The 57,671-nt window shown below is 69.0% G+C and carries 46 protein-coding genes and 6 pseudogenes (2 of these 52 running past the window's edge); 17 read left to right on the top strand and 35 right to left on the bottom strand.

Annotated features, from left to right (window positions below):
• On the bottom strand, window positions 1–2,503 hold the 5' portion of the coding sequence (locus tag CES90_RS43755; RefSeq protein WP_229913951.1) for a DNRLRE domain-containing protein. 3,704 nt of this gene lie to the left of the window's left edge; the window shows 2,503 of its 6,207 coding nt (coding positions 1–2,503); its start codon is at window positions 2,501–2,503; its stop codon lies off the left edge, out of view.
• Window positions 2,504–2,793: 290 nt separating this feature from the next.
• Between CES90_RS43755 and CES90_RS43750 the strand changes: the two genes are divergently transcribed.
• Entirely contained in the window at window positions 2,794–2,985 is a 192-nt protein-coding gene (locus CES90_RS43750) for an FmdB family zinc ribbon protein (RefSeq protein WP_189784185.1), read from the top strand.
• 187 nt (window positions 2,986–3,172) lie between these two features.
• Here the strand turns inward: CES90_RS43750 and CES90_RS43745 are convergent, their stop codons facing one another.
• The 3 genes from CES90_RS43745 to CES90_RS43735 all read right to left on the bottom strand — a co-directional run bounded on the left by CES90_RS43745 (window position 3,173) and on the right by CES90_RS43735 (window position 6,388).
• On the bottom strand, window positions 3,173–3,670 hold the full coding sequence (locus CES90_RS43745) for a UTRA domain-containing protein (protein ID WP_189784184.1): 498 nt from the start codon (window positions 3,668–3,670) through the stop codon (window positions 3,173–3,175).
• Between the two features lie 235 nt (window positions 3,671–3,905).
• Window positions 3,906–4,733 (bottom strand): HAD family hydrolase, encoded by an 828-nt coding sequence (locus CES90_RS43740; protein ID WP_373313408.1) that lies wholly within the window; start codon window positions 4,731–4,733, stop codon window positions 3,906–3,908.
• Entirely contained in the window at window positions 4,733–6,388 is a 1,656-nt protein-coding gene (locus CES90_RS43735) for a cysteine protease StiP domain-containing protein (protein ID WP_232791376.1), read from the bottom strand. The genes CES90_RS43740 and CES90_RS43735 overlap by 1 nt, the downstream gene beginning before the upstream one ends.
• 190 nt (window positions 6,389–6,578) lie before the next feature.
• Between CES90_RS43735 and CES90_RS43730 the strand changes: the two are divergent.
• Window positions 6,579–6,689 (top strand): annotated as a pseudogene (locus CES90_RS43730) (L-serine ammonia-lyase, iron-sulfur-dependent, subunit alpha); the annotation flags it as partial.
• Between the two features lie 114 nt (window positions 6,690–6,803).
• Here CES90_RS43730 and CES90_RS43725 read toward each other — a convergent pair.
• From CES90_RS43725 to CES90_RS43715, 3 genes and pseudogenes are all read right to left on the bottom strand, one after another.
• Window positions 6,804–7,664, bottom strand: a complete 861-nt coding sequence (locus tag CES90_RS43725; protein ID WP_189788553.1) for a bifunctional methylenetetrahydrofolate dehydrogenase/methenyltetrahydrofolate cyclohydrolase — start codon at window positions 7,662–7,664, stop codon at window positions 6,804–6,806.
• Between the two features lie 37 nt (window positions 7,665–7,701).
• Complete coding sequence (locus tag CES90_RS43720) at window positions 7,702–10,140, bottom strand: GcvT family protein (protein WP_189788554.1); 2,439 nt, start codon at window positions 10,138–10,140, stop codon at window positions 7,702–7,704.
• Window positions 10,141–10,308: 168 nt separating this feature from the next.
• Window positions 10,309–10,542, bottom strand: a pseudogene (locus CES90_RS43715) (ABC transporter permease subunit); the annotation flags it as partial.
• A gap of 244 nt (window positions 10,543–10,786) precedes the next feature.
• Here CES90_RS43715 and CES90_RS43710 point away from each other — a divergent pair.
• Window positions 10,787–11,269 (top strand): hypothetical protein, encoded by a 483-nt coding sequence (locus CES90_RS43710; RefSeq protein ID WP_189788555.1) that lies wholly within the window; start codon window positions 10,787–10,789, stop codon window positions 11,267–11,269.
• 257 nt (window positions 11,270–11,526) lie between these two features.
• Here the strand turns inward: CES90_RS43710 and CES90_RS43705 are convergent, their stop codons facing one another.
• The 6 genes from CES90_RS43705 to betA all read right to left on the bottom strand — a co-directional run bounded on the left by CES90_RS43705 (window position 11,527) and on the right by betA (window position 19,780).
• Complete coding sequence (locus tag CES90_RS43705) at window positions 11,527–12,504, bottom strand: ABC transporter substrate-binding protein (protein ID WP_189788556.1); 978 nt, start codon at window positions 12,502–12,504, stop codon at window positions 11,527–11,529.
• 13 nt (window positions 12,505–12,517) lie between these two features.
• Window positions 12,518–14,536 carry an ABC transporter permease gene (locus CES90_RS43700; protein ID WP_189788557.1) on the bottom strand — a complete coding sequence of 673 codons (2,019 nt, stop codon included), beginning with the start codon at window positions 14,534–14,536 and terminating at the stop codon, window positions 12,518–12,520.
• Entirely contained in the window at window positions 14,536–15,624 is a 1,089-nt protein-coding gene (locus tag CES90_RS43695) for a quaternary amine ABC transporter ATP-binding protein (RefSeq protein ID WP_189788558.1), read from the bottom strand. Before CES90_RS43695 ends, CES90_RS43700 begins: the two co-directional genes overlap by 1 nt.
• A 19-nt stretch (window positions 15,625–15,643) precedes the next feature.
• Window positions 15,644–17,113: an aldehyde dehydrogenase family protein gene (locus CES90_RS43690; protein WP_189788559.1), complete on the bottom strand. Its 1,470-nt coding sequence runs from the start codon at window positions 17,111–17,113 to the stop codon at window positions 15,644–15,646.
• A gap of 156 nt (window positions 17,114–17,269) precedes the next feature.
• On the bottom strand, window positions 17,270–18,106 hold the full coding sequence (locus CES90_RS43685; RefSeq protein WP_189788560.1) for a methylenetetrahydrofolate reductase: 837 nt from the start codon (window positions 18,104–18,106) through the stop codon (window positions 17,270–17,272).
• A 3-nt stretch (window positions 18,107–18,109) separates the two neighbouring features.
• On the bottom strand, window positions 18,110–19,780 hold the full coding sequence (gene betA / locus CES90_RS43680; protein WP_189788561.1) for a choline dehydrogenase: 1,671 nt from the start codon (window positions 19,778–19,780) through the stop codon (window positions 18,110–18,112).
• Window positions 19,781–19,982: 202 nt separating this feature from the next.
• Here betA and CES90_RS43675 point away from each other — a divergent pair, with 202 nt between their 5' ends.
• Window positions 19,983–20,729, top strand: coding sequence for an IclR family transcriptional regulator (locus CES90_RS43675; protein ID WP_189788575.1), 747 nt, complete (start codon window positions 19,983–19,985; stop codon window positions 20,727–20,729).
• A 10-nt stretch (window positions 20,730–20,739) separates the two neighbouring features.
• On the opposite strand, the gene CES90_RS43670 is transcribed toward CES90_RS43675, so the two are convergent.
• The 10 genes from CES90_RS43670 to CES90_RS43625 form a co-directional block, all read right to left on the bottom strand.
• Window positions 20,740–21,873, bottom strand: coding sequence for an aromatic ring-hydroxylating oxygenase subunit alpha (locus CES90_RS43670; protein WP_189788562.1), 1,134 nt, complete (start codon window positions 21,871–21,873; stop codon window positions 20,740–20,742).
• Window positions 21,874–22,003: 130 nt separating this feature from the next.
• Entirely contained in the window at window positions 22,004–23,167 is a 1,164-nt protein-coding gene (locus CES90_RS43665) for an NAD(P)/FAD-dependent oxidoreductase (RefSeq protein ID WP_189788563.1), read from the bottom strand.
• Window positions 23,164–23,526, bottom strand: coding sequence for a bifunctional 3-phenylpropionate/cinnamic acid dioxygenase ferredoxin subunit (locus CES90_RS43660; protein ID WP_189788564.1), 363 nt, complete (start codon window positions 23,524–23,526; stop codon window positions 23,164–23,166). Before CES90_RS43660 ends, CES90_RS43665 begins: the two co-directional genes overlap by 4 nt.
• Before the next feature lie 241 nt (window positions 23,527–23,767).
• Window positions 23,768–24,403, bottom strand: coding sequence for an MBL fold metallo-hydrolase (locus tag CES90_RS43655; protein ID WP_189788565.1), 636 nt, complete (start codon window positions 24,401–24,403; stop codon window positions 23,768–23,770).
• Entirely contained in the window at window positions 24,400–25,485 is a 1,086-nt protein-coding gene (locus tag CES90_RS43650; RefSeq protein ID WP_189788566.1) for an S-(hydroxymethyl)mycothiol dehydrogenase, read from the bottom strand. Before CES90_RS43650 ends, CES90_RS43655 begins: the two co-directional genes overlap by 4 nt.
• A gap of 123 nt (window positions 25,486–25,608) precedes the next feature.
• Window positions 25,609–27,198, bottom strand: a complete 1,590-nt coding sequence (locus CES90_RS43645; RefSeq protein ID WP_189788567.1) for a BCCT family transporter — start codon at window positions 27,196–27,198, stop codon at window positions 25,609–25,611.
• Window positions 27,199–27,353: 155 nt separating this feature from the next.
• Entirely contained in the window at window positions 27,354–27,827 is a 474-nt protein-coding gene (locus tag CES90_RS43640) for an NUDIX hydrolase (protein WP_189788568.1), read from the bottom strand.
• Between the two features lie 67 nt (window positions 27,828–27,894).
• Window positions 27,895–29,511, bottom strand: coding sequence for an apolipoprotein N-acyltransferase (gene lnt / locus CES90_RS43635; RefSeq protein ID WP_189788569.1), 1,617 nt, complete (start codon window positions 29,509–29,511; stop codon window positions 27,895–27,897).
• 65 nt (window positions 29,512–29,576) lie between these two features.
• On the bottom strand, window positions 29,577–30,134 hold the full coding sequence (locus tag CES90_RS43630; protein WP_189788570.1) for a hypothetical protein: 558 nt from the start codon (window positions 30,132–30,134) through the stop codon (window positions 29,577–29,579).
• A gap of 50 nt (window positions 30,135–30,184) precedes the next feature.
• Window positions 30,185–30,991: a glutamate racemase gene (locus CES90_RS43625; RefSeq protein ID WP_189788576.1), complete on the bottom strand. Its 807-nt coding sequence runs from the start codon at window positions 30,989–30,991 to the stop codon at window positions 30,185–30,187.
• A gap of 57 nt (window positions 30,992–31,048) precedes the next feature.
• Between CES90_RS43625 and CES90_RS43620 the strand changes: the two genes are divergently transcribed.
• Complete coding sequence (locus CES90_RS43620) at window positions 31,049–32,224, top strand: glycosyltransferase (RefSeq protein ID WP_189788571.1); 1,176 nt, start codon at window positions 31,049–31,051, stop codon at window positions 32,222–32,224.
• Window positions 32,225–32,433: 209 nt separating this feature from the next.
• Here the strand turns inward: CES90_RS43620 and CES90_RS43615 are convergent, their stop codons facing one another.
• Window positions 32,434–33,702, bottom strand: a complete 1,269-nt coding sequence (locus tag CES90_RS43615; RefSeq protein ID WP_229914534.1) for a TerD family protein — start codon at window positions 33,700–33,702, stop codon at window positions 32,434–32,436.
• A 316-nt stretch (window positions 33,703–34,018) separates the two neighbouring features.
• Between CES90_RS43615 and CES90_RS43610 the strand changes: the two genes are divergently transcribed.
• The 3 genes from CES90_RS43610 to CES90_RS43600 all read left to right on the top strand — a co-directional run bounded on the left by CES90_RS43610 (window position 34,019) and on the right by CES90_RS43600 (window position 36,192).
• On the top strand, window positions 34,019–34,465 hold the full coding sequence (locus CES90_RS43610; protein ID WP_189788573.1) for a DUF6643 family protein: 447 nt from the start codon (window positions 34,019–34,021) through the stop codon (window positions 34,463–34,465).
• 55 nt (window positions 34,466–34,520) lie between these two features.
• Window positions 34,521–35,345, top strand: a complete 825-nt coding sequence (locus CES90_RS43605; protein ID WP_189788574.1) for an MOSC domain-containing protein — start codon at window positions 34,521–34,523, stop codon at window positions 35,343–35,345.
• 223 nt (window positions 35,346–35,568) lie between these two features.
• Window positions 35,569–36,192, top strand: a complete 624-nt coding sequence (locus tag CES90_RS43600) for an Rv1733c family protein (RefSeq protein WP_189788577.1) — start codon at window positions 35,569–35,571, stop codon at window positions 36,190–36,192.
• Between the two features lie 675 nt (window positions 36,193–36,867).
• Here the strand turns inward: CES90_RS43600 and CES90_RS43595 are convergent.
• From CES90_RS43595 to CES90_RS43585, 3 genes and pseudogenes are all read right to left on the bottom strand, one after another.
• Window positions 36,868–37,125: a hypothetical protein gene (locus tag CES90_RS43595; protein ID WP_189780526.1), complete on the bottom strand. Its 258-nt coding sequence runs from the start codon at window positions 37,123–37,125 to the stop codon at window positions 36,868–36,870.
• A 236-nt stretch (window positions 37,126–37,361) separates the two neighbouring features.
• Window positions 37,362–38,657, bottom strand: a complete 1,296-nt coding sequence (locus CES90_RS43590) for an RNA polymerase sigma factor (protein ID WP_189780525.1) — start codon at window positions 38,655–38,657, stop codon at window positions 37,362–37,364.
• An 855-nt stretch (window positions 38,658–39,512) separates the two neighbouring features.
• Window positions 39,513–39,953 (bottom strand): annotated as a pseudogene (locus CES90_RS43585) (ATP-binding protein); the annotation flags it as partial.
• On the opposite strand from CES90_RS43585, the pseudogene CES90_RS43580 reads away from it, so the two are divergent.
• Window positions 39,950–40,270 (top strand): annotated as a pseudogene (locus CES90_RS43580) (macro domain-containing protein); the annotation flags it as partial. The pseudogenes CES90_RS43585 and CES90_RS43580 overlap by 4 nt on opposite strands.
• Window positions 40,271–40,297: 27 nt before the next feature.
• Here the strand turns inward: CES90_RS43580 and CES90_RS43575 are convergent.
• The gene (locus CES90_RS43575) at window positions 40,298–40,834 is read right to left on the bottom strand and encodes a hypothetical protein (protein ID WP_189780524.1); all 537 of its coding nucleotides are present in this window, start codon (window positions 40,832–40,834) and stop codon (window positions 40,298–40,300) included.
• Window positions 40,835–40,941: 107 nt separating this feature from the next.
• Between CES90_RS43575 and CES90_RS43570 the strand changes: the two genes are divergently transcribed.
• Window positions 40,942–44,673 carry a hypothetical protein gene (locus tag CES90_RS43570; RefSeq protein ID WP_189780523.1) on the top strand — a complete coding sequence of 1,244 codons (3,732 nt, stop codon included), beginning with the start codon at window positions 40,942–40,944 and terminating at the stop codon, window positions 44,671–44,673.
• Here CES90_RS43570 and CES90_RS43565 read toward each other — a convergent pair.
• A complete protein-coding gene (locus tag CES90_RS43565) occupies window positions 44,619–45,686 on the bottom strand; it encodes a GNAT family N-acetyltransferase (RefSeq protein ID WP_189780522.1) in 1,068 nt (355 codons plus the stop codon). The two genes, CES90_RS43570 and CES90_RS43565, sit on opposite strands and share 55 nt — an antisense overlap.
• A gap of 673 nt (window positions 45,687–46,359) precedes the next feature.
• Here CES90_RS43565 and CES90_RS50735 point away from each other — a divergent pair.
• Window positions 46,360–46,585: pseudogene (locus CES90_RS50735) on the top strand (hypothetical protein); the annotation flags it as partial.
• A gap of 192 nt (window positions 46,586–46,777) precedes the next feature.
• Here CES90_RS50735 and CES90_RS43560 read toward each other — a convergent pair.
• Window positions 46,778–47,278, bottom strand: coding sequence for a hypothetical protein (locus CES90_RS43560; RefSeq protein WP_189780521.1), 501 nt, complete (start codon window positions 47,276–47,278; stop codon window positions 46,778–46,780).
• Between the two features lie 106 nt (window positions 47,279–47,384).
• Window positions 47,385–47,873 carry a transposase family protein gene (locus CES90_RS43555; protein WP_268257004.1) on the bottom strand — a complete coding sequence of 163 codons (489 nt, stop codon included), beginning with the start codon at window positions 47,871–47,873 and terminating at the stop codon, window positions 47,385–47,387.
• A gap of 1,166 nt (window positions 47,874–49,039) precedes the next feature.
• On the opposite strand from CES90_RS43555, the gene CES90_RS43550 reads away from it, so the two are divergent.
• On the top strand, window positions 49,040–49,561 hold the full coding sequence (locus CES90_RS43550; RefSeq protein ID WP_189780520.1) for a hypothetical protein: 522 nt from the start codon (window positions 49,040–49,042) through the stop codon (window positions 49,559–49,561).
• Window positions 49,539–49,850 (top strand): hypothetical protein, encoded by a 312-nt coding sequence (locus CES90_RS43545; RefSeq protein WP_189780519.1) that lies wholly within the window; start codon window positions 49,539–49,541, stop codon window positions 49,848–49,850. The genes CES90_RS43550 and CES90_RS43545 overlap by 23 nt, the downstream gene beginning before the upstream one ends.
• Window positions 49,851–49,936: 86 nt before the next feature.
• Here the strand turns inward: CES90_RS43545 and CES90_RS43540 are convergent, their stop codons facing one another.
• The 3 genes from CES90_RS43540 to CES90_RS43530 form a co-directional block, all read right to left on the bottom strand.
• Complete coding sequence (locus tag CES90_RS43540) at window positions 49,937–51,466, bottom strand: helix-turn-helix domain-containing protein (RefSeq protein ID WP_189780518.1); 1,530 nt, start codon at window positions 51,464–51,466, stop codon at window positions 49,937–49,939.
• 173 nt (window positions 51,467–51,639) lie between these two features.
• Window positions 51,640–51,843 carry a DUF4236 domain-containing protein gene (locus CES90_RS43535; protein WP_189780517.1) on the bottom strand — a complete coding sequence of 68 codons (204 nt, stop codon included), beginning with the start codon at window positions 51,841–51,843 and terminating at the stop codon, window positions 51,640–51,642.
• Between the two features lie 61 nt (window positions 51,844–51,904).
• Window positions 51,905–52,234, bottom strand: coding sequence for a hypothetical protein (locus CES90_RS43530; protein ID WP_189780516.1), 330 nt, complete (start codon window positions 52,232–52,234; stop codon window positions 51,905–51,907).
• Window positions 52,235–52,268: 34 nt separating this feature from the next.
• Here CES90_RS43530 and CES90_RS43525 point away from each other — a divergent pair, with 34 nt between their 5' ends.
• The gene (locus tag CES90_RS43525) at window positions 52,269–52,865 is read left to right on the top strand and encodes a nucleotidyltransferase family protein (RefSeq protein WP_189780515.1); all 597 of its coding nucleotides are present in this window, start codon (window positions 52,269–52,271) and stop codon (window positions 52,863–52,865) included.
• 84 nt (window positions 52,866–52,949) lie between these two features.
• Here CES90_RS43525 and CES90_RS43520 read toward each other — a convergent pair whose 3' ends face one another.
• A complete protein-coding gene (locus CES90_RS43520) occupies window positions 52,950–53,720 on the bottom strand; it encodes an aminoglycoside phosphotransferase family protein (RefSeq protein ID WP_189780514.1) in 771 nt (256 codons plus the stop codon).
• Window positions 53,721–53,964: 244 nt separating this feature from the next.
• On the opposite strand from CES90_RS43520, the gene acnA reads away from it, so the two are divergent.
• From acnA to CES90_RS43505, 3 genes and pseudogenes are all read left to right on the top strand, one after another.
• Entirely contained in the window at window positions 53,965–56,697 is a 2,733-nt protein-coding gene (gene acnA, locus CES90_RS43515; RefSeq protein WP_189780513.1) for an aconitate hydratase AcnA, read from the top strand.
• Between the two features lie 271 nt (window positions 56,698–56,968).
• Window positions 56,969–57,199, top strand: a complete 231-nt coding sequence (locus CES90_RS51775; protein WP_308437822.1) for a response regulator — start codon at window positions 56,969–56,971, stop codon at window positions 57,197–57,199.
• A gap of 27 nt (window positions 57,200–57,226) precedes the next feature.
• Window positions 57,227–57,671: pseudogene (locus CES90_RS43505) on the top strand (sensor histidine kinase) (its annotated part continues 295 nt past the right edge of the window); the annotation flags it as partial.

The following is a 57,671-nucleotide window of genomic DNA, read 5'->3' as shown; positions in this document are numbered from 1 at the left end:
CCGAGGCGTCGGTGGCGGAGAGTGTGTAGTCGCCGGTCAGCAGGTTGAGCTCACCGGGGCCGACCTGGTCGGTGGAGGCTCCCTCCGCGTTCCGGTCGACGACGACGGTCAGCGGCTCGCTGCTGCCGGAGGCGGAGCTCGGGCCGGTGAAGTCGGCCTTGATCTGGATGGTGCCGTCCGGGTCGACGGTGTCGGTGGCGGTCCACACCAGCGCGGAGTTCTTGCCGTCGGTCAGCGGCACCGGCCATGCGGCGAGCGGATCACCGCCGGAGGTGACGGCAGCCTTGGGGATCTCCGCCCAGTCGTCGGCCGCGGAGCGGCGCCAGAGGAAGGTGACGCTGTCGTACTTCTGACCGTCCGTCTCGACCGCGAGCCGCAGTCGGCGCGCGGTGTACTCGCCCTCGGTAGGGGTGATGAACCCGCCGGAACCGGCGTGGAAGGTGTACGCGAGCGGCTCGGACTTGTTGTCCGCCTTGTCCACGGACCGCACCTGGAGGGTGTGGGTTCCGTTCTGCGGCGGGGTCACGCTGATGTTCTTGTCGGCGGAGGCGCCGTCCGTGGTGACCTTGGTCCAGGTGGCTCCATCGTCCAGGGACCACTCCAGCCACTGGTGGTCGGAGCCCGAGGGCGGGGTGACCGTGAAGGTACCGGCCTCGCCCTCGCCCTTGACCCACTTGTCGCTCGGATAGTCGCTGGAGACGATCTTCGCGGGGGCCGAGGGTGCGCTGGTGTCGACGGTGAACGTCTGCCACGCCGACCAGTCCAAGTTGAAGTGCGTCCCGTCATACGGAGAGGTACGGAACTTGTACGTCTTGCCGTTGGTCAGCAGACCCGAGGGAACCTTCACCGACGCCGGCGAGCCGGAAGCCGTGAACTCGGAGGTGAGGATGTCGCCGACCTGCGAACCGGTGGCGGAGTCCGCGACCTGGAAGCTCCCAATGACCGTGTCACCGTTGACGTCGACGAAGGTGTCCCGCAGCGTGGGCGTCGTGGTGTTGACCACGTAGTCGCCACCGTAGGAGAAGTACGGCGGACCGGCCTCACGGTTGGTGCCCGTCTTCGGGCGGAAGTTGTACGTAACCGTCAACTTCGGCGGATTCGTTGCGGCGTTCGCAGAGTTGACCTGCTTCCACTGCGCTTGCGCCGCCGAGACGGAGCGCAGCCCCATGTGCGAACGGGTGTTCTTCGCCGATGCCCAATCCTGGAGCAGGGTGGTCACATTCGCATTGATCCAGCCGTCACCTCCGCAGGCGTCCCGGCCCTTGGTCTCGGTGGACTCCGCGTACTGCTGGATCCACTCCGGCTGGGCGGTCCACCGAGAGGAGGTGGACGCCGCGCCGGTCGACCACACCGTCCACGGTGCCGCGGTGCAGTCGGTGTTGCCGGAGTGGAAGTTGTACAGGCTCAGCTTCGCGTCCGACACGAGCGCGTCACGGACGGGGCTGGTGTCCCAGGTGATGAAGGAACGCGCGTAGCGGGGTGAGCCGTCGGCATTGACCGTTCCGGGGTTGCCCAGGTCAAGTTCGGTGTCGCCGGACCAGTCGACCGTCTCGCCCTGCTGGACGTAGGTGTCGAAGACGTTGGTCAGTGAGGAGGTGGAGGGGTCGACGGTGACCGGGTACTGGGTCTTCGGGTCCGCGAGGAACTTCGCATCCGGCGTGACCACCAGATCGACCGAGCCGCCCTTCTTCTTCACCACCTTCATCTTCACCGGCACCCGGCGGGTGTGCTCGCCGGAGCGCTCGTCGACAGTGGAGTCCCACATCACCGGCGCGGGCATGACAGCCCGCTTCTTGTCCTTCTTGCTGGTGAACAGCACACTGCCGTCCCGCAGCTGCTTCACCTTCAGGCCCTCGGCCCGCAACGGCAGTGTGTAGGAGAAGCCGTCCGTCGGCTTCTCCTTGATCTCGACGTACTGCTCGAAGCCGGTACGGGTGGCCTCGACCACCACATCCGCGCCGGGTACGGCGTTGACGTACTCCGCGCGCGTCCCCTTCACCTTCGGCGCGGGCAGTCCACCCTTCCACTGAAGGGTGATCTGCTCGTCGCCCTCGCCCAGCGTCACCAGGTCGACGGCCTTGGCATCCTGCGCCGCCTTCAGCGACTTCGCCGGAGTCCCGGTCTTCCCCGCCAGGGAAAGCCCGTTGGGGTGCGCCACCGGCTCGATGCCGTCACCGGACTCACGCAGCTTCACATCGACGTCGACCCACTTGCCGTCCCGCTCGAAGCGGATCGGACCGGCCGACAGCTCCGTGGTGAGACTGCCGTCCTTGTTGACCCAGGTGGTCGACGTCTCGGTGCGCTCCGAGAGCGCCTCGACGCGCTTGCCCGACAGCCGGGCCGCCACTTTCGCCGACGCGATGTCGGCTGCCTGGGTCGCCGCCGCCTTCTTCTTGGGCGCCTCAGGCGCCTCGGGCGGTGCCGCTACAGCGGCGCTCGTCGCGTTGACCAGGCTGATCGCCGTCGCGAGCGCGAGACCACCGGCGAGGGAACGAACCCCCACACCCTGCCTGGGTCTTCCGCGCCGCCGCGCCGGAGATATCCGAGGTATCACAATCCTCAGCCCCCTACAGATCCAAAAGGATCACTTATGTGACCTCAAGTGAAGGTAGTGGGTAAGTAAAGATGCGAAATCCCCCCTTGCCAGACCAAGATCGACATCGCGAAAAGTAAACGTCACATGATCTATGTCACTAGCTCACGGGCACCTTCGAAGAAGGGCCTGAAGCGCAACTGACCAGCGGAAACTTCCTGTGATTCCGCTGTGATCCCGGCGGGCGCCAGCCTGTCGTCATGCCTCGTTACGAGTACCGCTGCCGGACTTGCGGCAACACCTTCGAACTGAGCCGCCCGATGGCCGAGTCGTCCTCCCCTGCAGACTGCCCGTCGGGCCACTCGGACACGGTCAAACTCCTGTCGACTGTCGCCATGGGCGGCTCCGCTGCGGGCCGAGCACGCCCTCATGGTTCACGCCTGGCTCTGTAGTCGCCTCCAACGTGATGACTACCGTCCAGAGTTGAGGCGTGCCACTCACTTCTGAACCCTTCGGTTCAGTCCGCAGCCACGGGCAATCAGCGCAGCCGCAGGCGGTGCAGCATCAGCAGCGCCGCCACACAGAGGAATGCGCAGGGTGTCGTCGATCCGCTCGACTACGTCGGCGGCGCCTGGCTGCTCAGTCGTCGAGGTCGATGACGAAGTCGACGATGGTGGTGTCGCCACGTCGCACGATCGAGTGGGCCACCTCGACGATCCGGCCCGTGTCGGCGATGTGCCGACGCGTGTAGCGCAGCACAGGAACGCCTGAGCCGATCCGCAGCGTGGCCGCCTCGAGTTGGGTGGGCATGCCTGCGGTGAACGACTCGGTGACCCGTGTGACGCGGATACCCAGGCTAGCCATCTGAGCCTGAGTACCGCCCGGCCAGGGTTCGTTGATCGGGTCGGCGACCGGCGTCCCGGCGACATCCGACCAACGCACGTAGGAGGTACTCATCTGGGTGGGCTGGTCGTTGTCGTGGAACACGAAGTGCCGTGCCAGCAGCCACTCACCCGTCTCGCACTCGAACAGCCCGGCCAGTTCGGCGTCCGCCCGCACCTTCTCGAACCGCTTGTCGAGCCGGTACTCGGACCAGCCGATCCCCTGATCCCTTGTGTACGGAGTCGAGTTGCGCATACCGCTCCCGGGCCCCCAAGCGCCGCTGAGAGCCCCCGCTGTCGGCACCCGGAGCTTGCGCTGGCAGCGGAACGGGCCGCCCCCACGTCCCCATCCGGGGGTGGCCTGTGCCCGCCGCTGTTACCCCTGTGTCGACACCAACGGCGGGCCTGACAGCGGTCAGCCGTGTGCCACAGGTGCTGGGGAGCGCCTACAAGAGCGTCACGTGCACAGAGGTGACCCCGGAAAGCCCCGCTCAACCCTCCCGCGCCGCCCTCACGAACTCCCGCAGAATCCTCTCCCCCGCTATAACCCCCCGCTCCGGCAGCGCGGTAACCGCAGGGCCACCCCACCCCACGTCGGCCAACTCCCCATGCCCCGGCCGCCACGCCCGATCCGCCGCGAGCAACAAGTCCGCGTCCAGCAACGAATCCCCGGCGGCCACCGTCAACTCGGCCCCGGTCCGCCGCGCGACCTCCCGCATGGCCGCCGACTTGGTGAGCGGCTTCGGCACGGCGTACAGCTTCCGCCCCTGAAGGGACACCGTCCACCCCCGGTTCTCCGCCCACACCGCGAGATCCTTCACCCACTCCTCGGGCAGCAACTCCCGCTCGACGACGAGGTAGGCGAACAGGTCCTCGGCGACCCGATGCTTGCGCACCCAGGACGGATCGGCGGTGGCGGCCAGATGATCCCGCACCTCACTCAAGGGCGCACACTCAGAGGCGAGCCGGGCGAGCACCCCGTCGTGCCAGGCGGCATCCGTGACCCCGTCCACCAGCAGATGCCCACCGTTCGCGCAGATCGCGTACTTCGGCGCGGGCCCCGGCAGATTGATCCGCTGGTACTGCTTACGCGTCCGGGTGGTCGTCGGTACGAACACCGCCGTGTCCCCGAGTTCGGTCAGCAGTCCCGCCGCCGTCTCGGTCATGTACGACAACGGCCGGCTCTCGTGCACCTCGACCGTGAGCAGCCTGGGCGCCCGCGCGTCCGGCATGGTCAGCGCGAGCGCGGCGGACGAATAGATGAGCGTACGATCGAGATCGCTGGCGACCAGCACCTGCGGCATCCGGGGCCGGGACATCAGACAGCCACCGCCTTGCCGTCGGCACCGGTCGCGCCCCGCGTGTACTGGGGGTGGATCAGCCCCACGCAGGTGTACGGCAGTTCGGCCACCTCTTCCACCGGTACCCCTCTCTGTTCGGCGAGCAGACGTACGTGGTCGAGGTCCGCGCCCGCCCCGGCCCGCGCGAGGATCTTCCACGGTACGCGGCGCAGCAGCACCCGGGTGGTCTCGCCGACACCGGGCTTGACCAGGTTCACGTCGTGGATCCCGTACTCCTCACTGATCCGCTCGACGGCCGCCCAGCCCTCCCAGGTGGGCGTACGGTCGGCGGAGAGCAGTTCCTTGGTACGGGAGTCCACCGCGTCCACGATCCCGGCGAACCGGGCGGATATCGCGTCCAGGAAGTCCACGGACACATCGGCCCCGGCCAGCTCCCGGTAGAACTTCGCCCCGTGGAAGTCGTTCGGCCCCACCAGGTCCGACCGCAGCACGGTCCGCGAAATCAGCCCCGACACGGTCGAGTTGAGGCAGGCGGAGGGAATGAGGAAGTCCTCCCTGGTCCCGTACGTCCGCACGCACGACCCCGGATCGGCGAGCACGGCGATCTCCGGATCGAATCCGGTGATCCCCTCCGCCGCCTCGAACTCCTCGATGGCCGCGGCGAGTTCACGGGTGATCGCTCCCTTCCCCGTCCAGCCGTCCACGAAGACGACATCGGCCGGGTCATGGTGAGCCGCCAGCCAGCGCAGCGCGTTGGCGTCGATCCCGCGCCCACGCACGATCGACACGGCGTAGTGCGGCAGCTCCACCCCGTGCCGCTGCTGCGCCCACCGCCGCATGAGCACACCGACGGGCGTACCGGCACGGGCGAGCGACACGATGACGGGCCGAGGCGACCGCTCGGCCAACACGGTCTCGGTCACGACCCCCACAGCCAGGGCGATCCGATCGGCGGAGGCGTCGAGCGCGCTGTGGAACAGTTCCTGATACCGCTCGCTCGGCTGGTACTCGACCGGCAACGACTCCGCGTAGTGCGCCCCACCGCTCTGGATCGCCTCCTCCCGCTCCTCGGTCGGCGCCTCCAGGGTCACCTCCGAGAGGTCCTGAAGCAGCCAGCCGACGTCCTCCGGCGCATAGGACGAGAAGTCGGGGCCGCGCAGGGGCTCGGGCAGCATGGGGGACCTTTCGTGGGTGTGCGGGGACCGGGACGGCGTGTCCGGGCCGCGGCGAACCGGCGGAGCATACGGCGGTACATACGACGGCACGACGGCCAGCAGGACGCTCGGCGTATGCGCGGCGAGCGTCGCCAACAGACCGTCACGGGCGTGCAGCGCGGGCGTGTCCGCGACCGAGTCGACGACGGCCACCACCGCGTCGAACCCGCCCCCCGCCACGTTGTACGCGTACCGCTCCCCAGGCCCTTCCGCGGGCTCGTCGTGCGCGGGGAAGACGATCCGGCTGCGTATCGCGTAGCCGGGGTCGTCCACCGCCAGCACGGGCGACCGCGTAGTCGTGGAGAACCGTATCTCCACCCCCGCCTCGCCCCCGACCACCCGCTCCAGCTCCCTCGCCAGGCACAACGGCGCGTACATCAGCTCCTCGAAGCCGAGCACCAGCACCCGTCGGGCACCCGGCGGCAGGGCCCGCACGAGACGGTCGGCCAGGTCGGGCAACGCGGCCTCCAAACGCCTCCGATGCGCCGGCGTGAAGCCATGGCGCCCCCCGTCGGGCACCCCGGCCGGCCAGTCCAGCTCGACCCTGGTGACCCGCGGCGCCGCGCCTGCCGGGACCGGCACCTCCGCCGCGCCTCCCGGGACCGGCACCTCCGCCGCGCCTCCCGGGACCGGCACCTCCGCCGCGCCTCCCTCCCTCGACAAGGTCATCAAGACCATGAAGGACACCGGCGCCGACATGAGCGTGAAGTACAAGGAAACCGCCCGCGGCGGGCTCGCGGTGAACATCATCGAGTGCTGAGCGGGCGGCAAACCGGCGACCGGCCATCCCTGTCACCAGGACGGCGACGCCGGTGATGCCGTGGTCTTCGCCAAGCAGTGAGCGGTGGCGAGGCCATGGCCTCGCCACCGAGGGTCATACCGTGTTCGCGTTCCTCTCCGCGGCCTCGACGACGTTGGCCAGCAACATCGCGCGGGTCATGGGGCCCACGCCGCCGGGCATGGGCGCGAGCCATCCGGCTGTCCGGGCGGCGTCCGGGTGTATGTCGCCGACCAGGCCCCGGTCGGTGCGGGTGATGCCGACGTCCAGGAGCGCCGCGCCGGGGCGCACCATGTCCTTGGTGATCAGCCCGGGCGAGCCGGCGGCCGCGACGACGACATCCGCTTCGCGTACGTGCCAGGCCAGGCCCTTGGTGCCGGTGTGGCACAGGGTCACGGTGGCGTTCTCCGACCTGCGGGTGAGGAGGAGTCCGATGGGGCGTCCCACGGTGATGCCCCGGCCGATCACGCACACCCGTGCTCCGGCCAGCGGCACCTCGTACCGGCGAAGCAGTTCGACGATGCCGCGTGGCGTGCAGGGCAGCGGGGCCTCGACGCCCAGGACCAGCCGGCCGAGGTTGACGGGGTGCAGGCCGTCGGCGTCCTTGGCCGGGTCCATGCGCTCCAGTACGGCGTTGGCGTCGAGGTGGCGCGGCAGCGGAAGCTGGACGATGTAGCCGGTGCAGGCCGGGTCGGCGTTGAGTTCGTCGATGACGTCCTCGACCTGCCGTTGGGTGGCGTCGGCGGGCAGTTCGCGACGGAGGGAGGCGATGCCCACCTGTGCGCAGTCGCGGTGCTTTCCGGCGACGTAGGCGTGGCTGCCGGGGTCGTCGCCGACGAGGACCGTGCCGAGCCCGGGCAGGCGGCCGCCGGTCGCGGTCAACTTGGCCACGCGCTCCGTGAGTTCGCGGCGGATTTCGGCGGCGGTCGCCTTGCCGTCGAGCAGCTGTGCGTTCACCGGCGGTGTTCCTTTCCCTCAGAGTCGACGCGGGGTGTCAGCCACGGAGGCGGGACATGGTCGGGTCGAACAGGGGTTCCTCGGCGACGGTCGCCTCGACGCGCTGGTCGAAGTAGCCGATGTGCACGGTGGTACCGGGGGTGGTGAGCTCCACGGGGAGCCAGGCGTAGGCGATGCCCTTGCCGATGGTGTAGCCGTGGGCGGCGCTGGTGACGTAGCCGACCGCGCGGTCGCCGTCGTACACCGGTTCCTTGCCCATGACGACGGACAGTGGGTCGTCGATGGTGAGGCAGGTCAGCTTCCGTCGTACGTCGGCCTTGCGGCGCTCCAGCGCGGCCCTGCCGATGAAGTCGTCCTTGTCGAGCTTGACGGCGAAGCCGACGCCGGCCTCGTAGGGGTCGTGCTCGTACGTCATGTCGGTACCGAAGGAGCGGTAACCCTTCTCCAGGCGCAGGCTGTTGAAGGCGCCGCGGCCGGCGACGATGCCGCCCAGCGGCTCGGCCGCCCGCCACAGCGTGTCCCACAGCTTCCCGCCGAGGTCGGCGGTGGTGTACAGCTCCCAGCCGAGTTCACCGACGTACGACAGGCGCATCGCCGTGACCGGGACGCTGCCGATGTGGGCCTGCTTGGCGCGGAAGTACTTCAGGCCGTCGTTGGTGAAGTCCTCGTCCGTGAGGGGTTGCAGGACCTCGCGGGCGAGCGGGCCCCACAGACCGATGCAGCAGGTGCCGGCGGTGATGTCACGTACCTGGACCGTGCCGTCGGCGGGGAGGTGCCGGGAGAACCAGTCGAGGTCCAGGTTGCCGTTGGCGCCGACCTGGAAGCGGTCGCGGGCGAGCCGGGCCACCGTGACGTCGCTGCGGATGCCGCCGTCGTGGTCGAGGAGCAGGGTGTACGTCACCGAGCCGACGGACTTGGCGACCTTGCCGGTGCACAGGCGCTCCAGGAAGGCGGCGGCACCGGGGCCGGTCACTTCGAGGCGCTTGAGAGCTGTCATGTCGTACATGGCGACGGTCTCGCGGGTGACCTGGGCCTCCGCGCCGACGATGGGCGACCAGTACCGCGCGGCCCAGTCGTTCGGGGTGGGGATGGAACGGCCTTCGACCAGGCCCGCGTTGGCCTCGTACCATTGCGGGCGCTCCCAGCCGCCCGCCTCGAGGAAGAAGGCGCCCTGTTCCTGCTGGCGGGTGTGGAACGGACTCAACCGGATCGGGCGCGGGTCCCCCGACGGCTGCAGCGGGTGCAGGATGTCGTAGACCTCGACGAAGTTCTGGCAGTCGCGGGCCAGGACGTACTCGGGGGAGAGCTGGTGCGGCTCGAAGCGGTTGACGTCGCACTCGTGCAGGTCGAAGGAGGAGCAGTAGCCGTCGACGAGCCATTCGGCCACCGCTCGTCCGACGCCCGCGGAGTGCGTGACCCACACCGCCTCGGCGACCCAGAAACCCTTGACGTCGGGTGACTCGCCGAGAAGCGGGTAGCCGTCGGTGGTGAAGGAGAACAGGCCGTTGATGCCCTCCTCGACCTTGGCCTCCTTCGTCGCGGGGAGCAGGGACTGGGTCTCGGTCCAGGCGTCGGCGAAGTCGTCCTCAGTGAACTTCAGGACCGACGGCATCTCGTCGGCCTCGTCGACGGAGAGGATGTCGTCGGCGGAGATGGGCATCGGACGGTGGCCGTAGTAGCCGATGCCCAGGCCGTCGAAGCGGTCGCGGTAGTAGAGGTCGGCGTCCTGGTGGCGCAGGATCGGACGGACCGCCTCCTGCGTCTGCCCCGCCAACGCCGGCACCGGACCCGTCCAGGCCAGCTGATGGGCCAGTGGCGTGAGCGGAAGGTTCATCCCGACCATGCGCGCGATCTTCGGACCCCAGATGCCGGCGCAGCACACCACGATGTCGGCTTCCAGATCGCCCTGGTCGGTGCGGACGCCCGTCACCTCGCCGTCGGTCTTCAGGATGTCGAGGACTTCGTGGCGGGCGAGGAAGCGTACGCCGCGCTCGGTGGCCCGGCGGATCTGCGCCTCGACGGCGAGGACCGCCTTGGCCAGGCCGTCCGTCGGGACGAGGAGGCCGCCGAGGACCTTGTCCCGGTTGACCAGGGGGTGCTGCTCGACACACTCGTCGGCGGTCAGGAGCCGGGACTCGATGCCCCAGGCGGTGATCCAGCCGTGGCGGCGGTGCAGCTCAGCAAGGCGCTCGGGGGTGGTCGCCACCTCGAGGCCGCCGACCTGGAGGAAGCAGGGCTTGCCGTCGACGTCGAGGGAGCAGAACTTCTCGACGGTGTAGCGGGCCATCTCGGTCATCGTCTTGGAGGGGTTCGTCTGGAACACCAAGCCCGGGGCGTGTGAGCTGGAGCCGCCGGTGGCCGGGAGCGGACCCTGATCCACCACGGTCACTTCGCTCCAACCCCGCGCCGAGATCTCGTCCGCGAGAGCCGCGCCAACGACTCCCGCTCCGATGATGACCACTCGGGGTCCCGCCATCGCCGCACCTCCGGTTTGTAAACCAGTCGAGCCGATCGAGTTGCTGTCTACGCAACATGATTCAGGTTGCGCAACTCAATGTGCCTTCCGCGCACGTGGGTGTCAAGGGGTCCATGACGTCGAGGAACGGCCGGGAGAACGAGCCGCCGAGCAGCCCGGGAAACGGTCCGTGACCATGGCGAGGGCAGCCATGATCGACTGATTGACGCGCATGACCCTGGTCCGCTTGGACATCGGCAGCAGGGACTGCCGCCGGGTCGCGCCGAGCAAGTCGGCCGCCTCGACCGTGGTCTCGGGCACGGACCGGATGGCGTGCACGGTGATCCGGATCGCCGGCGGGGCCGCGCAGATCACCATGGCGATCGTGGCGGAGGCGCCGCCGATGAGGAAGAACAGGATCAGCGCCCGGTGCCCACCCGACGCGACAGCCGGACCGCCTGGATCCCCCCTCAGCCCGGACAGCCAAAGCGGCCCATTAGAGAGATGGGCGGACCGTCACGAAAAGTCTCGACAAGTGAATTGTGAAGATACTACAAAAAGAACTCGGGGGGCACCCAGTGAACGCGTCCCTGGGATAAGATCCTGCCTGGAATGGGAACGGAGCAAAATTGACTGAGTTCCCTTCATTAACGGGGAGGAATGCGCCATGGCGCGTATTTTCAAAATCAGCTACCGGCCTGTGCGTCACGCGGCCGTCTTCGCGGTCGCGGCCGCGGTCGCCCTGGGCGTGGCCAGCCCTGCAAGCGCGGCGCCGAAAAATCGCCTGGCCAATGGCAAAAAGCTCAAGGCGGGGCAGTGTATCACCGATGGTCCCGCGTCGCGAAAGGCCAGGTTCTGTGTCGGGAAGAACTACAACATCTACATGACCTACAAGGCCTTGACCTGCACGGTATACAAGGCCAAGGGGCACCTCAGCGGCCCGTCCGCGTACGTCCAGGTCGCCAAGAACGGCGATGTGCGATTCTACCAGTATTCCGGTGGCCGGGTCCTGTGGCACTCCAAAACCAAGCAGTTCAAGGGCGCGGACCTCGTCGTCGGCAGCTCAAGGCCCGGCAACCAGGGAGTTCTTGGTGTGGACCAGCCCGGAAAAGCATTCTTCATCATCAAGAAGTGCCCCTTCAATGGCTGATGTGGATTGTTGCGCACTGACCCATTCGGTCTGACCGACGCGCAATGCCCAATGGGGGGCCGACAGCTCGCTGTCGGCCCCCCATCAGCGTCTCGTGACCCGGTTCGCGTTACTTCGAGCGTTCAGTAGTCCGACCACGTCCGGGAAAGGGACCGGAAAGAGGGCCTGAACACAGCGATGCCCGGTGGGCGGTGCGCGCGGGATGCGCACCGCCCACCGGGCGTGGTCGACCGGTTCTTGGCGTCCGGCCTCCGCTACTACTTGATCCAGGCCTTCACCTTGTCCCGATTCGCCTCGACCCACTTCTCGGCCGCCGCCTCGGGCGTCATCTTGTCCACCGCGATGTACTTCGCCACGACGTTCTGGTCGTCGTTGGTCCAGGTGAAGTTCTTGACCAGGTCATAGGCCGGGCTGCCCGACTTGGCGAACTTCGCGCTGACGATCTTGTCCAGCTTGTACACGGGGTAGTCGCAGGCGACCTTCTCCGCGTCGGCGTCGCAGCCCTCCTTGTAGTCGGGCAGCTTGACCTTGACGAGCGGCACCTCGGCCAGGAACCACTGCGGCTCGTAGAAGTAGCCGATCAGCCACTTCTTGTTCTTCTCCGCGTCGCGGAAGGCCTGGATGAGCGCGGTCTCACTGCCCCCGTACACCACCTTGTAGTCCAGCTTCAGGTTCTTCACCAGGGCCTCGTCGTTGGTTTCGAACGACGGGTCGCCGTCGAGCAGCTGCCCCTTGCCGCCGGACTCCGAGGTCTTGAACTTGTCCGCGTACTTGTTGAGGTTGTTCCAGTCCGTGATGTCCGGGTGCTCCTTGGCCAGCCACGGCGGCACGTACCAGCCGATGAGGCCTTCGTTGCCGGTGGAGCCGGCCTCGACGGCGGTCTTCTGGTCGGTGATGTACTTCTTCTTCAGGTCGTTGTGGCCCCAGTTCTCGACGACGGCGTCGACCTCGCCCGTCCCGAAGCCCTGCCAGGCGATCTCCTCCTTGAGGTCCTTCTTGACGACCTTGCAGCCGAGGTCCTTCTCCGCGACGTACGCGATGACCGCCGCGTTGGCCTCGTAGCCCACCCACGGGTTGACCGCGAGGTTGAAGGTGCCGCACTCGGCGGAGCCTCCCGAGCTGTCGGACCCCGAGGAGTCGTCACCGACCTTGGCCCCTCCGCAGGCCGTGAGGGCGAGTGCGAGGACGGCTATGCCGGCCGCGCCGACTCTCCAGTGTTTTACGTGTCCTGCCATGGTCCGTAGCTCCTTATGCGCCGGCACGCCGCGCCGCTGCCTGAGTGATCCTGTCGAACATGACTCCGAGAAGGACGATGGCCAGTCCCGCGGCCAGCCCCTTCCCGTACAGCTGCCCCTGCGAGAAGCCGGCGACGACGTCGTAGCCGAGGGCCCCGGCGCCCACAAGACCGCCCACGACGACCATCGACAGCACGTAGATGAGACCCTGGTTCGTGGCGAGAGTCAGGGCACCGCGTGCCATCGGCAGCTGGACCTTGGTGATGATCTGCCAGGTGTTGCACCCGGCGGAGGTGGCCGCTTCCACGGTGGTCGCGGGCACCTTCCGTATCCCGTCCGCGATGATCTTCACGGCGACGGGGGCCGCGTAGACGACAGCGGCGACGATCGCGGTGAAGCGGGTCGGGCCGAACAGCGCGAGAAACGGGACGAGATAGACGAACGGCGGCATGACCTGGGCCGCGTCCAGAGTGGGGCGCAGCAGCCGGTCGACCAGCGCGCTGCGTCCCATCCACACACCGAAGAAGACGCCGATCAGCATCACCAGCACCGTGGCGACGAGGCTCAACGCCATCGTCGTCATGCCGTCCGACCACACACCGGTGCCGACCAGCAGGCCCACGCACACGGCCGTGGTGAGCCCGGCACGCCAGCCGCCGAACACGACGCCGAGAGCGATCAGCACCGCGCCGACGAGCCACCACGGGGAGTCGGTGAGCAGCGACTGGAAGGGGTTCAGGAGGCCGTTGGTGAGGGTGTCACGGACGGCGTTGGTGAGGCCCGAGAGCTCGTCCTGCACCCAGGTCGTCGTGGTGTCGGCCGCGCTCGCGATGGAGCTGCCCGCGCCGCCCTCGCCGGGGAACTCGGCCGCCCAGACGTAGGTGTGCGACATGTAGACGAGGACCGCCGTGACCACCGCGCCGGCACCCAGGAGGCGCCGCCGCCAGGCAAGGAAGCGAGTCTTCGAACTTCTGGCCGCCTTCGCGCGGGTGCTGGCGGCGGTCGTGACCCGGTCCAGGACGATCGCCATCACGACGATGGAGAGGCCCGCGTTGAAGGCCGTACCGACGTCGAGGGACTGCAGGGCCTGGACGACGGTCCTGCCGAGGCCGGGCGCACCGATCAGGGCGGCGATGGTGACCATGGCGAGGGCGGCCATGATGGACTGGTTGACGCCCATCACCACGGTCCGCTTGGACATCGGCAGCAAGACCTTCAGCAGTGCCTGCTGCCGCGTCGCGCCCAGTGAGTCGGCCGCCTCGACGGTGGTCTCGGGCACGGAGCGGATGGCGTGCGCGGTGATGCGGATCGCCGGTGGAGCCGCGTAGATCACGGTGGCGATCGTGGCGGAGGCGCCGCCGATGAGGAAGAACAGGGTCAGCGGGGCCAGATAGACAAAGGTCGGCATGGTCTGCATGAAGTCCAGGAAGGGCGTCACGATCCGGTTGAACCGGTCGGACAGCCCCGCCCACACGCCCAGCGGGATCGCGAACAGCAGCGCCACGAGGACCGCGGAGAGGGTGAGCGCCAGGGTGTCCATGCTCTCCTGCCACAGGCCCTGCACCCCGAGGAAGGTGAAGCCGGCCACCGCCAGCAGCGCGACCCTCCAGTTGCCCACGGCCCAGGAGACGTAGCCGGCGATGCCGACGACACCGAGCCAGCCGATCTGCGGGACGGGGCGGTCCCCGGACGGCTGCGAGATCAGCTCCTGGACGAAGGTCACCAGGGTGTCGATGACCAGGCGGATCTCGTTGAAGAAGTAGAGGAAGAGCGGGTTGGAGTTGCGGTTCGCGCCGATCGAGTCATTGACGTCGTTGAACCACCGGTGCAGGTCGGTCAGGTCCGCCGCCGACAGGGTCAGGGTGTGTTTCCCGCGCAGCACGGCGAACAACACCAGCCAGACGAGAAGGACCGCGCCCACGACCATGCCGCGGCTGACCTTGCGTACCCCGGCGAGGGGCGCGGGTTCCGGCACCTTCGCCAACTCGACTACTTTGTCCGGCTTATCCGTTTTCTCTACGACGGCAGCCATCACACGTCGCCTTCCTGCCCGGCGACCACCGCGAGGATCTCCTCGTCGCCGACGATGCCGAGCAGCTTGCCGTTCTCTACGACCTTCACCGGCTTCTCGGCCGCGAGCACCGCCCGGGTGGCCTCCCGCACCACGACGTCCGGGCCCAGCTCGGGGCCGTCCAAGGCGTCGTCGGGCGCAGCCGGGCGCATGATCCACCGCAGGGTGAGTACGTCGCCGCGCGGTACGTCCTTGACGAACTCGCGCACGTAGTCGTCGGCCGGGGCGCCCACCAACTCGTCACCGGTGCCGCACTGGACCATCTTGCCGTCGCGCATGATCAGGATGCGGTCGCCCAGTTTGAGGGCCTCGGAGAGGTCGTGGGTGATGAACACCATGGTCTTGCCGACCTCGTGGTGGAGGCGGATGACCTCGTTCTGCATGTCCCGGCGGATCAGCGGGTCGAGCGCGGAGAACGGCTCGTCGAAGAAGAGGACGTCGGGGTCGCCGGCCAGCGCCCGGGCGAGGCCGACGCGCTGCTGCATACCGCCGGAGAGCTGGTCGGGGTAGGAGTTCTCGTAGCCGGCGAGGCCGACCAGCTCCACGACCTCCTGGGCCCGTTGGACGCGTTGGGCCTTGCTCATGCCGCGGATCTCCAGGCCGAAGGCCACGTTGTCGATGACCCGGCGGTGGGGCAGCAGCCCGAAGTGCTGGAAGACCATGGAGAACTTGCGGCGGCGCAGTTCGCGCAGGCGCCCCGCGTCCGCGTCGCGGATGTTCTCGCCCTCGAAGACGATCTCACCGGCGGTGGGTTCGATCAGCCGGGTCAGACATCGCACGAGTGTGGACTTGCCGGAGCCGGACAGGCCCATGACGACGAAGACCTCGCCGGGCGCGACCTCGAAGTTCACGTCGCGTACGGCGGCGGTGCAGCCGGTGCGGTCCATGAGCTCGCGGCGGGTGAGCCCGCACAACTCCTCGGAATCCGGGACCTGCTCGGCCTTCGGCCCGAACACCTTCCACAGCCCGCGCACGGATATGACCGGCGTGCCGTCCGAGTCCTGGGGTGTGCCGCGCCGCTGCGGCACCTCGGTCTTTACTGGGGTCACGTCGACCTCTTTTCGGCGTTCAGCCGCTAAACCAGCGTTGCGGCCGGGGTTGGATGTTCTGCCAGATGTGTTTGGGCTCCCGGTACTCGTCCAGGCCGGTCGGTCCCAGCTCCCGGCCCACACCGGAGTGCCCGAAGCCACCCCATTCCGCTTGCGGCACATAGGGGTGGTAGTCGTTGATCCACACCGTGCCGTGGCGCAGCCGCCGGGCGACCCGCTGGGCCTTGCCCGCGTCCTGCGTCCAGACGGCTCCGGCGAGTCCGTACTCGGTGTCGTTGGCGATGCGTACGGCGTCGTCCTCGTCGGTGAAGCGCTCCACGGTGAGCACGGGCCCGAAGGACTCCTCGTGCACCACGCGCATGTCCTGGCGGCACTCGTCGAGCACGGTCGGCGGGTAGTAGTGGCCGCATCCGAGCGCCGGGTCGTCGGGCCGTACGCCGCCGCATCGCAGTACGGCGCCCTCGGCGAGGCCCGCGGCGACATATGCCTCGACCTTGTCCAGGTGTTGTGCGGAGATCAGCGCCCCGGTCTCGGCCTCGGGGTCGAAGGGGCCACCGAGGCGGATCAGCCGAGCGCGGCGGACGACTTCGTCGACGAAGCGGTCGTGCAGCGAGTCCTCGACGATCAGGCGGGCGCCGGCCGAGCAGACCTGCCCGGAATGCAGGAAGACGGCCGTGAGGGCGAAGTCCACGGCCGTCTCGAAGTCGGCGTCCGCGAAGACGACGTTGGGGTTCTTGCCGCCGAGTTCCAGTGCCACCTTTTTCACGCTCGCCGCGGCGGTGGCCATGATCCGTCTGCCGGTCTCCAGCCCGCCGGTGAAGGAGACCATGTCGACGGCCGGGTCCTCGGAGAGCGGGGCGCCCACCTCGGGGCCTGCGCCCAGGACGAGGTTGGCGGCGCCGGCGGGGAGTCCGGCCTCCGCGAGTGCCCTCATCAGCAGGATCGAGGTGGAGGGGGTCAGTTCGCTGGGCTTGAGGACGATCGTGTTGCCCGCGAGAAGGGCGGGGGCGACCTTCCAACTGGCCTGGAGAAGCGGGTAGTTCCAGGGGGTGATCAGTCCGCACACGCCGATCGGCTCGTACACGACACGGCTGACGGCGTCGTCACGGCCGGTGTCGACCACGCGTCCGGCGTCGGTGCCCGCGATCCCGCCGTAGTAGCGGAAGCAGGAGACGACGTCGGCGATGTCGTACTCGCTCTCCACGAGCCGCTTGCCGGTGTCCAGCGATTCGGCGCGGGCGAACTCCTTGGCGTCGCGCTCGACGATGTCGGCGGTGCGCAGCAGCAGCGCGCCACGCTCCCGCTCGGGTGTGCGGGGCCAGGGGCCCTCGTCGAAGGCCCGTCGGGCCGCGGTGATCGCCGCCTCGGTGTCGGGGCGGGTCCCTTCCGACACGGTCGCCGTGAGGGTGCCGTCGGCGGGGCAGCGGATCTCCCGGCGGCCTCCGGCCACCGGTTCCCGCCATTCACCGGCCACATACAGGTCTGCCACGCGCCCAGCCCTTCAACCGAAATGCGTTGCGCATTGTGCATTCAATTGCTTGTGGTGGAACACCTTGGCGAATGGTCGGACCTGCGTCAAGAGGTTCACTGATGACGTTTTGGCAAGGTGACCCAGGGTCCTCGCCCGACGACGGCACCACGCCCTTCAACCGTCCAGCCGCTCCAGCAGAGCGCGTCGCCACTGTTCCGTCTCGGCGACCTGATTGAAAGTGAACAGGTGCAAACCAGCCACCCGGGCCGCGGGGGTGCCGAACGCGTCCGCACAGCGCGCGAGCAGCCGTTCGGGCGCGTAACCGCCGGGGGTCGCGAACCGCAGGAACCAGGACGGGTGCCGGGTCAGGAAACGCGTCGACTCCCCCACTCCGATCTTCGTCGCCATGGCCAGCAGCTTCGCCCGCTGCACGGGCCCGGCGACGCCCACATGCAGGGGGAGCTCGACCGCACGTCCGCGTATCCGGGCGACCCAGTCCGTCAGCGCCCTCCCGTCGAAGCACAGGTTGCTCACGATGTACGTCGCGTGCGCGCGCTTGTCCCACATCGACTGGATGGTGATGTCGTCATGGAGGAGGGGATGGCTCTCGGGGTAGCCGGTGATACCCACGCGGGCGAAGGGGCCGCCCAGTTCGCTCAGGGCGCGCAGCACGGGCAGTGCCCCGTCGTAGATCCCGGCGGGCGGATCGGCGTCACCCGCCGGGACGAACACGTCGTCGATGCCCGACTCGCCGAGCCGGGCCGCGACGTCCTTCAGGTGGGCGTCGTCCCGCAGCAGCCGCGCGGGCAGGTGCGGGACGACGCGGTAACCGTGTGCGGAGAGCCGGGTGGCCAGGTCGAGGGTGGGTTCCAGACCCTTGACCGGCGACGCCGTCACGGTGACGACGACGTCGCGCGGGACATGGGAGAGGACCTTGTCCTCGGTCGCCTTCGCCGGCAGCACCTCGTAGCGGACGTAGCCCAGCAACGCCCGGAGTCCTGCGTTCGCCAACGTCTATCCCGGCTGACTCTGGGCGTCGCGGTGGCGGTAGTACGCGGCCTTCGACGGCGGTAGCGGCTGATTGCCGAGGATCAGGTCGGCGGCCTTCTCGGCGATCATCATCACCGGCGCGTAGATGTTGCCGTTGGTGACGTACGGCATCACGGAGGCGTCGACGACGCGCAGGCCCTCCAGACCGTGGACCCGCATGCTCGTGGGGTCGACGACGGCCATCTCATCGGTGCCCATCTTGCAGGTGCAGGACGGATGCAGCGCGGTCTCGCCCTCCTTTGCGACCCAGGCGAGGATCTCCTCGTCCGACTCCACCTTCGGCCCGGGCGAAAGCTCCCCACCGTTGTAAGGCGCCAGCGCGGGCTGGTTCAGGAGCTTGCGGGCCACGCGGATCGCCTCGACCCATTCGCGGCGGTCCTGCTCGGTGGAGAGGTAGTTGAAGCGCAGCGCGGGGTGCTCGCGCGGGTCCTTGCTCCTGATCTTCACCGAGCCGATGGCGTCGGAGTACATGGGGCCCACGTGCACCTGGTAGCCATGGCCGCCGGAGGGTGAGGAGCCGTCGTAGCGGACCGCGACGGGCAGGAAGTGGAACATCAGGTTGGGGTAGTCCACGTCCTCGTTGCTGCGGGCGAAGCCGCCGGCCTCGAAGTGGTTGGTGGCCGCCGGCCCCTTGCGGAAGAGCCACTGCAGCCCGATGAAGGGGGCGCGCCACTTGGCCATGTACGGCTGCATGGAGACGGGCTGCTTGCAGGCGTACTGGACGTAGACCTCCAGGTGGTCCTGCATGTTCTCGCCGACACCCGGCAGATCGTGCACGACGTCGATGCCGAGGGCGCTCAACTCCTCGGCGTTGCCGACACCGGAGAGTTGCAGCAGCTGCGGGGAGTTGATCGCGCCGCCGCAGAGGATGACCTCCTTGGCGCGGACCTGCTGGAGCGCGCCTCGCCCACGCCGGAACTCGACTCCGACGGCCCGCTTGCCCTCGAAGAGGACGCGGGTGACGAGGGCGCGGGTCCTGACCGTGAGGTTCGGCCGTTTCATCACGGGTTTGAGGTACGCCTTCGAGGCCGACAGCCGGCGTCCGCGGTGGACATTGCGGTCGAACTTGGCGAAACCTTCCTGCCGATAGCCGTTGACATCGTCCGTCGGGGCGTACCCGGCCTCCTCGGTGGCCTTCTGGAAGGCGGTGAAGAGCGGATTGGTCGCGGGGCCGCGTTCGAGGACGAGGGGCCCGTCGTGGCCGCGGAACTCGTCGTCCGGGTCGGCGGCGAGGCAGTTCTCCATCCGCCGGAAGTAGGGCAGACAGTGCGCGTAGTCCCAGGTCTCCATGCCAGGGTCGGCGGCCCAGCGTTCGTAGTCCAGGGGGTTGCCGCGCTGGAAGATCATGCCGTTGATGCTGCTGGAGCCGCCCAGCACCTTGCCGCGCGCGTGATAGATACGCCGGCCGCCCATATGGGGTTCGGGCTCGGACTCGTACTTCCAGTCGTAGAAGCGGCTGCCGATCGGATAGGTCAGCGCCGCGGGCATGTGAATGAAGACGTCCCACGGATAGTCGGACCGGCCCGCCTCCAGCACCAGCACCCGGTTCGCCGGGTCAGCGGAGAGTCTGTTCGCAAGTGCACTGCCGGCGGATCCACCACCGACAATGACGAAGTCGTACTGCAGGGGAACCATGGTGCCTCGTCTCGCTCGCGCCATAGATACGCGAGGCATGCTAGTCCCGGTGTCGCTATATGCACCAGGTTGCGGGAGGCGCAACTTGTGAAGTCTTCACTACGCGCCTGTTACTTGCAGAAGTGTTGTTTACTACGGATATAGTTTCGCTGTGAGCAACCACAGCGAAGACACCGAAAACTCGAACGCCCCCACCGGGGGCGTGCAGTCGGTCGACCGCGCCATCAGCGTCCTGGAGATCCTGGCCCGACGCGGCGAGGCTGGCGTCAGCGAGGTGGCGGCCGAGATAGATGTGCACAAGTCCACCGCCTTCCGGCTGCTCGGCGCTCTGGAGGCACGCGGTCTGGTGGAGCAGGCGGGCGAGCGCGGCAAGTACCGTCTGGGCTTCGGCATCGTGCGCCTGGCCGGCGCGGTCACCGGCCGCATCGACATCACCCAGCAGAGCCGCCCGGTCTGTGAGGCGCTGGCCGAGGAGATCGGCGAGACCGTCAACATCGCTGTCCTGCAGGAGCATTACGCCGTCAACCTGTACCAGGTGCGCGGCCCGGGGGCCGTGACCGCGCAGAACTGGGTCGGCCAGCTGACCCCGCTGCACGCCACGTCCAGCGGGAAGGTCCTGCTGGCCCACCTCCGCACGCAGGAGCGAGCCGCGCTGCTGACCGCGAGCGGCCTGAAGAAGGTCACCCCGCACACCATCACCGCGAGGACGAAGCTCGAGAAGAACCTCGCCGAGGCCCGCGAGCGCGGCTACGCCTGGGCGCTGGAGGAGTTGGAGCTGGGCCTGCACGCCATGGCCGCCCCGATTCGCAACCGGGAGGGCGAGGTCGTGGCAGCGGTGAGCGCCTCCGGTCCGTCGTACCGGCTCACCGAGGAACGTCTGCACGAACTCGCCCCCGTACTGCTCAAGGGTGCGGAGGAGATCAGCCACCGCATGGGGTACCTGGGCTGAGCGGCCTGCGCTACTGGGCCTGTTGGGCGCCCAGGCGCTCGTTGACCCAGTCGTGGAACGCGCCGATGTGATGCTCGCTGGGCACCAGCACACCGCCCTTGGCGTACATCCGGGAGTACATTCCGGGCTGTGTGCGCTCGCAGGCGTCGAAGTCCTGCTGATTGACGCGGTGGAAGAGCTCCACGGACCGGCTGACGTCCTTGCCGCTCTCGACGACGTGCGGGAGATAGAGCCAGTCGCACTCGACGATCGTCCGGTCGACGGCCACCGGGTACATACGGTGGAAGATCACATGGTCGGGGACGAGGTTGATGAAGACCTGCGGCTTGACGGTGATCGCGTAGTAGCGACGGTCCTGGTCCTCGGCGACCCCGGGAATGCGGTCCAGGCCCTCGGAGCCGTCGACGGTGAAGCCCTGGACGTCCTCGCCGAACTCGGCGCCGTGGCCGACGTAGTACTGGGCGGCGTAACCGTCCGCGAACTCAGGGAGCACTTCGGTGAGTTCCGGGTGGATGGTGGCGCAGTGGTAGCACTCCATGAAGTTCTCGATGATGAGCTTCCAGTTCGCCTTGACGTCGTAGACGATCCGCTTGCCGACGGAGAGGTTGTCGATGTCGTAGCGGTCGATCGACTCGACGTCGCCGAGCCGGGCGACGACCTCGCCGATGACGTCCTCCTCGAACGGGGGCGGATTCTCGGCCAGGCAGACCCAGACATAGCCGAGCCACTCACGCACCGCCACACTCACCAGGCCATATTCGGTGCGGCCGACGTCGGGCATCTTGGTGAGGTTGGGCGCCGCGACGAGCTTGCCGTTCAGGTCATAGGTCCAGGCGTGGTACGGGCACTGGAAGGCCCTTTTGACCTCGCCGGTCTCCTCCGTGCAGAGCTTGGCTCCGCGATGCCGGCACACATTGAAGTACGCGCGGATCGAGTTGTCCCGCGCCCGGGTGACGAGGATGCTCTCGCGGCCCACGTCGACGGTACGGAAGGCGCCGGGCTTCGCCAGGTCGGACGACCGGGCGACGCAGAACCACATGGTCTCGAATATGCGCTCCTGCTCCTGGGCGAAAATCTCGGGATCCGTGTAGGAGGAGCCGGGGAGGGTGGCGATCAGGCTGTCCGGCAGGCCGGTCGAGGTCACAGGGCACTCCTCGGAGAACGTCGTGGATCGGTCATTCACGCGCCGGGAAGAGCGACTCCGGACGGCGTTGTGTCATGCGAAATGCTGCGCGTGATATGCAACCGCAGCATGAGATGCCTCGGGGGCGGTGTCAAGAAGTCACGAGGGCGAGCTGCTTGCGCCAGCGGGTGAACAGCCGCGGCTGGTTCATCCCGAGCACGGCGACCGGATGACCGGCACGCCGGTAGACGGCCAGGACGTTACGGTCGTCCGGGGTGCCTTCCTCGATGGTCAGGCTGTCGGCACCGGCCGCGTGACCGACGAACTGGATCTTCACGCCGTACTGGTCCGACCAGAAGTACGGCGGCCGGGGCACACCCGGCTCGGCCGCGCCCCCGGACAGCAGGGTCGCGACGGCGGCGTCGGGGCGCTCGCGTGCGCCGGTCCAGTGCTCGACGCGGCGATGGGTGGCCGCACGAGGGTCGTACCAGTTGGCGCAGTCGCCGACAGCGACCACGCCGGCCAGGCTGGTGCGGCCGTCCACACCGCACTTGACGCCGTTTTCGAGCGCGACTCCCGAGCCCTCCAGCCACTCGACGCACGGCCGTGCGCCGACTCCGACGACGACCGTGTCGGCGGGGACGGTACGGCCGTCCTCCAGCAGGACGGCATTCACCTGACGCTCGCCGCTCAGCCCCTTGACCCCCACGCCGCACAACAGACGTACGCCGTGGTCCGCGTGAAGAGCGGAGACAACACCGCCCATGGTCTCGCCGAGCGGTCCGGCGAGCGGCGTCGGGGCCGCCTCGATCACCGTCACATCGAGCCCGAGGGCGTACGCGGTGGAGGCGACCTCCGCACCCACGAACCCGCCGCCGATCACCACCAGCCGTCCGCCACGAGCCAGTTCGTCCCGCAGGGCGCGGGCGTCGTCCAGGGTGCGCAGGAGGTGCACCCCGGCCAACCCCTCGGAGCCGGGCAGAGTGCGCGCGGCGGCGCCGGTCGCGATGACGATGCCGTCCGCGCGCACCTCCCGGCCGTCGGCGAGCCGGACGGCGCGGTCCATACGGTCGAGTCCGGTGGCGCGGGTGCCGAGCAGCCACTCCGCCCCCAGGTCCTCGCCCTCCGACTCCAGCGCGAGGTCCGCCTCGCCGATGGTGCCGGCGAGGAACTCCTTGGACAGCGGGGGCCTGTCGTACGGGCGGTGGAGCTCGCCCCCGATGACGACGAGCCGCCCGTCGTAGCCCTGCTTCCGCAGCGAGCGGGCCGCCGACAGTCCGGCCAGCGAGGCCCCGACCACGGCGACCGTCCTCACGCGACTCCCCCGGCGAGCCGGGCCGAGATGCAAGGCGGCAGGTTGGGGGCGGCCGTGGACAGCCGGACGTGGATCATGCCGTCCTCGACGACGACCTCATGGGTCCGGACGGGGAGTTTGGCCGGCGGGGCGTCGCAGGCACCGGTCCTCAGGTCGAACTTCGAGGCATGCAGCGGGCATTCCACCTCGCAGCCCTCCAGCCAGCCGTCGGCGAGCGAGGCGTCCTGGTGGGTGCAGGTGTCGTCGATGGCGAAGAGTTCGCCGTCGTCGGTGTGGAACACCGAGACCGGCGGATCGATGTCGAGCCGGAAGGCCTCACCTCGCGGGAGATCCGCGAGACGGCACGCGGGAATCATCATGACACCTCGGTGCGTATAGCGAAACGGATTGCGGTAAGCGCAACATCAGTCTGAGGTCGCCCTGAACCCTTGTCAAGGCATCCATAGGCCACGAAAGCCGGACCGTGCGAGTTGCTCTTTACGCAACCTGCTGCGCGATAAACAACAATGGTGGGTCTCTCGGGGGGCACATACAGGCAGCCCGCCTCCTCGTCCCGAAAGGGCCGAGGAGGCGGGCGTGCGCGGTTCGACGGGCGGTGGGTCAGAAGCCGCGGTCGATCCACTCCTGCAAGTGCGGTGCCTCTGTGCCGATACTGGTCGTCTCCCCATGACCGGTGTGCACGACGGTGTCGCCCGGCAGCGTCAACAGCCGGTCCCGGATGGAGTCGACGATGGTCGGGAAGTCGCTGTACGACCTTCCCGTCGCCCCCGGTCCGCCCGCGAAGAGGGTGTCGCCGCTGAAGAGGGCCGTCAGGGCCGGCGCATACAGGCACACCGCGCCTGGGGCGTGACCCGGCGTGTGCAGCACGGTCAGCTCGACACCGGCCACCGTGAGCACCTGACCGTCGGCCAGGTCGCCGTCGGGCATCCGGTCCGGGTGAGTCTGCTTCCACAGCGGCAGGTCGTCGCCGTGGAGCAGGATCGGGGCGCCGGTGCGCGCCGCGAGTGCGGGCGCGGCGTCGATGTGGTCGTTGTGGGCGTGGGTGCACACGATGGCCCGCAGGGTGCGGTCGCCGAGGGCATCGGCGATCGCGGCGGCGTCGTGCGCGGCGTCGATGACGACCGCCTCGCTGTCGTCGCCGACGATCCACACGTTGTTGTCGACGTCCCAGGTACCGCCGTCCAGCGAGAACGTTCCTGACGTGACGAGGTGTTCGATACGAGCGCCGGCCGTCACAGGACCACCACCGAGCGCAGGACGTCACCGTGGTGCATCCGCTCGAAGGCCTTCTCCACCTCGTCCAGCGCGATGGTCTCGGTGACGAAGGCGTCCAGGTCCAGACGGCCCTGGAGATAGAGGTCGACGAGCATCGGGAAGTCCCGGCTCGGCAGGCAGTCGCCGTACCAGGACGACTTGAGCGCGCCGCCCCGGCCGAACACGTCCAGCAGCGGCAGTTCGAGCTTCATCTCCGGCGTGGGCACACCGACGAGGACGACCGTGCCCGCCAGGTCGCGCGCGTAGAAGGCCTGCTTGTACGTCTCCGGGCGGCCGACCGCCTCGATCACCACATCGGCACCGAAGCCGCCGGTCAGCTCGCGAATGGCTTCAACCGGATCGCTCTGCCGGGAGTTGACTGTGTGCGTCGCGCCGATCGCCATCGCGGTCTCGAGTTTGCGCTCGTCGATGTCGACAGCGATGATCTTCGCCGCCCCGGCGAGCCGGGATCCGGCGATCGCCGCGTCCCCCACCCCGCCGCAGCCGATGACCGCCACGCTGTCACCGCGCCCGACGTTGCCCGTGTTGATGGCCGCGCCGATGCCCGCCATGACGCCGCAGCCGAGCAGGCCGACGGCCACCGCCGAGGCCGCCGGGTCGACCTTGGTGCACTGCCCGGCCGCGACCAGCGTCTTCTCCGCGAACGCGCCGATGCCCAGCGCCGGCGACAACTCGGTGCCATCGGTCAAGGTCATCTTCTGTTTCGCGTTGTGGGTGGCGAAGCAGTACTGCGGTCGTCCGCGCCGACAGGCCCGGCACTGCCCACAGACGGCACGCCAGTTGAGGATGACGAAGTCACCGGGAGCGATGTCGGTGACACCGTCACCGACCGACTCCACGACACCCGCGGCCTCGTGCCCCAGCAGGAACGGGAAGTCGTCGTTGATACCGCCCTCGCGATAGTGCAGATCGGTGTGGCAGACCCCGCACGCCTCGATCCTCACCAGCGCCTCGCCCGGGCCCGGGTCCGGCACGATGATCGTCTCAAGGCTGACGGGTGCGCCCTTCGCTCGCGCGACGACCGCACGGACCTGATGAGTCATGGCTGCTCCTCGGCTAGTACAAGATCCAGTGGGATGTTTCTCATTACGGCACGCATCCCACCTGGCGCAACAAAGCATCGTGGACGGGACGAGCGGCGGTCAAGGATTCGTGCACGCGGCGGCTCAGGCCACGGTCTCCTTATCGGCCAGGAACTCGGGCGTCTTCGCGCCGCCGTCGTCCCGCACCGCGGGCTGTTTCACGCGGGGCTCGGCGCTCAGCGCCTTCACCAGGGACACGCACATCCCGATCATCACGAAGAGGAACGGGAAGGCGGCGATGATGGCCACTTGCTTGACCGCCTCCAGGCCACCGGCGAGCAGCAGCACGGCCGCGACCAGACCGGTCAGCACACCCCACAGAATCACGACGGGGCGGCTGGGGCTCATACTGCCCCGGCTGGAGAGCATGCCCAGCACCACGGAGGCCGCGTCGGCACCGCTGACGAAGAACAGGCCGACCAGAACGATCACCACCACCGAGGTGATGGGGAACCAGGGCAGGTTCTCCAGGGTGGCGAAGAGGCCGGCTTCCTCGCCCTTGGCGACCGCCTCGGACAGCTTGCCGCCGTGGAGTTCCTGGTTCAGGGCGGTACCGCCGAGGATCGCGAACCACACGACGCTCACCACGCTCGGCGCGATGATCACGCCGACGATGAACTCCCGGATCGTACGACCGCGAGAGATCCGCGCGATGAACGTGCCCACGAACGGCGTCCAGGAGATCCACCATGCCCAGTAGAAGATCGTCCAGCCGGAGAGCCATTCACCGCCGCCGAAGGCTCCGGTCATGAAGCTCATCTTCGGGAGCGAGGCCAGGTAGCCGCCCATCGCCTCCGTCTGGCTGTTCAGGATGAACACCGTGGGGCCGACGACGAAGACGAACAGCAGCAGGAGGGCGGCCAGGATCATGTTGCCGTTGCTCAGCCACTGGATGCCGCGATGCACCCCGGAGAGGGCGGAGAGCACGAACATGAGGGTGAGGACCGCGATGATCGAGACCGCGAGGGCGGTGGAGTCGTCGATCCCCCAGAGCGAGTTCAGACCGCTGTTGATCTGCAACGCGCCGAGACCGAGGGACACGGCGGAGCCGAAGAGGGTGGCGAAGATCGCCAGAATGTCGATGGACTTGCCCAGTGGTCCGTCCACCCGGTCGCCGATCAGCGGCCGGAACGCGGAGCTGATCAGGCTGTTGCCGCTCTTGCGGAATCCGAAGTAGGCGAGCGCGAGACCCGCGACGGCATACATCGCCCAGGGATGGATCGCCCAGTGGAAATACGAGTACTCCAATGCCACCCGGGCCGCGTCGTCCGTTCCCGCCTCGGCGGTTCCCGGCGGCGGGCTGGACATGCGCATGAGGGGCTCACTGGCCCCGTAGAACATCAGACCGATGCCCATGCCGGCGCTGAACATCATCGCCACCCAGGAGACGGTGCTGAACTCCGGTCGGTCACCGTCCTTGCCGAGCCGGATGGAACCGAACCGGCTGAACGCCAGCACGGCCGCCAGCAGCACGAAGCCGGCGCTGGCCAGTACGAAGAGCCAGCCGAAGTTCTCGATGACACGGGCGAGCGTCGCCTCGGCCACCGAGCCGAGGTTGTCGGTGAAGAAGACCCCCCACGCCACAAAGAGGGCGGAGACCGTCACTGATATGTAGAGAACAGCGGGATCCACCCGTTTCGGAGCCGATCCCTTTTCCGTCGTCGCGGTACTCATGCGAAGCCTTCCGAAGAGGGTGAGGAGTTACGTCCCTATCCCGCAGGACCACCACACTGTGATGCACAACACGCAACCATGCGCTCGATGTGCAACACAGTCCCTGCAGGGCCCTCCTACGTCAACCCCTGTACACTCCTCGTTCTCGCGCGGGCTCAGACCATCGGGTCGAACCACGTGGGCGCGTCGGACAGCGACTGCTTGATACGGAAAAGTCCGAACTCGTTCAGGTCCGGCAGGGCATCCAGCGAGAACCAGCCGACGTCCAGCGACTCGTCGTCGTTGACACGTGCCTCGCCGCCGACCGCCCGGCAGCGGAAGGTCGTGTCCATGTACTGGCAGACATCGCCGTTGTCGTAGCGCACCTGGTCCAACGCCTGTACGAGGACGATGCGTTCGGCAACGCAGTGGACCGCCGTCTCCTCGAAGACCTCCCGCACGGCACAGGCCGCGGGCTGCTCCCCCGGCTCCGGGATGCCGCCGATCAGCGACCACTTGCCGGTGTCCGAGCGGCGGTTGAGAAGCACCCTGCCCTCGTCGTCGAAGACGAGGGCGGTGACTCCCGGGAGCCAGAGAAGTTGATGGCCGGCGGAGGCGCGGAGCGTGCGGATGAAATCAGGGGTAGGCATGGGACCGACCCTAGCGGGCCGGTTCCCTCACCCCCGCTCTTCCGGAGCGCGCACGCAAGGCGTACCGCTACACGCCACCGGCGCGCCGCCCGCGCACACCGGCCCCGATCGCCCAGCCGAGCCCACCCGCCGCGACCAACAGCAGAAGCGTCTCGGGCAGCACGCCGAACTTGGTGGCAGGCGTCTGCGAGGAGCGCAGCGGCACCTCCTGGACCAGGGAGTCCGGGACGAACATCCCGGTCTTCTGGGTGATCTTCCCGTCCGGCATGATGATCGCGCTGACGCCGCTGGTCACCGGGACGGTGACGGTGCGGCTGTGCTCGACCGCGCGGACGCGGGACATGGCGAGCTGCTGGTAGGTCATCTCGCTGCGGTCGAAGGTCGCGTTGTTACTCGGGACCGAGATCAACTGCGCGCCGTCGCTGACCTCGGAACGCACCGCCCAGTCGAAGGCCGCCTCATAACAGGTGACGAGCCCCACCTTGGCACCGTCCATGGTGAACACACCGGGGTCGGTGCCCCGGCTGAAGTCCTTGCGGACCATCGACGTCCACTCGCTGTTGATGGCTCCGATGACCGACCGCAGTGGAAGGTACTCGCCGAACGGCTGGATCTGCCGCTTGTCGTACGTGTCCGTCGGGCCCTTCTCCGGGTCCCAGAGGATCTGCTGGTTGTAGAGCTTGCCGTCCCGCTCGACCACACCGCCGACGGAGATGGGGGCGCCGATGGCGGTGGCCGCCTGCTCGATGACCGCGCGTGCGTCGTCGTTGGCGAAGGGGTCGATGTCGGAGGAGTTCTCCGGCCACAGCACGAAGTCGGGCTGCTCGACCTTGCCTGCCTTGACCTCGGCGGCCAGGCGCTCGGTCTCCTTGGCGTGGTAGTCGAGCACGGCCCGCCGCTGCGAGTTGAAGTCGAGGCCCAGGCGCGGGACGTTGCCCTGGATGACGGCGACGGTCGCGGTGCCGACCTCGGCCTTGTCGCTCACCAGGCCGCGCGACGCGAAGGCGCTGAGCACGGGCACGACCACGCTCAACGCCGCCACGGCCGCGGTGGCCCTGTGCAGGGCGGCACCGGAACGGCGCCCCTCGACGACCAGGCGTACGACCTCGTACAGCCCGAAGCCGCACAGCACGACCGCGAAGCCGAGCACCGGGGTGCCGCCCAGTGCCGCCAGCGGCAGGAAGACGCCGTCCGCCTGGCCGAAGGCGATCTTGCCCCACGGGAAGCCCTCGAAGGGGGCACGCGCGCGTGCGGCCTCACCGGCGATCCACAGCGCGGCGGCCCAGACCGGCCAGCCGGGCAGTCTCGACACGGTGGCGACGCCCGCGCCGACGAGCGCCACGAACACCGCCTCGATGGCGGCGAGCGCGATCCACGGCACGGGGCCGACCTCGACGCCGGTCCACACGAGCAGCGGCAGCAGGAAACCGAGACCGAAGAGATAGCCGAGGCCGAGCCCCGCCTTCCAGCCGCGTCCACGCAGCACCCATCCGAAGACCGCGAAGGCCGGCAGGGCCAGCCACCACAGGGTCCTCGGCGGGAAGCTGATGTAGAGCAGCACCCCGGAGAGCGCCGCGGCGGCGGCCGGAAGGAGCCGGCCCGCCCATCTGGACGCGCGGGACACGGGCGCGGCCTGGGGTTCGAGCTGCTCCGGCTCGTCTACGGGAGTCGCGGTGACGGTCACTCGGGGAGTGTACGGCGCCTTCCCCCGGCCCCGACAGCGCGGTCCGCGCGGCCCCGGTGAGGTCGTCAGCGCGCGGCGCCGGACGCCCTCGGGCTGAGCCGGGCGCGGATGACGCGTACGGCGGTCTCCGCGTTGTCCACGGTGATCGTGAACGTGTGGCCGTCCCAGAAGCTCAGCACCACGCCCTCACCACGGCGTACGACGACGGCGGTGCCCTTCTTGGGCCGCCAGCGGTAGCCCCAGCCGCCCCACTGGTGGGGCGTGATCATCGGTGCGAAGGCCGCGTCGGCGACCTGTGAGAGGGGGATGCGGCGGCGCGGCACGCCCATGTGGCCGCAGCGCACCTCCAGGCAGTCCTTGTCGACCGTCACGGAGACGTGCACGAACGCGAGCGTGCCGAAGAGGACGAGCAGTCCGGCCGCGATGCAGCCGATGACCGACATGAGGAGCGGGGCGATGCCGGACGTCCATGCGGAGTCGACCGCGAGTTCGATACCCAGTGCCATGCAGGCGCCACCGCCGAGTGCCAGGAGCCACTGGCCGCGGTTGGTCGCGCGGCCGGTCCAGACCTCGGGGTGGGGGGCATCGGGGGTGCCCGTCTCGCCGTGGGGGTGGTCCCTCATGGCTATGAGCCTACTCAGGTTCCGCAGCGCGGGCACCTGGTTGCGGAACGTCACTGCTCCCGGTGTACGGCCAGTGCCGGACTGACCGTCTGGAGCAGCCTGCCCTCCTCGTAGGCCAGTGCCGGGGCGGGCAGCGAACCCTCGCGTCCGCTGAGGAGCACCGTCAGGGTCGCGTCGGTCCAGTCGGCATCGGGAGCGGGGAGCTCGCCGATCCGGCGGAACGCCTGGGCAGCCACGGCGCCCGCGGAACCGTGCAGGACGAGGGGCGGCGGGCCCGGCTTCTGAACGGCCGCGCGGATGCGCTCGGCGACGAGTTCGTAATGGGTGCAGCCCAGGACGACGGTCGTTACATCGTCGGGGGTCAGCGCGGCGGCCGCGGCGATCGCGGTGTCGATGGCCGCCTCGTCGGCGTGCTCCACCGCCTCGGCGAGCCCCCAGCAGGGGACCTCGGTGACGGCCACGCCGTCGGCGAACTCCGCGATGAGGCCGCGCTGGTAGGGGCTGCCCGTGGTGGCGGGCGTCGCCCAGATGGCGACGTGCCCGCCGCCGGCCGCGGCCGGTTTGATCGCCGGGACGGTGCCGATCACCGGCAGACCGGGTTCGAGGAGGGCGCGCAGGGCGGGCAGCGCGTGGACGGAGGCGGTGTTGCAGCCGACGATCAGGGCGTCGGGCCGGTGCGCGGCCGCCGCCTCGGCGACGGCGAGGGCGCGCTCCGTGAGGTCCTGCGGGGTGCGCGGGCCCCAGGGCATGCCGTCGGGGTCAGAAGAGATCACGAGGTGCGCGTCGGGTCGCAGCCGCCGTACCGCGGCGGCGGCGGGGAGCAGACCGATACCGGAGTCCATGAGCGCGATCTTCACCCGGCCACGATAGACGATCGCCTCGGTCGGGCCACCGCCGTGGGGCAGACTGCCCATGTGAGCGTCATCGCGTGGACCGCCGCCGGATCACTCGCCGCCTGGCTGTGGCTGCTGCTCGGACAGGGCTTCTTCTGGCGCACGGATGTGCGCCTGCCGCCCCGCCGGGATCCCGACGACTGGCCGTACGTCTGTGTCGTCGTCCCCGCGCGCGACGAGGCCGCCGTACTGCCCGAGAGCCTGCCGTCGCTGCTGGCCCAGGACTACCCCGGCCGGGCGGAGGTCTTCCTGATCGACGACGGCAGTGCGGACGGGACGGGCGAGCTGGCCCGTGAACTGGCCCGACGGCACGGCGGGCTGCCCCTCACCGTCTCCTCACCCGGGGAGCCCCCTTCCGGCTGGACCGGCAAACTCTGGGCCGTACGCCACGGAATCGGGCTCGCACGCGCGCGTGCACCCGAGTTCCTGCTCCTGACGGATGCGGACATCGCCCACCGCCCGGACAGCCTGCGCGCGTTGGTGGCGGCCGCACGTACCGGCGGCTTCGACCTCGTGTCGCAGATGGCGCGGCTGCGTGCCGAGAGCCTGTGGGAACGGCTGGTCGTGCCGGCCTTCGTCTATTTCTTCGCCCAGCTGTACCCGTTCCGCCGGATCGGCGTACGGGGCTCGCGCACGGCGGCCGCGGCGGGCGGCTGCGTGCTCCTGCGCACGGAGGCGGCCGAGCGGGCCCGGATCCCGGACGCGATCCGGCAGTCCGTCATCGACGACGTGGCGCTCGCCAGGGCGGTCAAGGCCGGCGGCGGCCATATCTGGCTGGGGCTCGCGGAACGGGTGGACAGCGTGCGGCCCTACCCCCGGCTGCACGATCTGTGGCGCATGGTCGCGCGCAGCGCCTACGCGCAGCTGCGGCACAACCCGCCGCTGCTCGCGGGCACCGTTCTCGGTCTGGCGCTGGTGTATCTGGTACCGCCCGCCGGGCTCCTCGTGGGCCTCGCCACGGCAGACTCGCCCGCCGCGCTCGTCGGCGGGCTCGCATGGCTGCTGATGACAGCGACGTACGTCCCGATGCTGCGCCACTACACCCAGCCGCTGTGGCTCGCTCCTCTGCTGCCCTTCACCGCGTTCCTGTACCTCCTGATGACGGTCGATTCCGCGGTGCAGCACTACAGGGGACGTGGTGCGGCCTGGAAGGGCCGCACCTACGCCCGCCCGGACACCGTCCCGGACGAGAGCTGAGCGCTCCGCTGGAAGTACCGAGACAGGCCGTCGATCGTCTGCGGCACCGTCGTGGCTGGTCGCTCCCCCACGCTCGGCTGCGCTCGCGCGGGGGGGGGACCCCCATCGCGGCGGAGCCGCAGAATGTTCCGCCCCGCGCCCCTTCAGGGCGCGGCCGAACCGCAGCGGACTTCGCCCGATCTGCTTGGAGCCGCTCCCCCTATACGGCGCTACTTCCTGCCCGGCGTCCAGTTCATCCCCCACCCATAGGCGTAGTCGACCGTGCGCTGGGGACTCACGCCGCGTTCGGGAACCAGGTAGCGGGCCTCGCGCTGGACTATGAGGTCGCCGCCCTGGTTGGTGAGGAGGGCGAGGGCGCAGACGGTGGACGGGACGGTGCACTCGTCGAGGGAGAAGTCGACGGGCGCGCCGTGCTGGGGCTGGAGGGTGACCGTCGCGTGCAGGTCGGCGAAGGAGCGGGCGCCTTCGTAGATGGTCACGAAGATGAGGATGCGCCGGAACGCCTCCTTGTGGTCCAGGTTGATGGTCAGGTTCTCGCCGCTCGCGAGGGCACCGGTGCGGTCGTCGCCGTCGAGATGGATGAACGGCGGCCGGTGCAGGGCTCCGAAGGCGTTGCCGAGCGCCTGGACGACGCCCTTGCTGCCGTCGGACAGCTCGAACAGGGCGCACAGGTCGAGGTCGAGGTCGGAGTGCATGGCGACGGCCCGGCCCAGCTTGGCGCCCCACCCCTTGAACTGCTTGCGCACCTCCCAGTTGAGGTTGACGCGCATGGCGCCGGATGTGCCGCCCTGTTTGGTCAGGGAGACCGCCGGGGCGTCCTTCGTGAGGGTGACTTTGGTGAGGCGGACGGGGGTCGGCGGCATGGGCGGGGCGGGGTGCGCGGGCGGTGCGGCCGTCACCGGCGGCGGGGCGGTGACGGGTGGGGCCACGGGCGCGGGCGGTGCCGCTTGCTGGGGTTCGTCCACGGTGATGCCGAAGTCGGTGGCCAGGCCCTCGAGTCCGCTGCTGTAGCCCTGTCCGACGGCGCGGAACTTCCAGGCGCCCTGACGGCGGTAGAACTCCCCGAGCACGAAGGCGGTCTCGACACTGGCGTCCGCGCTGTCGTAACGGGCGATCTCGGTGCCCGCCCGGTCGTCGAGCACCCGGATGTACAGCCCGGGTACCTGCCCGAAGGTGCCGCCGTCGGCGGAGGCGGCGAGCACCACGGTCTCGATGGCGGGCTCCACGCGCGCGAGGTCCACGAGCACCGAGTCGGTGACCTGGCCGCCGGCGTCCCGCTTGCCCTCGTGCCGGACCGCGCCCGAGGAGTGCGCGGGCTGGTTGTAGAAGACGAAGTCCGCGTCGGAGCGCACTTTTCCGCCCACCAGCAGCAGCGCCGACGCGTCCGTGTCGGGCACGCCCGGTCCGGAACGCCAGCCCAATTCCACGCGAAGCGCGGTGGTCGGCACCGCGACGTTCGATCCTTTCGGCATTGACATGTCCGCCCCCATCAGAAGGTCACCAAGAAGGTCGTCGCCGGGCCGGCCGCACGCAGTCCGCCGGATCCGATCGGCTCCGTTGTCGGCGCCAAACCTATTCCCCCGGGCGCCCGAACCCCCAGATGCCGTACCGAAAGACGAGTGGCCAACTGCAGGTAACCCCCGCGGAACTCGCCCTTTACACGATCAGAACGCTCTTTGCTGCCCTTTTTCGCCGAGTTCGCTCGCATTAGGGATCCAGCGTCACTGCCGACACGGAAAACAACCCTCTTATCGGTCTCCCCAACCAGCACATCGTGGGCTTAACTTATGTGCCATGACCTCCCCCCGCTCCACCTACGGCGGCGGTTACTACTCCGCCTCGTCCTTCGCGGACACCCCGATCTACGACTCCCTCGTCGCCGAGCGGGGAACCCCTCAGATCGCCCCGATCCGAGTCCCCGCCCAGTACGACATCCCGGGCAGCAATCTGCCCGCGCTCCCGTCGGCGCTTCCCGCACTGCCGGCGGGCCCCTCCCAGCCCTCCCCCGCCTACGGCTATCCGCAGCAGCAGCCCTCGCCGCTGCAGCAGGCACCGGCCGCGTACATCCCGCAGCAGGCCGCGACTCCGCGTGGTTACCCCGGCGCCCAGCCTCAGCAGCAGCGCCCCATGGCCGGCACGGGTTACGAGGCGATGCGCCCCGCGGCTCCGCGCCCGGCCGCCCCGGCCGCCGCCCCCTACCAGCAGGATCCGTACAACGGTCAGCAGTACCGCGGGTACTGAGGGCTTCTGGAATATTCCGCGTGGGGTTGTCACCGCCTGCTGGCAGGATGACCCCATGGGGAATCCGTCACTGCACTCGATCCATGTCCACCCGCTGAAGGCGGCCCGGGGTTTCGCCCCCGACGAGGCCGTCGTGGAGCCCTGGGGGCTGGCGGGCGACCGCCGCTGGGTGCTGGTCGACGACTCGGGCAAGGTCATCACTCAACGTCCGCATCCGCGGATGGCGTTGGCCGCCGCCGGGCAACTGCCCGACGGCGGTCTCTTGCTGTCCGCGCCCGGCCGTGAGCCCCTCACCGTCCCCGTGCCCGAGCCCGCCGGGACGACGACGGTGGAGCTCTGGCGGGACAAGGTTGAGGGGGTCCCCGCCGACGCCGCCGCACACGCCTGGTTCAGCGGCTACCTGGGCGTTCCCGTACGGCTCGTGCACCTGGACGACCCGGCGACCCGCCGCCCGCTGGACCCCGAGTACGCCCGCCCCGGCGAGACCGTGAGTTTCGCCGACGGCTACCCGTTGCTGCTCACCACGCTCGCCTCGCTCGACGCGCTCAACTCCCTTGTCGCACAGGGCGACCACCCCGAAGAGGGCCCGCTGCCCATGAACCGCTTCCGGCCGAACGTGGTGGTCGACGGCACGGACGCCTGGGAGGAGGACGACTGGCGGCGCGTCGCCATCGGCGAGGTCGTCTTCCGGGTCGCCAAGATGTGCGGGCGGTGCGTGGTGACCACCACCGACCAGCACACCGCCGAGCGCGGCCGGGAGCCGCTGCGCACCCTCGCCCGCCATCGGCGTTTCGGCGACAAGCTGGTCTTCGGGCAGAACCTGGTTCCGGAATCCGGGGGCACGGTACGGATCGGCGATCCGGTGCGCGTTCTCGAATAGCCGTTTGAGGATGGCCCGTTGAGCTGTTTGCTCTCGATGAGTTCCGTGCCACCCCGGATTGGGTCGGTGCGGTTTTGAAGGAGCTCGATCCCATCTTGAAAACTCAACCTCTTACGATTGGGTGCGTGTACGGGGAACACAGGCGCCCGGCCCGGCCGTTGGGGTTTGTGAGAAGTTCATGAGACGGCCTTTCACGGACGCGGAAGGGGGGGTGGGGACGACCGTGCGGGCGATCAGTGGGCTGCGGGCATTCGGCGGACTGTGGCGTTGGCGACACAACCCGTTGCGCCGGACGACCGATCTGGTCGAGGCATGGCTCGCCTTCGCGGCTCTCTCGCTGATCCTCCTCGCCGCGCCCCTGATCGGCGTCCTCGTCGGGATCGCCGCCCAGGGCGCCCTGCAGCAGTCCGTACGGGACCAGCACAAGACCCGGCATCTGGTGACGGCCACCGTCGTCAAGAAGGCGGACGCCTCCCCGCTGGACCCCGACCCCGAGACCGCGACGACTCGTGACCGGCAGCGCCGGGTCGTCGCCGACTGGACGGGCCCGGACGGCTCCGACCGGCAGGGCACGGTCATGGCGAACCTCAAGGAGCCGAAGCCGGGCGACCACTTCACGCTGTGGACGGACGCACAGGGCCGGATAACCGGCCGGCCGCTGGACACCGCCACCGCGACGACGCACGCCGTGCTGGCCGGATTCGGCGCGACCGTGCTCGCCGCGGGACTGGTCGAGGGCGGCAGACGGCTGATCGTCTGGCGCATGGTCCGCCGCCGGTACACCCGCTGGGACCAGGCATGGGACAAGGCGGGGCCGGACTGGGGCAGGACGGGCACGGGCAGCTAGGGCCTGCCGTTTGGATCATGCCGACTTCGGGCTACGGCCCCCACGGCCCAGGCGTGATCCAAACGGCAGGCCCGTCGGAGGCGTGGTTGCCGAGGTCGGCCCACCCGCGGCTGAACACGGTGTAGTCGACGGACTTCTTCTTTGCCCGCGTTGCCTACGGCTCAGCCCGTCGACGCAGCCCTGCAACTCGCGGCTGCACTGGCCGAGGTGAGCGATCCCGTTGATCCTTGGGATGAGTTCTGGTCCCGGACATGGGCCGAGCTGTCGGAGGACCTCCAGCCGATTGAGGACGTCATGGCCCGGGCCGAACGCTGGCCGCCGTCGGAGCCGGGCAGGGGGAGCACATGATGAGGACATGACCTGCCGACGGGGTGCTGTTGCGGGGTGTTGAGCTACGCGCGCGGCAGTGCACATTGCCTTCGCGTCGCCTGCATCTACATCCGTAACAGTGGCCAGCCCGAGGCCGGGAGGAGGGGCACCTTCACTTGGCGCGCTTACTCTGGAGCTATGGCTGGTGTGGCGCCAATGAAGCCCCGCTGGGACGACGACTTGTTGATCGCCAAGGCTGCGGCAGAGCAGCAGCTCTTGGTGGCGCACCAGCATGCAGCTCCTACTGGTTAGGCACTTGCGACGTGGGCCGCCGGGAGTGCATCCCGGCGGCCCGTCCGGTCGCACTCAGCTTCCGAACACCCATGCCAGGACGGCGGTGGTGGTCGCGGCCAGGGCCGCCACGGCGCTCCAGATCACGGACGTGCGGTGCCAGAACGGCGGACCGGCGTCCGGCTCGGCGACGGCGGGCGCGGCGATCTCGCTCCGCGATCCGTGGTCGGCGCTTGCGATCGTGGTCGCCACGACCAGCTGTGCCGGGCCCTCGACCGTGATGTTGACGGCTGCTGCGTGAGGCGCGACGCGCGGGTTACGGTTGTCGGTCAAGTGGTTCTCCGTTCGGGACTGCTTGGGCCGAGGCCGGGCCTGTTCAAGGGGTGCCTCCTCGGGTGTTCGATGCGCCGGGGGTCGCAGTGGCGCTGCGGCCCCCGACGTGCGGAATCGGTTTCCGGTGTGTCGTTCGTGTGCGGTCACTGCCGACGTCGCCGTTCCCCGCCCGCACGGTGGCCCTCGCGCAGTCGTGACGGACGGTGACCGATGGGTGCCGAGCCCTGCCCAGGAGCTCACCATGACAACTGATCGTCACTGGTGCGCAGGCCGAGTCTTCTCGCCAGACGCCTTCTGGCCAGCCGATCGTGGGAGCGAACGGTCGCCGGGCTGACTCCAAGCAGATCGGAGATCTGCTCGGTGCCGCAGCCCAGCACGTACCGCAGTACGATCACGTCGAACTGACGCTCCGGCAGTTCCGCGATGGCGCTGAAGAGGCCGAGATCGCTGGTCATTCCGTCGAGGGTGGCCCGGGCGTCCCGCATGGCCCGTGCCACCACATGGTTTCGAGAGATGATGCCAGCCCGCTCGGCGACACTGCGCCGCAACAACTTCCAGGCCCAGGCAGCGGGCTCCGAGTGGCCCAGGAAGACCTCCCACTCGCTCAGGATGGTGAGAAAGGTGCCGTGTACCGCCTCCTGGGCCAGTTCCTCCCGCAGATGCAGGCGGGCGTACTTGGTGTAGGCCTCCCTGTTCATCATGAAGAACGCCTGGAAATCGAGCGGTAGTCCGACCGCCTGCTCACTCCTGACGTCAGAGGGCACGAGCGTGGCGACCGGTGCCGATCCGGGGTGGGCCTGCGCGTCGCTCCGTGCGGGCTGGACGCCTGGCGTCAGCGGCATCCCGCCCGGGCTCGGGGGCCCTCGATGCTCGGATCCCCTGCCCTTCCCGGCGATCGGTTCCGGGCGGGGGCTGCTTCCGACGGGCCTTCCTGTCTCTGTGGCGTCGCACCGGGCGACGGGGCGCACGTCCTCCGCGGGCAGCGTGATGTGGATCGCCTTCGGCGCGGGCGACTCGTGGGCCGTGCCGTCGGGCGGCTCATGCCGTTCGGTCAGCTTCTTCACCAGCGCCTCAGACGCCGATAACGCGCGGAGCAGGGTCTCGCAGCGCTCATCCAACGCGTCCCGCTCGGCGCGCAGCGCGGTGAGTTCCTTGGTCATCGCGCTCAGGGTGCGGTGTAGCTTGGCCACGTTATCTGGCCCCAAGCCACGGCCGGGATTCCTCCTCGCACCGTGAACCGGTGGGGTGGACTGCGGCAGCGCCATCGGGGTCGGCGCGGCGGGCGCCGTACCGACCCCGTCGGGACGAAACCGGCCACCGCCGTTGAGGATCTGACGTGCCTGCCGTGCCCTGGCCGGCGCGTCCGCGGCGGAGAAGCAGACCGCGGCCACGGCATCGACGAACTCGCCGGTGAGATTGAGCCCGGCCAGTCGGTCGGCGACCGTCGCCCGGCTTGGCACCGGCCCCTTGCCGACGGACCCGTCGGTCATTGCCGAGTGCAGGGCCGTCACGGTCAGGTCTGCCTCATCCATCCACGTACGCACCAAGGCCGCAGCCTGGTTCTCCTGTGGACTGGTGCCCTTTAGAGGGCCCCAAGGTCGAGTCCGTCGCCCTGCCATCCACTCCTCCTCGCGCTCACCGGGAGCACAAGTCTGGAGAAGGATAGAGATGTCTACGAGTTGTCCAGCAAGATTGCCAGACAACCTGGGCGGCCTTGAGGCGGTTCTCGTGTTCCGGGCGGGGATCGCGTCCGGCGCGTCGTCGAGGTGCGGGTGCCGGCGCAGCGACTGGAAGTCCGTCAGCGCCACGGCTGGCGTGTACCCGACGTCGTGCAGCACTGCGGGTTGCGCACTGACTGCAACTGGCGTCTGGGCGTGGCGTAGCGGGCAATTCGATTGCTGGAGAAGACGCTGCCTGCTGCACTGAACGGCATGGTGACGATCACCGGCGAGACGAGGGCCGCGTTCGGCCGACAGGGGGTTCGTGGTGATTTCCGACGTGCTCAGCGGCGAGCAGATCGCCGACGGGCGCGAGCTGGTCGCTGCGCTGCTCGAGCAGCAGCCTCATGGAGAGGATCACATCGGACCGTATTTCCTGTGGCCGCGCTTCGCCCCAGAGGGCCATGCACTGCTCGACTTCTACCGGGAGGCGGGCATTGGGGAGCTAGCTGGCCAGCTGCTGCGTTCGGATCTCGATGTTCAGGACCCTGATTTCGCGCAGGTGGCGACGACGGTCCCGCCGTGGCCACGTCGGCCGGGCGCCCCGCACGTCGATGGCCTGATGCCGGGCGAACCGGACGGACGCCCCGGCTCCTTCTCGCTGCTGGCCGGTGTATGGCTTACCGACCATGGCAAGCGGCACCGGGGGAACCTGTGGGTCTGGCCGGGGCGGACCTCCGTTGACCAGTCGTCCTCGCTCACCGAGGCGGGCCCGGCCGGGGCATCCAGGGGGTTCAGCCTGCCCGGGAGCCCCGGCCCCAGCGCGATGCTGTAGCCGCCGAGAGCCTGCGCGACGGCCGTCCACTCGCCCTTGGGGTCGCAGGGCACGTAGACCCGGTAACCGTGGGCGATCGCCCGGGTGGCGATGGACTTGGCCAGTGCGGACTTGCCCATGCCGATGATCCCGGCCAGGACCGCGTTGGGGTTGGTGAAGCCCTCGACCCGGCCGCTGCTGTACAGCGAGAACGGGTCGTAGCAGAACGCGGCCTCCGCGTGGACGTCGCGGCCGATGAAGATGCCCTCCGCGCCCAGTCCGCCCTCGGCGAGGAAGGGATAGGCCCCGGACACCGTGGCGGTGGTCATCCGGTGGGCGGGCAGGCGGAGCTTGCCAAGCGGTCGCCACCACCGTGGGTGACCGCGATGCCCAGTGGGTGATTCACACCGTCGGCCCGCGCTTCACGCTGGACACCGACCAGCCCGACCTCCTCGCCTCCTGCTACCGCGAATCCCTGTGCGTCGCCGACGAGTTGGGCGTCCCGCCCGGTCGCCTTCCCCGCCGTTACCGCCGGCATCTACGGCTGGCCGATGGGCGACGCCGCCCGCATCGCGGTGCAGACGGTACGGGCCACCCGGACTGCAGACGAGGAGGTCCGGTCTGTCCTCTTCGACGAGGGGCCTACGAGGCGTTCGCAGCGCAGGTCGGTTGACGGAACAACTTCCCGGTCGGCGTCGGCTCAGGCGGACCGCGACGCGATCAGCGCTTCCAGCCGACGACGGGTGTCCCGGCGGCGCACCGCGGCGAACACCGAGAGTTCCCGGCGCATGGCCAGGAGACACAGGTCCCACTCCGGCCCGTTGTCGTAGGCGTAGTACGCCGAGCCGGGGAACTCCTCGTCGCTCGCGATCACGGGCGATTTCCAGGCATCCGACCGGTATGGACCGACCTGCCTCCGCGTCCGGACGAGCAGTGCCCGGTACGACGCAGCGACGATCGGCGAGTCGAGCGTGAGCACCGCCTCGTGATAGCGGCGGCGGGCCGCACTGGCGCTGAGCCGCTCCGATATCCGGGCGCGCGTCGCCGCGTCCGGCCCTTCACGCCGACGTATCAGGTACGGGGTCTGCTCGTACTCCCGGATCGCCTCCAGGGCCGAGGCGAAGACGTCGGCCCGGCGTTCCCGGCGCTTCTGATGCTGGCTCACCCAGTACCCGAGGAGCGCGACCAGAGCGGTGACGAGCCCAGTCAGCAGAGTGATGACCTGAGTGGTGTTCATGACCGTCCGAGCCCCGTATGTGCGCGAGTTGCGCCGGTCTCCTCCATGACGTTCATACTGATCCCTCCTCTTCTCACCCAAACCTCTGAACACTCGACGGAGACTGTTTGTCCACGACGGAAGAGAGCCCCACCACCGGCCGTCTCGGCTGGCTGTGGGAGAAGCTCGACGCATGGGAAGTGCCCGCACAGGGCTTGATGGACCGGGCCGCGTTACGCGTGGCCCCCGTACCGCTGGAGGAACTGGCCGACCCGCTCACCGCCCCGGCGGCGGTCGGACGGGCGTGGAAGGCGGTTATGGACCGGGGAGTGAAGACCGAGGCCGCCGATCTGGTGGTCCTGCTCCTGGTCCACCGGGCTCTGGAGATGGATCCCGGCGTGGCGCACACGTCCCTGCGTGCCGCCGACCCCAGATTCAAACGGGACAGGACCTGGTTCGAAGTCCACTTCCGACTCGCCGGAGTGCTCAACGAACTGGCCCGTGCGGCATTGCACGATGAACGGACCGAGGCGGCCCGCCGCCTCTACGCGGCCTTGCTGCACGAGGGCGAGGTCATCAACGTGGCACTGTCCGTCGTCGACTTCTCCGAACACCAACTGCGCCGCTTCCACGGCATGCGCGGCGTCGCCTCCCTCATCCTGGCCCGCAAGGACGACGACGCGGCCGCCCTGCTCGCCTACGCCGACGGCCAGTTGGCGCTCGCCGAGCGGTGCGGCGACGTATCCCCCGAGCACTTCCGCTACCACGTCGAGGTGAAGGTGCGCCGGGCCGACCTCGCCATGCACCGGGCCCGGACCGGCCAGGCGGCGCAGGCGGTGGACCAGGACCGGGTGCCTCAACTCCTCAGCGAAGCCGAGGACTTGCTGGACAGGGGTGCGGAACTCGCCCTGCCCACCCGGGAACTGGCCGCGGCGGAGGGGGACGTCGCCTTCCGCTGGGGCCTGCATCTGCTGGCCATCGGGGACGGCAGCGGGGCGCTCAGCGAGTTCGAGCGCAGCGTCGGCGCGTACGAAGCCGCCGAAGGAGAGGCTCGTACCGCCCACGCGTGCCCTGACCCGGTGCTCTCGCTGCTGCGCGGACAGGCCCGGTTTCGGGTCCACATCGGCCGGCAGGCCACCGTCGACTGGAACGCCCAACCGGACATCCTGGAACAGCGCAGCACCGAGGACGACGAGGACACCGAGCCCACCCTGCTGGACACGGCGATCGCAGAGCTCGCCGTCGGCGCGACCGCCGTCAGCAACACCTCGTACCCCGACGCCCTGCTCAGCCGGGCACGCGGTCGGCTGTGGACCAGGGACGTCGACGGCGCGCTGAACGACATCGACACGGCCCTCTCCTATCTGCGCGACGTCGGCTGGCTCACCGGCGACACCGTCACGGCGCCGCCGGTCAACACCGCACAAGTCGTACGGCAAGTACGGATTGCCGAGGTCCTGAAGGGCGAGGCCGCGCTGCGCCGCGCGACAGAGGCCGCCGACGTCGAGGAGACCGAGCGCCTGCTGGACCTACTCCTCACCGTCGACGACGTGCCCCTGCACAGCACCGCCCTGGCCCAGGCGGCCTTCCTGCTGTGCTCGGCACGCCAACGGGCAGACTGCGCCGACCGGTTGAACGCCGTCAGCCGCCGCCTGGAGCAGCAGCTGGCGCGGTTGCGCTCGCCGGCCCGACGCTCCTTCGTGGCCAGCCGGGCCGCGACCCTGTCCGCGCTCGCCTTCGGCGACGTCGTCCGGACCGCCGAACTGGAGCGGGTGCACGAACTGTTCCAGACGGCGCTGCCACACGGCGGCGAGGCCAACCCGGTGCTGCGGCGGCATGCCGCCGTCGCCGCCCTCAAGCTGGCGTGTCGGCTCCAGGCCGGGGACGAGCGGCGCCGCGAGGAGGCCGTACAGCTGCTGCGGGACGCGCTGGCCCTGCTGCTCAGCGTGCTGGGCGAGCACACCGCGAGCGTGCCCGGCGACGCCGGCACGGCCGAACTGGCCGAGGCCGAGGCACTCGTCGACGAGATGACCGACCCCGCATCCACCGGAGCGCCGCCAGAGCCCTCCGCCCGGCCGGACACCTACGACGAGTCGGCCACCGCCCTGGAGGAGCCAGACCCCGGACCCGACCGTGGCGACGACCTCCTCGTCGACGGCCGCCTCGATGACGCGGCCGACGAACTGCTCGATACGGCGGGCGAGTTGCCCAACCATCCGCTGCCGGAGCCCGGCGCCCCGGACGCCCCCCTGGACGAGCGGCTCCGTGACGACTGGCTGGCCCGAGCGCCCCAGTTGCCGACAGACCCGGAACGCGCCGCCCTGGAGAGCCGGATCGGCGAGTGCCATATGCGCCTGCACCTGATCACCGGCGACGAGGACCACGCGGAGAGGGCCCTGTACCACTTCGCCCGCAGTCGGCACCACGACAACCTCAGCGGCAACCTGCTCGGACTCGTCGGCGACGTGTACTACCGCCTGGGCCGCGACCGCCAGAACCCCAAGGACCTCCGGCTGGCCGTCTCCTGCAAGTCCGCCGCCCGCGACCTGGGCTACCAGAGCCGGGAGAACTGGTCGGTGTCCAGCGCCGCCCACCACATGCTGTTCCGTAGGAGCAACTCCCCGACCGACCTCGCCGAGGCCCTCCGCTGTGCGGACGAGGCCGGTCGGCTGGCCCCCGACTGGCCCTGGCCCCTGTTCCAGCTCGCCGAGCTGAGCTCGGTGCCCGAGCAACACCGGGAATGGGCCACACACCTGCTGGACGGCCGCGACCGCACCGAGAACCTGCGCCTCTCCCTCGCCGGAGCACGCGGCGAGCTGCTCAGTCGTGCCGCACGGCTCGTCGTACGAGACGAGGAGTTCGACCGGCAGGGCATGGGCGGCCGGATGGAGGGAGCGGTGTATTTCGTAGACGATCCTCATCGCCTGCTCAGCAGCACCGTCGTGATCAAGGAACGCCCCACGGGGTTCGCGCGCACCGAGAGCGAGCTGCTCACCGGGTTCGCCGCGTGGACGGACGACCACGAGCAAAGCTGGATCAAGGTGCCGGAGGTGATCGACACGGTCCCGCTCCCGCCCGCGCGGGCAGGAGCGGGACGGGACGTGGCCCTCGTCATGCGGCGCATGTCCGGCCGCCCGGTCAGCGCGCTCGTCGCCGACCGTAAGCCCGCGGAAGCGGCACCGGACACCACGGATGTGGTGGAGGTCGCCGACCGCGTCCTGCACGCCCTGGCCTCCTTCCACCACTGGCGGGGCCCGTGCCCCGACGACGGCGACCGCCGTTCCACGGTCCGTGAGCGGCTGGAGGAGGACATGCGGGTGCATCTGGCAGCCGCCGGCCGTGCCGTCGACAACACCGCGCTGACCGACCTGTGGTCCGGCACGGCCAGCCTGCCCCTGGCGGCCCAGCGCGACGCCCACGCCGACAACTGGCTGATCCCGGCCTTCCCTGGACGACCCGCCTGGATCGCCCCGATCGACCTGGAGGCCAGCGACTGGCGTCCCGTGCTGTTCGAAGTCGCCCAGTTCATCGAGGACTTCGCCCTCCTGCCGGTGGACGATCAGCACTTCACGACCCGCGTGGACCTGGCGACACGCTACCTCCACCACCTGCCCCCACAGCCCGCCCTACTCGCCTTGCGCGACGACCCGGTCAAGGTGCGCCGCGCCTACGAGACCTTCGCGCTCGCGCGGGCGGCCTTCCTCCAGTACTTCCTCGCTTCGCCCCGCCGCGCGCACACCGGGCTGTCGACCGGCAGCCGCCGCCTCAAACGGGTCCGCCAAGCCCACTGCGAGGCGATCGTCGCCTACCTCGCCGGCAGCGCGTTCCCCGACGTGGCCGCGGTCGCCTCGGCCTGTTGATCACCGGCCGCCCCAGCCCAGCGACGGGGGCGGCCCGCGACGTACAGCCGCAGCGGACCCGTGTCGCCACCGCCCTCCCGCAGCCGCCGGTACACCACCCCCAGCTCGTCCACCCCGACGACTCCGATCTCCCGGCCCACCGAGGAGCGCACCACGGACCGTACGGTCCGTTCGTCGCGCACCGGCCGGAACCCGCAGCCGAGCACCAGCCGGACGGCGTGCGACGTGTCCCGCCCGACCTCGACGAACTGCCCGGGAAACCGCCGCTGCGCCAGCCGGGCCAGTCGCAGACCGATGCCGAGACCCCGGTACGCGGGGAGCGCGCCGCAGGCCCCCCACTTGCCGTCCCCGCGCACCTGCGAGCACCCGACGAGCCGCCCGCCCTCCCGCGCCCACACCAGCAGCCCCGACGAGGTGGTCAGCCTGCGCAGATGGGTCTCGCGCGGATGACTCGCGCTCCCGTACGCGGACCGCAGGACGTCCGCTGCTTCGGCCGCCGTGTCGGACCTGTCGCGCAGCTCGCTGAGCGCCAGCGCGCCGAAGGTGAGCCGGGGTGCCCTGGGTCGCCATAGCTCCTGCCCGGATGCCTCGGAGAAAAAGGACACCGCCTGGTCCCAGATCCCGGGGCCGTGGACGACGCCGACGGGCACTCCGAGCGCCTCCGGCGGCCGCACACCAAGCCCCGGCGCGCACAGGGCCACCGCCACCACCGGTGAGGGCGCCCCGGGATGGCGCCGACGCCATCGCGCCAGCGCCTCGGCCAGGACCGGCGCGGCCGCCCGTTCGACGATCGCGAAGGCGGCCACCCGCCGGTCCAGCAGCCTGAGGACCACCTCGGACTGTGATAAGTGGGGGACCGCCCGCAGATCGGGACAGAGGAAGGGCAGCCCGCGCGCCGCACAGGCCGCCTCCAGCAGACGGGCGCGACCGCTGCCGGAACGCATCGCACCCTCGTACGATTCCTGCGGATCGTGCAGATAGAGAATCCCGGGCGTGCTCGAGGAACTGTTCACCGCTGCCCTCCCACCGATGCCATGACCACTTGGTCCCTCATACCGCCGTAGGTCTATCCGGCCGACCGCCGAGGTAAGCGCCCACACCCGGGCCGGCGCCGCTGTGCGGCGGCCTTGACCCCCGGTGGTCAGCCCGTGAGACACCTGCGTAATCAGCGCTTCGTACCGTCATAGACGGCTCTCAGGAGGGCGAACGTCGGAGAGAGGGGAGCGAGTGTGGTCGTGCCGGACCAGAAGGGCGACGCTGTGACCACGGTGCGCACCGTCTGCCTGTACCGCGGTGTCGGCATGGTGCTCGACGTCGGCACCGGCCGCGACGAACGTGGCGCTGGCGGCCGCTCACGAGACGGCGGACATTTTCACGACAGGTCGGCATGTTCGCATGATGCGACGGCTGACCGGCCACCTCGCGTTCCGGCTGCTCCCGGACGATCTCTGACCTGCTCCGCTTTGACGGCGCCCGCCTCCCCGAGGAACGAGGAGCCTGCTACCTGTAGCTCGGTCGTCCCGACCTCGCGGAAGAGGCCCTCACCGCAGCCCTCGCCCAACGATCGTGCGCTACGCGGAGACAGTGCTCAGCTTGGCCGACCGGTCGAGCTCATGCCCGATGACCGAGTCTCGGACTGGATCACCGGATCGCGGCTCTTTCTCGCACGACGAGAGGGATACGTGCATGAGCGACGGTCGGATCTTCCGCGAGGCGTGGAATTCCGGTGTGACCCAGCACTACCGGTGAGCCGAAGCCCGGCTATGTCGCGCCGTGGAACGAGACGCCCGAGTGGGAGCGCGAGGCTGCCGCCGCTGTGTGTGGACAGGTATGCGACTTCATTAGGGCCAGCGAAGGGGACGCCATGCGGCTCACCCGCGAGCAGAAGGGCCGTTTCGTCGTGATCTGCTGGGGTGGTGCCCCGCCGCGTGGTGTAGCGGCGATCGCAGTGAGTCTTCGCCAACCTGAAGTCGCAGGTCAAAGGGCTGGTGTGACCGGTTCTCGGGTCGCTCACGCTGGTCGCGGGCGGCAGTTTGAGTAGTAGATCGTCCGTCGGGCTGTGTTGTGTTGCTGGCGCCAACGGCCCGAGTGTCAATCTCCATGCTTACTGCGGCAGGTTGGACTCGTCTGCCTTGCGGAAGATGTCTCCGCACGTAGGTGAGGGCACCGACTGGCGGGCTGCAAGGACGGTCAGCGTATGGCGCACTTCCGTGCTCAGCCGAACGAGCTGGAGACTGGTCTGGCCGCCCTTATAGGCGTGCAGGCGGAAGACTTTGACCGCGATTTCGTCGCGGTCGTCCGCGAAGGTGTCTGGGAGCCCGGCGAGTAGTTCGAAGTCTTGCTTGCCGGTCGCCGCGTCGGCCACGGCGCTGAGGGGCAGGGTCTCGAACTCTGGTGCGGACAAGGAAGTGTCCACCGCGACAGCGTGGGCAGCTAAAGCCGCGAAGACCTCAATGAGTCGTTCTCCCACCGCCACGTCAATGCCCCAGGAGTGCAGCCGCTCTTGGCGGCGATCCTTGCGCCATGGCTCCTGGTCCAGCAGTGGCAGCAGGACGTGACCCAGGTACGCGCAGCGACGCCACAGCGTTTCGTGGTCCGAGGTCATGATCGATTCTCTCTGCAACAGTTGGAGGGCCTGCCGCCCGAGCGGCGCAGGCCCTCCAACTTTCCACTACACGCCGGCTGGGTACAGGACGGGGCTGGACGTTGTCTCAGCGGTTGACTTCGAGATTTGTCAGGACGAGCAGGGCACGCAGGAGGCGCGTGGCGCGAGCGGGATCGGTACGGAGCTTGGTGAGGATCCGCCAGTTCTTGAGGTGAGCGAAGCCGTGTTCGACCGGTGCGCGTCCGACGGCGAGGACTCGGTTGGCGGTCTTCTGGCCGGGCGCGAGCTTGTGGGTGCGGCTGGCGTGGAAGCCGGTGACGATCACGGGGTCGCGTACGTCGTTGTCCAAGCCGCGGAAGCCGAGGTCCGCCAGCGCTCCGAGGCCGGCGGCGCGCAGGTGGGCCAGGATGCGGTCGTGGCGGGCGGCGGTGTTGTCATGGGTGCGGCCGGGCCGGGCGGCAGATATCCAGATCAAGCGGCCCCTCTCGTCGGTCAGGGCGAGAAAGTGCAGGCCATGATGGTGGTGTTTACCGGAGTAGTTCCGCCGGTCGGCCTTTCCGGTGCGGCGCTGGGTGGGGATGAGAGTGCCGTCGATGCCCTCTGCGGGGAGTCCGTGAACGTGGGTGGTGATAGGTGGGGTGTCCGTGGTGTCTGCCGCTCGTTGAACAGGTGCTGCTGGTGGCGGTGTACCACCGCTCCGGCACGTTGGCAGCCTTTGCGTATGGGTGTGGCTCTTTTGTAGAGAAGGGGCCCAGAGCTCGCTTTTCGCGCCGGGGCAGACTATTCACTCGGTTCGGGAGCTGTGCGCGCAGCGGCACGCCACGGGTCGTTGGCTCCGGGGAGACGGCAGTCGAGGACTTTGGCCGCGACAATGGCACCGTACTGGTCGCGCTGCCTGGAATTCGGCGACCTCGCGGGCCGTGGCCTTGGCGTGCAGACGCAGGTCTGCAAGTTCGGGATAGCGAGTGGCGAGACCGGTCAGCTGACGGACCGCCGTACGTCGTGGAGGTCAGGATGGACGCTGCGGCGCTGCTTCACGCGGCTGATCAGTGGGACCTCGCTCTGACTTCCTTCCCGCGCGGCTCAATGAACGAAGCGTCCGGTGACAGCTCGCCTGCGGCAACGCGCGGCGTCTCTCGGCCAATGTCAGCAACTGGTCGTTGAGTTCAGGAAGTTGGCAGGCTCGCGCGATGCGGAGCACTGAGTCTTCGCCAACCTGAAGTCGCAGGTCAAAGGGCTGGTGTGACTGATTCTCGGGGTGCTCACGCTGGTCGTGGGCGGGAGTCCACGGACGAGATCATCTGACGGAGCCGGGCTTGTCTCTGAAACGGAAGTCAGTCCAGGCGGGTGCTCTGACCGGTGCACCTGGGCTGCGAGGCAGTCCGTCCTGCTGGCCAAGCACGGCACCAGACACTCCCCGTACCGCTGATTCCTGCTCGCAGTGCCCGGGGGGTCTTCTACGATCCGGTGCATGGATCCCGAGCTGCTGGAACGGATCACCGCGCGGCGCGCGGAACTGGACCGGCAAACTGCCCGAGGCCGCCCTCGCTGACCTGTACACCATGGTTACCGACCACATCGGCATCACCCGGCTCCTGGACTACCAGTTCGAGGGTGGCTTCTCTACCGACGCTCGCAGCAACCTGCACCGAGGGCTGCTGGGCCTACTGATCTCCAAGACCAGCCCGGAAGCAGCTTCGGCGCCTGGCCGCAGACACCAACCTGCGCACCGTCACCGACGCACGCCATCTCCAGGACATCGTGCTGGCCAGCCTCGACCGCCTCCAGACGGTACTTCAGGGGTCCAACGGCCTTGTGGTCAACTTGTGGAACCGGAACCTCTGGACAGTGGATCACACCGACTGGTGGCCGTGCTGGGAAGAAGACTTCAGCGACATGATCGCAGCTCTCCTGCGCCAGGACATCGGCGGAAACCGCGTCGTCATCAACCGCGAGGTCCAAGTCGACCGCTCCGGGTTTCCAGGCAGACGCACCGACATCCAGATCCAAGCCACGGCCCCGCCCACCAGCAGCAACGACGGCACACTGACCGTAGTCATCGAATGCAAAGGATGCTGGCACCGAGACCTGTCCACCGCCCTGGCCGACCAGCTTGTCCGCGACTACCTGCGCACCCCCGGTACCGCAGGCATCTATCTCATCGGCTACTTCGACTGCGACCGCTGGAACCGCGAAATGCGCAGGAAGCGACACCACACATCAGGCGATCACACCATCCGCGACCTGCAGCACGGACAGGATGGACGAGCCCATCCGGGGTGACTCGTTCGACGACAACTGGCTGGTCATTGCTGGCCTAATCGGCAAGGGGCGCCGCCTCGGCAGGGTAATGGTTGCCGGGGTGGCTTGCCGGGTCTTCGACGTGGGTGCCGATGGTCGACCAGACGCGGTCGGCGTGACACGACCGACATCGGACGTTGCGAGGCCACTTCGGGGGCAACCCTCCGTAAAGGCTGACGGATACTCAGGTATCGCTGACGTATCGCCAACCATTCAAGATCATCTTGCACGTGCGTTGCACAAGGTGCTGAAAAACAACAGTGATCAGTGAAGGGTCGTGAAGGTGAGTATCGGCAGGTCAGCTGGCATGTTGAGGTGTCGTGCCCCTTGCCTTCAAGGGGCACGACACCGCGCCGTTCAGATGTCCCGGAAGATCTCGATCTGTGCGCCCACCGAGTTCAGTCGCTCGGCGAGGTCCTCGTAGCCGCGGTTGATGACGTACACGTTGCGCAGGACGGATGTGCCGTCGGCGGCCATCATCGCGAGGAGGACGACGACGGCGGGGCGCAGGGCGGGCGGGCACATCATCTCGGCGGCGCGCCAGCGGGTGGGGCCCTCGACCAGGACGCGGTGGGGGTCGAGGAGTTGGAGCCGTCCACCGAGGCGGTTGAGGTCGGTGAGGTAGATCGCGCGGTTGTCGTAGACCCAGTCGTGGATGAGGGTCTTGCCCTGAGCGACGGCGGCGATGGCCGCGAAGAACGGCACGTTGTCGATGTTCAGGCCGGGGAACGGCATCGGGTGGATCTTGTCGATCGGTGCCTGCAGCTTGGAGGGCCGGACGGTGAGGTCCACCAGCCGCGTACGGCCGTTGTCGGCGAAGTACTCCGCCGAGCGGTCGTGGTCGAGGCCCATCTCCTCCAGGACCGCCAGCTCGATCTCCAGGAACTCGATCGGCACCCGGCGCACGGTGAGTTCGGACTCGGTGACGACGGCGGCGGCCAGCAGGCTCATCGCCTCGACCGGGTCCTCGGAGGGCGAGTAGTCGACGTCCGTGTCAATGTGCGGCACGCCGTGGACGGTGAGCGTGGTGGTGCCGATGCCCTCCACACGTACGCCGAGGGCCTCCAGGAAGAAGCACAGGTCCTGGACCATGTAATTGGAGGAGGCGTTGCGGATGACGGTCACGCCGTCGTGGCGGGCGGCGGCGAGCAGCGCGTTCTCGGTCACCGTGTCGCCGCGCTCGGTCAGCACGATCGGGCGGCCGGGGACGACGGACCGGTCGACCTCGGCGTGGTACAGCCCCTCGGTGGCCGTGATGTCCAGCCCGAACCGGCGCAGCGCGATCATGTGCGGCTCGATGGTCCGCGTTCCGAGGTCGCAACCGCCCGCGTACGGCAGCTTGAAGTGGTCCATGCGGTGCAGCAGTGGGCCGAGGAACATGATGATGGACCGCGTACGGCGGGCCGCCTCCGCGTCGATCGCCCCCAGGTCCAGCTCGGCCGGCGGCACGATCTCCAGGTCGACGCCCTCGTTGATCCACCGGGTGCGTACGCCGATGGAGCCGAGCACCTCCAGAAGGCGGTACACCTCCTCGATCCGCGCCACCCGGCGCAGTACCGTGCGCCCCTTGTTCAACAAGGAGGCGCACAGCAGTGCGACACATGCGTTCTTGCTGGTCTTCACGTCGATCGAGCCGGAGAGCCGGCGCCCGCCGACCACACGCAGATGCATCGGTCCCGCGTATCCCAGCGACACGATTTCACTGTCCAGGGCTTCACCGATTCGAGCGATCATCTCAAGGCTGATGTTTTGATTGCCGCGCTCGATGCGGTTGACGGCGCTCTGGCTGGTGTTGAGTGCCTCCGCCAACTGCGACTGCGTCCAGCCACGGTGTTGCCTGGCGTCACGGATGAGCCTGCCGATGCGTACGAGGTAGTCGTCGGTCATGCGGTGAGGTTATCTCAGATATGAGATGCGCTCTGCTCCGGGGTGGGCTGTGTGGGTGAGTGGGGTCCGAGTGGAGTCCGAGTGGAGTCCGAAAGTCTGTGTGATGGATGCCGCTTCTTCTCCCGGGAGTGAGGGCACGGCTCGGCGACCCTGCTCGGCCGGGCCATGGTCGCTCACCCGCGACGGGACCGGGCCGTGCGCGTCCGGCGCCAGCCGAAGGGTCCCGGCAGATCCAGCGACGTCGTACGCCGCCCCGTGCTGCTGTGCGTTCGGCGCGGGCCGTGGCGGCCTCCGGTGGTGATGGACCAGGAGTGCCGGTTGATGTTCAGTCGCACCCCCGGCAGGATCCGAAAACTCTTGCGGAACGTGAGCGGCATGAGTGCCTCCCGTCGGCGTTCGTTCGAAGGCGCCGGTTCGGCGTTCGGTGCTGCTTGTCGGTTACCCCGCCTTCGCGAACTGATGGGCGAACGCCAGAGATTGGTCGAAGTTCACCGACAACACGGGTTCCGCACCCGGCACCGGCGAGACCGGCGCGACGCGAAACCGGTGCCGCGTGACGTCGCCGTCCTCCGCCCGCAACTCCACGACCCCCGGCTCGGGGCAACGCCACCGGAAGCGCGTCACGTGCTTTTCGAAGGCATTCGTCACCGAACACCACCCCCGCCCGTCCGCGAGGAACTCGACCTCGGAACACTCCATCACCCCGAGATCGAAGGGCTCGCTACCCCAGCGGCCGATCAGCGCCCCATCGATTTCCCTGTGATCCATGCCGTCGATACTGGCACCGTGATAGGCAGGGTGGATGCTTGGCCGACTTCCTCTCGTCGAGCAACTCGACGGTCTGCGCCGCGTGTTGTCCAAGAACGAGGTCCTGACCGAGGTGATGACCAGGGCGACGGCCTTGGACCTGCCCGGCTGGTATGTGACGGCTGGTTGCCTGTTCCAGACCGTGTGGAACGTGGTCACCGACCGCCCGCCGGCCGACGGCATCAGGGACTACGACATCTTCTACCTCGACAGTACCGATCTCTCCTGGGAGGCCGAGGACGCCGTGATCAAGGAGGGGCGGGAGGTGTTCGCAGGGCTGCCGGCCGAGGTGGAGATCCGTAACGAGGCCCGTGTGCACCTCTGGTACGAGCGGAAGTTCGGCGTCCCCTGCCCGCCGTACGAGTCCACGGAGTCCGCGATCGACTCCTTCGCCGCGACGACATGCTGTCTTGGCGTACGGCAGGAACCCGACGGAGAGTGGCGCGTCTACGCGCCCCACGGCCTCTCCGACATCTTCAACCTCGTGGTCCGCCCCAATCCGGTGCTCGCCCCGCGCGAGGTCTACGAGGCCAAGGCCGCGCGCTGGAAGAACACCTGGCCGGAGCTCACTGTCCTGCCGTGGCCGAGCTGACCGGCGATTCCTGACGGGTGTTCAGCCGGCGGCTCCGCGCGCAAAACCTTTTCGATCGCTCCACGGACAAGACATCGGCGGGCGCTACTCGAACAGATGGCGGTTCGACCGGCTCCAGGCGAGTCGGCGGTCAAGTTCTTCCAGCAGCCCCTCGCGGGCCCACGTGGCCTGTGGCTCGTGCCCTTGGGCGGCCAGCCGTCGGACGAGGTCGATGTTCTGCCGTTGCCTGTCGATCACGGCATCCACGACACCGACGGTCGTGGTGAGGCCGTAGGCGGTGCAGAACAGTTCCAGACGTCGGCGCCGGTCGGGCGGCTCCGGGAAGTGCAGCCACCGCAGACACTCCGCGTCGTCGCGGAACGGGGCGACGTATTGCAGTGCGTAGGCCACGTCGTGCAGCGGTGGCGCCGGTCGGGCGAAGTCCCAGTCGATGATCCCCACGGGGCGGTCGCCCTGCCAGACAACGTTCCACGGACCGAAGTCTCCGTGGCAGACCACCTGGCCCTCGCCCGGCGTGATGGCGCCGTCGGCCCAGGCCGCCTCGTCCGGCGGCGAGAAACCCATGGTCGCGTCGTGGTAGGCGCGCAGCAGCCGAGCGAAGGCGGACAAGCCTTTGTCGTCCACCACCTTGGCCCAGCCCTCGGGCCCGGACTCGCCGCCGATGAAGGTGAGGACCTCCCGGCCCTGGTCATCGAAGCCCAGGGGCCGGGGAGCGCAGGGGAAGCCCACCGCTTCCAGATGTCCGAGCAAGGCGTGCACCGTCGACGTCCACGGCTGGACCGGTCGGCGAATGGTGTCGCCGACCCGTACCACCTCCCGGTGGGGCTGGTCCTGCAACACGTCCTCGCTCGCCATGCCCGGGACGCTACCGCCCCCTTGTTGCCTGGCACGGCTTTTGGCGCACGCCACAGCGGGCCGGGCATGACCAGCCCGCGCCCATGTACTAGAGTTATCTCGACATCGAGATATCTGCCGAGGCGTGACCGCAGCCGCCCACCCCGGTAAGGGTTACCTAACTTAGCCTTACCTTAACGGATCGGCCAAGAGGGCGTGGCGGCAGGATGCGGTGGTACGCGCACATGGAATGAAGGAGACTGTCGTGTCGGCGAACAGCTTCGACGCCCGCAGCACGCTGCAGGTGGGCGACGAGTCGTACGAGATCTTCCGGCTGGACAAGGTGGAAGGCTCGGCCCGCCTTCCGTACAGCCTCAAGGTCCTGCTGGAGAACCTGCTCCGTACCGAGGACGGCGCGAACATCACCGCCGACCACATCCGTGCTCTTGGCGACTGGGACTCGCAGGCCCAGCCCAGCCAGGAGATCCAGTTCACGCCGGCCCGCGTGATCATGCAGGACTTCACCGGTGTTCCCTGTGTCGTGGACCTCGCGACCATGCGTGAGGCCGTGAAGGAGCTCGGCGGCGACCCGGCGAAGATCAACCCGCTGGCCCCGGCCGAGCTGGTCATCGACCACTCCGTCATCGCCGACAAGTTCGGTACGCCGGACGCCTTCGGCCAGAACGTCGAGCTGGAGTACGGCCGCAACCGCGAGCGCTACCAGTTCCTGCGCTGGGGCCAGACCGCGTTCGACGAGTTCAAGGTCGTCCCCCCGGGCACCGGCATCGTCCACCAGGTGAACATCGAGCACCTGGCTCGGACCGTCATGGTGCGTAACGGGCAGGCCTACCCCGACACCCTCGTCGGCACCGACTCGCACACCACCATGGTCAATGGTCTGGGTGTTCTCGGCTGGGGTGTGGGCGGTATCGAGGCCGAGGCCGCGATGCTCGGCCAGCCGGTCTCCATGCTCATCCCGCGCGTCGTCGGCTTCAAGCTGACCGGTGAGCTCACGCCCGGCACCACCGCCACCGACCTCGTGCTGACCATCACCGAGATGCTCCGCAAGCACGGTGTCGTCGGCAAGTTCGTCGAGTTCTACGGCGAGGGCGTGGCCGCCACCTCCCTCGCCAACCGCGCCACCATCGGCAACATGTCGCCGGAGTTCGGCTCCACCGCCGCGATCTTCCCGATCGACGGCGAGACCCTGAACTACCTGAAGCTGACGGGCCGTTCGGAGCAGCAGGTCGCGCTCGTCGAGGCGTACGCCAAGGAGCAGGGCCTCTGGCTGGACCCGGCCGCCGAGCCCGACTTCTCCGAGAAGCTGGAGCTCGACCTCTCCACGGTCGTCCCGTCCATCGCCGGCCCGAAGCGCCCGCAGGACCGCATCGTCCTCGCGAACGCCGCCGAGCAGTTCAAGACGGACGTACGCAACTACGTCGACACCGTCGACGAGGCGGGCCAGGAGTCCTTCCCGGCCTCCGACTCCCCGGCCGTCGCGCCCAACGGCGCCCCGTCCAACCCGGTCACCGTGACCGCCCCCGACGGCTCGACCTACGAGATCGACCACGGTGCGGTGACGGTCGCGGCCATCACCTCCTGCACCAACACCTCCAACCCGTACGTCATGGTCGCCGCCGCGCTCGTCGCGAAGAAGGCCGTGGAGAAGGGCCTGACCCGCAAGCCCTGGGTCAAGACCACCCTCGCCCCGGGCTCCAAGGTCGTCACCGACTACTTCGACAAGGCGGGCCTCACCCCGTACCTCGACAAGGTCGGCTTCAACCTCGTCGGCTACGGCTGCACCACCTGCATCGGCAACTCCGGCCCGCTGCCGGAGGAGGTCTCCAAGGCCGTCAACGACCACGACCTCGCGGTCACCTCGGTCCTCTCCGGCAACCGGAACTTCGAGGGCCGTATCAACCCCGACGTCAAGATGAACTACCTGGCCTCCCCGCCGCTGGTCGTCGCGTACGCCATCGCGGGCTCCATGAATGTGGACATCACGCGCGACGCCCTCGGCACGGACCAGGAGGGCAAGCCGGTCTACCTGTCCGACATCTGGCCCTCCGAGGCCGAGGTCAACGACGTCGTGGCGAACGCCATCGGCGAGGACATGTTCAACAAGTCCTACCGGGACGTCTTCGCGGGCGACGCCCAGTGGCAGGCGCTGCCGATCCCGACCGGCAACACCTTCGAGTGGGACGCGGAGTCGACGTACGTCCGCAAGCCCCCGTACTTCGAGGGCATGGCCATGGAGCCGTCCCCGGTCAGCGACATCGCCGGTGCGCGCGTCCTCGCCAAGCTGGGCGACTCGGTCACCACCGACCACATCTCCCCGGCCGGTGCGATCAAGGCCGACACCCCGGCGGGCAAGTACCTCACCGAGCACGGTGTCGAGCGTCGTGACTTCAACTCCTACGGCTCCCGCCGAGGCAACCACGAGGTCATGATCCGCGGTACGTTCGCCAACATCCGCCTGCGCAACCAGATCGCGCCGGGGACGGAAGGCGGCTACACCCGCGACTTCACCCGGGCCGCCGAAGGTGAAGGAGGTGCGCCGGTCTCCTTCATCTACGACGCCTCCCGCAACTACATCGAGCAGGGCATCCCGCTGGTCATCCTGGCCGGCAAGGAGTACGGCTCCGGTTCGTCCCGCGACTGGGCGGCCAAGGGCACGGCCCTCCTCGGCGTCAAGGCCGTCATCGCCGAGTCGTACGAGCGCATCCACCGCTCCAACCTCATCGGCATGGGCGTCCTCCCGCTCCAGTTCCCCGAGGGCGCCTCGGCCGAGTCCCTCGGTCTGACCGGCGAGGAGACCTTCTCCTTCACGGGCGTCGAGGAGCTCAACAACGGCACCACGCCGCGCACGGTCAAGGTCACCACCGACACCGGTGTCGAGTTCGACGCGGTCGTCCGCATCGACACCCCTGGTGAGGCCGACTACTACCGCAACGGCGGCATCATGCAGTACGTGCTGCGCAACCTGATCCGCGGCTGAGCGGAGCGGTAAGGCAATTGAGGGCCGCACCCCCTGTTCGGCAGGGGGTGCGGCCCTCGTCGTGTCCGGTCCGAGTGTCCAGGTCATCGGACCGCCTCAGGTGGAACACAGCGTTCCCTCAGCGAACCCGGACACGATGCGTACATGGCTGCCACTTCCGCGACCCGAAACGGCCGAGTCCGTGTCCTCATCGTCGACGACGAACCCGGGCTCACCGAACCGCTGTCCGTGTCCGTGTCCGTGGCCGAGGCGGGCCGGCGCCCCCTACCCGGTGGCGGACGGGCACAGCGCGCTCCGGGTGGCGCGCGGCTGCGCCCCGCACGCCGTGGTCCTCGACGGGATGCTGCCCGACCTTGACGGCGTCCAGGTGCCACGCTTGTCGGTGGGGTCTCGCGGCCTCGCCGAGGAGGGTGCCCCACGTCGCCTGGGCGCCGGGCGTACGTATGGCACCCTGCCGCGCGGGCTCGGGTACGCGATCCGGGCGGGGGAGTACGGAAGATGACGGCCCGTTGGACGGCTGGGGTGGGGGATTCCCCACGTCGAGGCGTCCCTCGCCCAACGGCAGCGCAGCGAGGAACGCATGCGCCGCTTCCTCGCCGACGCCAGCCATGAACTCCGTACGCCGCTGGCGTCGATTGCCGGCTACGCGGAACTGATGAACCGGGGTACCGACAAGATCGAGCCCACGCTGGCGTGGCGGCGCATCTCGGCGGAGTCGGCGCGGATGACGGGCCTGGTGGAGGACCTGCTCCTGCTCGCCCGCCTCGACGAGGGCCGCCCGTTGGAGTCGGCCGAGGTGGACCTCGCCGCCCTGGCGGCGGAGGCGGTGTGGCACGCGCGGGCGGCGGACGAGGACCACAACTGGCAGCTGACCCTGTTCCTGGACGCCCCAGCGCTGGTCACGGGGGACGAGGCACGCCTCCACCAGGTGGTGGCCAACCTGCTGGCCAACGCCTGTGTGCACACGCCGCCGG

This window comes from Streptomyces capitiformicae, from assembly GCF_002214185.1.
Taxonomy (GTDB): domain Bacteria; phylum Actinomycetota; class Actinomycetes; order Streptomycetales; family Streptomycetaceae; genus Streptomyces; species Streptomyces capitiformicae.
The sequence above is the reverse complement of the archived record's forward strand: the minus strand, read 5'-3'. Positions and strand labels throughout refer to the sequence as shown.

Excerpts from the sequence above, each read along its gene's own strand:
- CES90_RS43750 (WP_189784185.1), top strand. The coding sequence starts at position 2,794 with ATGCCTCGTTACGAGTACCGCTGCCGGACTTGCGGCAACACCTTCGAA.
- CES90_RS43745 (WP_189784184.1), bottom strand. The coding sequence starts at position 3,670 with ATGCGCAACTCGACTCCGTACACAAGGGATCAGGGGATCGGCTGGTCC.
- CES90_RS43740 (WP_373313408.1), bottom strand. The coding sequence starts at position 4,733 with ATGTCCCGGCCCCGGATGCCGCAGGTGCTGGTCGCCAGCGATCTCGAT.
- CES90_RS43720 (WP_189788554.1), bottom strand. The coding sequence starts at position 10,140 with ATGGCGGGACCCCGAGTGGTCATCATCGGAGCGGGAGTCGTTGGCGCG.
- CES90_RS43710 (WP_189788555.1), top strand. The coding sequence starts at position 10,787 with ATGGCGCGTATTTTCAAAATCAGCTACCGGCCTGTGCGTCACGCGGCC.
- CES90_RS43705 (WP_189788556.1), bottom strand. The coding sequence starts at position 12,504 with ATGGCAGGACACGTAAAACACTGGAGAGTCGGCGCGGCCGGCATAGCC.
- CES90_RS43700 (WP_189788557.1), bottom strand. The coding sequence starts at position 14,536 with ATGGCTGCCGTCGTAGAGAAAACGGATAAGCCGGACAAAGTAGTCGAG.
- betA (WP_189788561.1), bottom strand. The coding sequence starts at position 19,780 with ATGGTTCCCCTGCAGTACGACTTCGTCATTGTCGGTGGTGGATCCGCC.
- CES90_RS43660 (WP_189788564.1), bottom strand. The coding sequence starts at position 23,526 with ATGATGATTCCCGCGTGCCGTCTCGCGGATCTCCCGCGAGGTGAGGCC.
- CES90_RS43650 (WP_189788566.1), bottom strand. The coding sequence starts at position 25,485 with ATGACTCATCAGGTCCGTGCGGTCGTCGCGCGAGCGAAGGGCGCACCC.
- CES90_RS43645 (WP_189788567.1), bottom strand. The coding sequence starts at position 27,198 with ATGAGTACCGCGACGACGGAAAAGGGATCGGCTCCGAAACGGGTGGAT.
- CES90_RS43640 (WP_189788568.1), bottom strand. The coding sequence starts at position 27,827 with ATGCCTACCCCTGATTTCATCCGCACGCTCCGCGCCTCCGCCGGCCAT.
- CES90_RS43630 (WP_189788570.1), bottom strand. The coding sequence starts at position 30,134 with ATGAGGGACCACCCCCACGGCGAGACGGGCACCCCCGATGCCCCCCAC.
- CES90_RS43615 (WP_229914534.1), bottom strand. The coding sequence starts at position 33,702 with ATGTCAATGCCGAAAGGATCGAACGTCGCGGTGCCGACCACCGCGCTT.
- CES90_RS43610 (WP_189788573.1), top strand. The coding sequence starts at position 34,019 with ATGACCTCCCCCCGCTCCACCTACGGCGGCGGTTACTACTCCGCCTCG.
- CES90_RS43605 (WP_189788574.1), top strand. The coding sequence starts at position 34,521 with ATGGGGAATCCGTCACTGCACTCGATCCATGTCCACCCGCTGAAGGCG.
- CES90_RS43590 (WP_189780525.1), bottom strand. The coding sequence starts at position 38,657 with ATGGATGAGGCAGACCTGACCGTGACGGCCCTGCACTCGGCAATGACC.
- CES90_RS43575 (WP_189780524.1), bottom strand. The coding sequence starts at position 40,834 with ATGAACACCACTCAGGTCATCACTCTGCTGACTGGGCTCGTCACCGCT.
- CES90_RS43560 (WP_189780521.1), bottom strand. The coding sequence starts at position 47,278 with ATGACCTCGGACCACGAAACGCTGTGGCGTCGCTGCGCGTACCTGGGT.
- CES90_RS43545 (WP_189780519.1), top strand. The coding sequence starts at position 49,539 with ATGGACGAGCCCATCCGGGGTGACTCGTTCGACGACAACTGGCTGGTC.
- CES90_RS43540 (WP_189780518.1), bottom strand. The coding sequence starts at position 51,466 with ATGACCGACGACTACCTCGTACGCATCGGCAGGCTCATCCGTGACGCC.
- CES90_RS43535 (WP_189780517.1), bottom strand. The coding sequence starts at position 51,843 with ATGCCGCTCACGTTCCGCAAGAGTTTTCGGATCCTGCCGGGGGTGCGA.
- CES90_RS43530 (WP_189780516.1), bottom strand. The coding sequence starts at position 52,234 with ATGGATCACAGGGAAATCGATGGGGCGCTGATCGGCCGCTGGGGTAGC.
- CES90_RS43525 (WP_189780515.1), top strand. The coding sequence starts at position 52,269 with ATGCTTGGCCGACTTCCTCTCGTCGAGCAACTCGACGGTCTGCGCCGC.
- CES90_RS43520 (WP_189780514.1), bottom strand. The coding sequence starts at position 53,720 with ATGGCGAGCGAGGACGTGTTGCAGGACCAGCCCCACCGGGAGGTGGTA.